Source organism: Streptomyces spongiicola, assembly GCF_003122365.1.
GTDB classification, from domain to species: Bacteria; Actinomycetota; Actinomycetes; order Streptomycetales; family Streptomycetaceae; genus Streptomyces; species Streptomyces spongiicola.
In genome coordinates, this window is the sequence record NZ_CP029254.1 from 1882626 (window position 1) to 1940028 (window position 57403).

Genomic DNA, 57403 nt, shown 5'->3' on the forward strand with positions numbered 1-57403 from the left:
TCCCGCTCGACCTCCATCTCGTTCGCGAAGCCCAGCAGCATCGGGATCGTCGGCAGGAAGACGGACGCCGTCTCGCCGCGCCGCCGGGAGCGCACGAAACGGCCGACGGCCTGCGCGAAGAACAGGGGCGTGGAGATGGTCGTGGCGTACACGCCGACCGCGAGCCGGGGGACGTCGACGCCCTCGGACACCATCCGGACGGCGACCATCCAGCGGTCCTGGCTCCCGCTGAACTCGTCGATGCGCTTCGAGGCGCCCGCGTCGTCGGACAGCACGACGGTCGCCTTGGTACCGGTGATCTCCCGGATGAGCTTGGCGTAGGCGCGCGCCGAGTCCTGGTCGGCGGCGATGACGAGACCGCCCGCGTCCGGGATGGCCTTCCTTACCTCGCCCAGCCGCTGGTCGGCGGCGCGGAGCACGTTCGGCATCCAGTCGCCGCGCGGATCGAGCGCGGTGCGCCACGCCTGCGAGACGGCGTCCTTGGTCATCGGCTCGCCGAGCCTGGCGGCGACCTCGTCGCCCGCCTTGGTGCGCCAGCGCATGTTGCCGCTGTAGGACAGGAAGATCACGGGACGGACGACGCCGTCGGCGAGGGCGTTGCCGTAGCCGTAGGTGTAGTCGGCGGACGACCGGCGGATGCCGTCGTCGCCCTCCTCGTAGGTGACGAAGGGGATGGGGTTGGTGTCGGAGCGGAAGGGCGTACCGGTCAGGGCGAGTCTGCGGGTGGCGGGTTCGAAAGCCTCCAGGCACGCCTCGCCCCACGACTTGGAGTCGCCGGCGTGGTGGATCTCGTCGAGGATCACGAGGGTCTTGCGCTGCTCGCTGCGGTTGCGGTGGAGCATCGGGCGTACGCCGACACCGGCGTAGGTGACGGCGACCCCGTCGTACTCCTTGCTGAGCGGACCGGCGCTGTAGTCCGGGTCCAGTTTGACGCCGATGCGCGCGGCAGCGGCGGCCCACTGCTTCTTCAGGTGCTCGGTCGGCGCCACCACGGTGATCTGCTGCACGACATGGTGGTGCAGCAGCCAGGAGGCGAGGGTCAGCGCGAACGTGGTCTTGCCGGCGCCGGGGGTCGCCACCGCGAGGAAGTCACGCGGTTGTTCCCGGACGTACTTCTCCATGGCGCCCTGCTGCCAGGCACGCAGCTTGTTCGCCGTGCCCCAGGGGGCGCGGCCGGGAAAGGCGGGTGAGAGGTGGTGGGAGGCGGTAGTAGACACGGTCTCCGGTTCGAGGCAGGGCTGCGGCGTTACGTACGACAACCGGGCCACCCTACCGGTGCGGCCGCTGCCCGGGGGGCCGCACCGGGCTGTGCGGGGACGGGGTGAGACCCGCCTCACAGCGGCGGCCCGGGGCACCCGGGCCCGGGCCCGCCGCCCGTGTTCACGGAGTGCGCAGCGCGGCGCCGGTCAGAGCCGGATCGGGTCACTCGGGCCGGGTGGGCGTCCGGCCGCGGGGCAGGGGCCGGACGTCCCGGGACTCCCCGACGTCCGAAAGCGCGGAAGCACGGGAGCACGGGAGCACGGGAGCCCGGAGGCCGGGAGCCCGGGAGCCCGGAGGAGGTACAGGAGCCCCGGAGGAGGTACAGGAGCCCCGGAGGAAATGCGGGAGCCCCGGAGCCCGAAGGAAATGCGGGAGTACGGGAGTACGGGAGTCAGGCCGGGCCTCGCTCGTGCAGCCGGGTGGCGATCCAGGCGCCGAGCAGCGCGACCGCGGCCATGGGCAGGAACACCGCGGCGAAGGCGGCCGTGTGGCCGGCGCCCGCCGCCCCGGCCTGGGCGACCGCGGCGCCGTGGCCGCCCGCCGAGCCCCCGCCCAGGGCGGCGAAGGCTGCGCCGCCCGCGGCCAGGAGGAGGACGTTGGACAGCCCGTCGGAGATCTGGAGGGCGGCGGAGTTGGTGCCGGCCTCCGCCGGGGCCGACAGCTTCAGCAGCAGCACGCTGGTGGAGGAGATGACCAGGCCCATTCCGAAGCAGCCCCAGGCCCAGGCGACCGCGACGACCCATGCCGGTACGGAGGGGATCAGCACGCTGGGCGCCGTCGCGATCGCCGCCGCGACGAGCACCATGCCCGCGACGGTCAGACGCTCCCGGTACGCCTCGAGCCGCGGCCGGGACTGGACGAACGACCCCAGCGCCCAGGTCGCCCCGCCCACCGCGAGCGACAGTCCGGCCAGCGTCGGCGACAGCCCGCGCTGGGTGACCAGCATCAGCGGTACGAAGGACTCCGCAGCGATGAACGACCCGGCGGCCACTCCGCGCAGCAGCACCACCGCCGGCAGCCCGCGCGCCGCCCGGAACGTGCCGCGCGGCATCAGACCGAGCGCGGCGGGCACGAGCAGCGCGGCCCCCGCGGCGGCCGGGGCCAGCGAGAACCACCGCAGGTCCTGGGCTGCGTACTGGAGCACCGCGGCGCCGAGGGAGATGCCCAACGCCAGCCGGATCCTGCGTCGGTCGAGCGCCGGGACGGGGGCCAGGGGATCCACCGGGCCCGAGGCCCGGCGCCGTATCGCGGGCAGCGCCAGCGCGAGCGGGACCACGACGAGGGCGGGGATGCCGATGAACACCCAGCGCCAGCCGAGCTGTTCGGTGACCGTGCCGGCCGCGAGCGGTCCGACGACGGAGGGGACCACCCAGCTCGCGGCGAACGCCGCCATGATCGTCGGCCTCAGGTGCTCCGGGTAGGCCCGGCTGACGACGACGTACAGCGCGACGATCACCAGTCCGCCGCCCAGCCCCTGGACGGCCCGGCCGGCGATGAACAACCACATCGTGGCGGCCGTCCCGGACAGCAGCAGCCCCAGCCCGAAGGCGGTGATCCCGGCGCCCAGCGGCCCGAGCGGGCCGCTGCGGTCGGCCCACTGCCCGGAGAGCACCATCGCGAACAGGCTTGTCGTGAAGTACGCGGAGAAGGCGAACGCGTACAGCGGCACCCCGTCCAGCTCCCGCGCCGCCACCGGCATGGCGGTACCGACGGCGGTCGCCTCGAAGGCGATCAGCAGGACGACGGAGACGATGCCGACGCTGAGGGCGCGCAGGCTGCGCCCGAGCACGCCGCCGGTGAGGGTGGCGGTGGCGGGCGTGCCGGTCGCGGCCCCGGGCGTGCCGGTGGCGGTGGCGGTCTTGACGACGCCGGGAACGCCGGCGGCCTGCTCGGCCGGCGGCTCACCGGCACGGGCCGCGTCAGGTGGTTCGAGGGCTGTCACGCGCTCCAGAGTAAGGGCCGTGGTCTGGGATGGCCCCTGTCGTGGGGTGGGGGTTCGGCTCGGCCGTCGGTCCTAGGCCGGGTCGGGGCGGTTCTTCGCCGGTCCGCTCTCCAGCGGCTCGGCGAAGAGGTCCGCGAAGGGCGTGAACGTGAGTTGGTCACTTACCACAGGAATCGGCACGGTGGGCGGGGCCTACCGGCGGCGATACAGCGGATCGTGGCCGAGCGTCAAGGCCTGGCCGCCTCTGTGGACGGAGTGACCGGCCGGAGCGTTACACCCGGGTCGTTTTCGGTGTGACTGCGCACGTGAGGCCCCGACGCATGTCGGGGCCTCAACGGAGCAGGGGGACGGTCAGTATGAGATCACCATGCGGGTCGAGGGCTTCTCGATGACGTATCCGTCGGTGAGCTGGTCGTCTGGCGTTCCGGCCGGGTACAGGCTGATCACGGGCTCGGCGGTTCGGTCGTCGCCCCATGCCGTGATCTGCGTGCACAGGCGCTCCGCCAGTGTCTCTCCGGCCGGGCCGTATGCGGCGGCGCCGAGTCGGAACCGGGGCACTGCGCCTTCCTCGGACGGGAGGCGTGCGAGGGTGAGGTACGCCATCGAGTCGCCTTCCACGAGGGCGGGGCCGAGGTTGGGATTCGCGGGGCGGCGCAGGCCCGCGTCGACGGCGGGCTGCTTGACGGTGATGCGGCAGGTTGCCGGGTCGGTGGCGGACATGCGCAGCCACACCCCGTCGAAGGATTCGACCGGCCCGACGGTCGTCTCGCTCCACGCCAGGGTCGCCGGCTGAGTGATGGCGGCGCGCAGGGCGGTGGGATCGATGGGCTGGTCGTAGTCCCAGAAGAGGCGGGTCAGGTGATCGTCGTCGATATAGCCGCTGTGTTCCTCCGTCTCCTCGATCATGGGCAGGAAGCCGCACACCTTGACGGAGTCGGACCGGTGCCGGTTCGGTTCGCGGACCAGGGCGACGCTGCGGGTCAGGCCTCGCCAGCGGAGCGGAAGCACGAGCCTGCCGCCGGGGGTGAGCTGGTTTCGCATGGCGGGGCTGGGGTCCCAGACGCCGACGGTGGCGATGATGCGGTCGAAGGGGCCGTACTCCTCGGCTCCCAGGGCGCCGTCTCGGGTGATGACTTCGATGTCGCCGTAGCCGGTGGCGTCGAGCGTCTTGCGGGCGTAGGCGGTGACGTCGCTGTCGATGTCGCCGGTGATGACGTGGCCGGTGGGGCCGACCAGGCGCCGCAGGTAGGCGGCGTTCACCCCGGTGCCGGCGCCGATCTCGAAGATGCGGTGGCCTTCGCGTGCCTGGAGCTGGACGAGCATGAAGAAGACGACGTCGGGCTTGGATGCGCAGCTGAAGGGCAGGGCGTCCTCGGCCGGGTTGTCCTTGATGGTCACGGCCTCGTTGGTGTAGGCGGTCTCGATGCTGACGGCCGGGAGGAACTCGTGGCGGGGCACCGTCCGCATGGCCTCTTCGACTTGCGGGTCGTACAGCCCGGCGACGCGTTCCCGCACGATCGTGTCGATGAGCTGGTTGCGCAGGACTTCGGGCGAGGGCTGTGCGGTGGTGTTCATGGACTTCCTTCCGAGTGGTAGCGGTGCGGTGGTCGTCGGGCCGGTCAGCCGGTCAAGAGGAGGCAGGCGTCCCAGTGGGGGGCAGATGTGGGGTGGGCGGTCGTGTCGAGCTGGGCCAGGTCGATACCGTCGGAGCCTTCCATCAGCCCCCTGGCGGTCGGGGCGCCCACGCGGTCCAGGTGGCTGCGCATCCGGCCGCGCAGCGAGGGCAGGGCTGTGGCCAGTGGGCTATCAGGGTCGGCATCGTCGGCAGCTCTCTGAACGGTGCGTATGAGGCCGGCCCAGCCATGGCAGAGGGAGGCGTCGGTGAGCCGGGCGAGTTGGTGGTCATCGGTGGCGCAGGCGGCGAGTGCCGTTTCAGCGCCGTGTTGCCGTGACCGGTCACCGAGTGCGAGAGCGGCGAGTTGAAGCGCGCGGGTGATCCCCGGGGTGCCGTAGCACCAGGACGGGCGTTCGGGAACTCGTTGGTTCGCCGTGCGGCTCTTCCACTCCTCGCGGTTGAGCATAGTGGGCCACCAGGCTCCCGCTCCTGTCCCTTGGCACCACTGGTCCAGCATGGCGCAGATGTAGCGGATCGCGTTGGCGTGCCCGGGGACAGTGACGCCGCGGCGCATCGCGATGGCCAGGAAGGCGAGCGGGCCGGTGATGCCGTGGGCCAGGCCCAAGTTGCCGTGTCCGCCCGGCCATGCGCGGCTCGGCCGCAGTTCGGGGCCGTCGCTGGACCACCAGCCCGGCAGGAGCTCGCCATCGGCCCTGACCGGCTCCGTCAGGCGCACCAGGTAGGACAGGATCTCGGGCAGCAGCGGGTGCCGACTCGTGCGGGACAGGCAGTAGCTGCCGAGCCCGGTCAGGCCGCTGATGACGTCGAACTCGCGCAGCCGCGGCAGCGCGCCGCGGTCGATGCGCGCGTGGGCTGCCCTCATCCGATGTCGGGTGGCGTCGGTGATGTGCTGATCGAGAATGACGAGCGCCGGCCCGTACGACGGACGGTTCGCGAAGTGGAGGGCGAACGCGACGGCGGGTGCGCCCTCGAACAGCCCGGAGGCGGACGGGTCGGCGTTCACCTCGTGGCGGACCATAGAGGTGGTCCACTCGTGGACGGTGTCCCATCCAGCCCGGCCTTCGCGGGCGTTGGCGATGTGCAGCAGCGCGATACCCGGTGCGCCGGAGTACAGCGACTGCTCCCACTGCATCTCCGCAGCGGTCATCGGAGGGCCTGCCAGGCGCGGGCGGCCTGCCGAGCCAGGTGGCGGCAGGCCTTCTCCCCGGCCCGATCCAGACCGAGCGCTCGATTGTGGTGCATGTGCAGCAGCGACTCCAGGATCGAGCTCACCTCGGCGTCGTCGGCGAACTGGCTGCGGTAGTGCGCCAGGGCCGCCGCCCTTCGGGCCCACGTGGCGGCGACGTCACCGTTGCTCCCGGGCAGGTCCAGCGATGCATCGAGCCGGGCCAGGCGAAGGGCCTGGTCGGCAACCGCCCGGTCGGTGGCCGCGATCGGCGTGGGCTGGTCGGCGAGCCAGTCCATGGCGGCGTTGGTGCCGAGGAATCCGCGGGCGATGTCCACCATGCCCGCGGCGACCAGGGCGGTGGAATGTACGAGGGTGCCGGGCACATGGCGCAGGCCGGCGGCGACAGCGGTGGAGTCCGCAGCGAACACGGCTTCGGCCGCTTCCAGTACGGCGCCTTGCCCGTAGCGGCCGATCTCGGGGCTGTAGGTGTCGAGGACGAGTCGGCCGGCCATGGCTCCGGCGCGGAGCTGCTCCGCCCAGCGGGCGACGGCGGCCGCGACGGCGGCGTACTCGCCCGTGCTCGGGATGCACAGGCGCAGCCGGAGGTGATCGGTCTCGTGCGGGCTGCGATAGCGCAGGAACCACCAAGCGGGCCTGTCGGGAAGGGCGTCGAGGAGCCGGGGAAGGTGGCCGGTGATGATCTCGTCCATCCGCTCGGGGTGAGTGTGGATCTTCGCGTAGAGCCATCGGGAGTCCGCGGAGCCGGGCATGTGCCCGAGCGCGCTGTTGACCACTGTCGGTAGCGGACCGGACATCGCCGCGGCGGTCGGCGGGCGAGTGGTGACCAGCGGCAGGGCGATCTCGTGCGCGTGCCGGTCGATCCACCCGAGGCCCGCGGCGGGGGCGGCCTCGGTGAGGGCGGCGTCCTCGCGCCGACCGAGATGGGCGTGCAGGAGCGCCGCGTGCAGTGGCTCGCTCAGGGTGAGCCGCAGGGTGCGGTCGTCGTCTCGCAGCTCCACCGTTTCGGGGCAATCCCAGCGTTTGCGCCACTGGCCGAGAGCCTGATGCCAGGCAGCGAGGTCGCCGCAGGTGGGAAGGTCGGCGCGGGTGAGGTACCAGCGGGCCGGGCACAGGACGGTGCGCCCGAAGCGGACTCTGGGCAGGTACGGGAGCCGGAGGACTTCGGGGCCCCAGTCGAAACCCGTCCACGCGGCGTTGAACGCGCGCGGCAGGTGGGCGAGGAACCTGGCCAGCGGCGGGGGCTGCTTCTCCAGCGCCATCGCGTGGAAGACCTGCGGCTCGATGACGCGGCGGCGGGAGAGGCTGACCAGATGCAGCCGGCTGTGTGTCGCGGTGACGGCGAGATCGTCCAGCTCGATCACCGTCTCGTCCGGGCCGCGGTGCTCACCGAGGGGGATGACATGGGGCAGGTAGGCGGGGATGCGGCAGACGTTCTCCGTATGGAGGTAGAGCGGGGGGAACGAGAGCTGGGCGCGCAGTGCGCCGTCGGTGCCCGCGGGAACACGCTGGTAGACGTCCTCCAGGCCCGCGCCTCCGGCTGTCGGGGTGAAGCGGGACGTGAGCGTGCCCGCGGAGCGGGCCGGGGTGACGGTGAGGGTGAAGTCGCCCTGGTTCAACCCCTCGATGCTCGCGGCGTGGATGCGTCCGCACATCTCCACGTGCGGCGGCTCGGGAGCGGCGGTTTGCCCGTCCGTCAGGGTGTCGATCATGTCGTCGGTGAGAACGATCTCCCGGCTGCCGTCGGTTACGGCCTGCCAGGCAAGCGCCAGGAGACGCTCGTCCCGGCGCGAGACCTGCGGCACGGGCGGCGTCATCATGCTGCCGGGGTACTCGGCGGGGAACCCGAGACCTGCGGCCGGGTCCACGACCTCCCGAAGCGGCACGAGCGTCCCCACGCCGTACCGCTCCCAGAAAGCCATCTGGTAGTCGCGCCAGATGCCGTGACCAGAGGGGCGGCGGGTCAGCCGCAGCAGGGCGCCGGCCGCAGCCTCCATCTCGCGGGCGACGCTGTGGGGAATCTCGACATCAGCGTCGAGCATGAGGTCGACGGCCAGCGGCGCACGGCCGGCCTCCGACATCGCGCGCAGCTTCCGGGTCAGCGCCTCGCGGGGCCCTGCCTGGCCCGGCCCCGGGATCGCGTTGTGGTGGCCTATCGCGGCCGCGACGGCTTCGAGATCCCGCAGGATCGCCGCGGTGGACTCGATCGTGCTCGCCTCCGCCTTGCGCAGCTGCTCCAGGAGGTGGCCGAGTGGATCGGTCTCGGTCATCGGCGCGCGCAGGCAGGACAGGAGGAAGCCCTGGCGGACGAGCTCGGTCAGCATGCTGCGGACCCTGCCGGTGTCACTGCCGGAGAAGAGACCCGCGAGGGTGGCGACCAGCGCACCGAAGCGGATCGGGGCGGCTGCGCAGTCCTGCAAGGCGCGTACCGCGCTGGTGTGCACGACGCTCGCACCGTGCCGGCCTCCGTGCGGCACCTGAAGGCGCCCGCCTTGCCGGGCGGCAAGGTTGTTCATCACGACGTCCAGGCGGTCCAGCAGATCGGGGCACGCCTCCAGCCGGTTGATGATGTCGCCGAGCCACATCGTGTCGACGCGGGCGACCGCCCGATGCCCGGTGCCCCACCGGACCTTGGCCGACGGGCCCAGCGCAGCGGGGGCAACGCCGGCGAACAGTCCGAACGGCGTGGGCCGGCCGGTGGCACGCAGCAGGTACCGGGCGGTCGCCATCGTGGCCCGCCGCAGCTTCTTGCCGGCAACCACCGGCCTGCCGCGCAGCGCATCGATGCTGAGACCGAGCTCGGGGTTCGCCTGGCGGATCGGGCCGGCGAGCTCCGGGCGGGACCAGACGTGCATCAGCCAAGCCATGCACCCCTCGGCGTCGGCAGGGTCGGGCCACCATGTGGGCAGGATGGTCCGCGGCGCGGCCGCGGCCCGTAACAGTGCCGTGCCCGTGTGCTCGTACAGCTTCCTGCTCATGAATCAGCCTCCTCCACGGTGCGGAGGGCCGGGGCGCTGCCCCGGCCCTCCGAGACAATGCGATGGGTCAGACGGCGCTCGCGCAGGACGAGGCGCAGGTGGAGGAGCATCCGTCGCCCGTGCCGCAGGCGGACGGCATCTGAAGGCCGCCAGAGTCGACGGTGACGGTCAGGTCGAGCGCGAACGGGTCCTCCACGGCCTCCGCAGTGGTTGGCTGAACGGACTTCTCGGTCACGACAGCGGTCATGGCAGCTCCTTCTCAGACGGGTGAACGTGCTCTTGCGGTGGTACGCCGCCCCAGCCCGAAGGCGCGGGACGGAGCTCATCAGCCCTGTGGGCCGCGCAGGACGACGGCGGTCACGCATCCGTCGTCGCACAGGTCGTAGCGGGTGGTCTCCGCCCAGCCGTCGCCGAGTCTCGCGATCGCTTCCTCGCGCACACCGCGGTGCGCGTGGTCGGACTGCTTCTCGTAGACGGGCGTCATGACGTACAGCACGCCGTCAGGGCGGAGCCATCGGCGCACGTCGGTCAGGAACCGGGCCCGATCGAGGAAGGCCATCACCAGGCGGCACACGACGATGTCCGCGCCTTCCGGGGCGAGGTCGTTGGGGATCGCGCCGGCGTTGAAGTCGTGCTCGCGGTAGCGCAGCCTCGGGTGGTTGTACGTCTCGGCGGCCTCCTTGACCACCAGCGGCGAGAAGTCGTAGCCGGTCGTATGCAGGCCCCACTCGGCCAATGTGTGCGCGAGGTCGCCGCGGCCGCATCCGACGTCGATCGCGGTCATGCCGGTCGCGGGCCGCGTGTGGGCGCGGAACCAACCCAGTTCGTCCTCGCTGACGGGCCGGAACTGCGTGCCTTTGGCGAAGACGTCATCCCAGTAACCCGGGTGGCGGGTCGGCGGCACAGCCGTCACAGCCGCGTCCCGTGCTGCGCCCTGCTCTGTGCGGGGGATCGGGCTGGTCATCAGGGGGTTCTCCTCATTCTGCGTACAGGGCGAGCGGCACTACCAGCCCGGCGACGGTGAGGACGACGAGGATCTGTAAGCACCACTGCCGCCAGGCCCATCGACGCTCGTCCATCCAGCGCATTGGGCACTTCACGTCGCGGCCTCGGGCACGACGAGCGCTGTGAAACAGTGGCGGTCGGCATTGAGCTCGTCCCGCAGCCTCTTCAGCCATGCCGGGTGCTATCGGGATGTGGGGCGCAGAGCCGCTGGTGAAGCGTGTGAACTCGTTCTCACGGTCCATCCACGACGTGTCCCGAGCCGCCCTCGTCGTGCTGCGCATCGTCATCTCCGTCGCTGTGGGGAGCGGGCGGACTGCCGCCACGTCGGCGGTCCGCCCCGGGGGAGGGCCGCCATGGAGAACGGCCGCCCCTCATACAACTGCCGAAGTTCCGGCCAGGGCAGGAAATAGCGGGCGCGCGTCGGTCGCCGGCGACCGGAAATTCCGGGCCGGCGCCTCTGCCATCAGCCTCAACAGGGGATGACGATGTGGCTACGGTGAGTGCGTGGACAAGAATCTCCGGCTCAGAGCGGCCATGGACGAAACCGGCTACACCCAGGCGGAGTTGGTCGAGCAGCTGAACCTGTCGCTGACGGCGGCCGGCCACCGCGGGACCGTCAGCGACCGGACCGTGCGCTACTGGCTGACCGGAAAATCTCGATGGCCTCAGCAGCGACAACGGGACGCGTTGGAGGCAGTATTCGGGTGTCCGGCCGTCGAACTCGGCTTTGTTCCCCCGGAGGGTCCATTGCTCCGCCGTACCTTCCTCGCGTCCACCACGGCCGCAGGGGCAGCGCTCACGATCCAGCCCTCCAACGCGGGCCGCGTGGGGACATCCGACGTGGCTGCTCTCCGCGCCGGCCTGGAGAGCTTGACCGGCCTGGACGACAAGCGCGGCGGACACGCCGCCCTTGAGCGGTCAGCCCTTGCCGGCGCGGCCGAATGCCTGAGCAAGCAGGACAAGGCCGGCTCCCAGCGCGTCCGGCAACGACTCCTCGCGCTCGCCGCGGACTTCACTGCCACGGCCGCTTGGTCAACCATCGACGCCCGTCAGCTCGACCGCGCAGACAGCCGGCTCAAAGAGGCCCTGTACCTGGCGCGGATGGCCGACGACAGCGCCACCGAGCTGCGCGTGTGGAACTCGCTGGCGATGCTCGCCCATCAGCGCAAGGAGCACGGCCAGGCCGTCGATGCCGGGTACGCGGCTCAGGCCACGGGCATCACCCGTCGCGATCCGTTGTTCGCGTCGCTCGCCCACGCTCGGACCGCGGTCGGGCACAGCAACCGCGGAGACCGGCAGGCGGCGCTGAGGTCATTCGGCTTCGCCGAGGAGATGCTGAGCAAGGCGGAGCCGGACACCGCTCGGCCACCGTGGATCGCGTTCTACGGCCCTGCCGAGCTGTACGCCTTGGGCGCGATCGTCCGGGACCGGCTCGGTTTCGCGGCAGAGGCCGAGGCATCCTCGTACCGTGCGCTGGCAGCCCTCCCCAAGCAGTTCCGCCGCAACCGCGCCCTGGCCACCGCACGGCTCGCGCTGGCGCAGCTACATCAGGGCGAGGCCGAACAGGCATGCGACACGGCAGCCTCGCTCTTCCAGCTGATGGCCGGCGCTCCCCTGCCGGGGCGCATGAGATCGCTGATGGGCGACTTCCACCGCGACCTTCTCACCCTCGCGCCGGACGCGACCGTGGCGCGCGAGTGGGGCAACCGATACCGCGACCAGTGGAGCCGAACGTGACCGTCCAGCTGCGCCAGTACAAACACGACGACCTTCACGAGATCCGCCAGACGCTCATCGACGTCCACGCCGATGCCTACGCGGACCAGATGGACGACCCGTTCGTACAGCGCTTCCCCTGGTTCGTGGACCACTGGGGCGGGAACCCCGGCTTCTCATGCCTCATCGGCTGGGACGGGAGCGAGCCCGCTGGCTTCGCCTACGGCGCCCCCGCGACGGCTGGCAGCGAGTGGTGGCGAGAACACGTGACCGAAGAGCCCGAGAACCCGTCGACGTTCTCGCTGTCCGAGTTGACGGTGCGGCCCAAGTGGCGCAAGACCGGCGCCGCAGAGCAACTGCACGAGGCGCTCCTCGCCAGCCGGGACGAGGCGCTCGCCGTGCTGCTGGTCGACACCACCCATCCGCGCGTGCAAGCCCTGTACGAGTCCTGGCAGTACCGCAAGGTCGGCGAGCGGCAGCCGTTCCCCGACTCTCCCGTCTATGCGGTGATGCTCCGCTCCCTTTCGCCCGCGCTGAGCAGGGTGTCAACCACCGACGGGTGACGGTGTCGCGTGGCATGACCGCATTGCCCTGCTCGTCACGCAGATGCCCACCGTGCGGGAGGCTACCGGCGGGCTGATCAGCGCCCTCCACGGCGTGCGGCTGTGCGGCCCGGTGTCCCCGGAACGCCTCCACATCGCTCCCTCACCAACTGACACGGCCGACCAGGGTCGGTCTCCGTCAAACGGCGGTCGCGGCCGGCGCGCCTCCCGGGGACGCGCCGCCGCTACGGCGTGGCGACCGCCGCCTGCGGCCGGATCGGGAGGCGGTTGACCGGGCGGCCGGTGGCCGCGCGGACGGCGGCGGCGACGGCGGCCGGGGAGGTGACGACCGGGACGGCGCTGGCCGCCTTCGCGCCGAAGGGGGCGACCACGTCGCGCTCCTCGACGAGTCTGACGATGCGGATGTCGGGGGCGTCGAGGGCCGTCGGCAGGGCGTAGCCGGTCAGGTCGGGATGGCGGACCAGACCGCGGGCCGTGCGGAGGTTCTCCGTGAGCGCGGCGCCGATGCCCTGGGTGACCCCCGCCTCGATCCGGGTGGCGAGCTGGGCGGGGTTGAGGACGCGGCCCACGTCCTGGGCGACGGCCATCTCCACGACGCGCACGGAGCCGAGTTCGACGTCGACGTCGACGACCGCGCGGACCGCGCAGAAGGCGAGACCGACGAAGGCGTCGCCCTGGCCGTGGTCGTCGAGGGGTTCGGTGGGATGCGGACGGCACTGCGCGGTGGCCCAGAGCTCCTTGCCGTCCATGGCCTCGGTGACCGTCGTGGACAGCACTCCGTCATACGAGGTGATCTTGCCGTCGTTGATCTGCAGCAGTTCGGTGGACATGCCGAACTTGTGGGCCAGCGGCTGCAGCAGCTGCGTACGGACCATCTTCGCCGCGCGCTCGACGGCACCGCCGGAGACCCAGGTGTGGCGCCCGTGGGCGGCGGGGCCGGCCGGAGGCTGGTCGGTGTCGACGGGGGCGACGCGCACCTCCTCGATGCCGAGCGTCTCCTGCACGATCTGCCGGGCGAGGGTGGAGAAGCCCTGCCCGGTCTCGACGGCCGCGCAGATGACCGTGGCCGTACCGTCCTGGACCTTCACCGTGGCCGTGGAGACCTCGTCGGTCCCCTCCGCACCGAGCATGTGGACCATGCCCAGGGCGTAGCCGACGCCGCGCCGCACCGCACCGGGCTCGCCCGCGCCCTCTGGTCCGCCGGGCAGCAGCCAGGCGTCCTCCGGAGTGTCCTTGGGCAGCGGCGGGAGGGGGAAGTCGCGTACGGCCTGGAGCAGTTCGGCCACCGGGGCCGGGCAGGTGACGGTCTGCCCGGTGGGGAGGATGTCGCCGGTGGCGAGGACGTTGCGGAGGCGGATCTCGGCCGGGTCCAGACCCAGCTTCGCCGCCAGCTTGTCCATCTGGGCCTCGTAGGCGGCGCAGACCTGAAGCGCGCCCTCTCCGCGCATATGGCCGGAGGGCGGGTTGTTGGTGCGGACCGCCCAGCCCTCGATGAAGGCGTGCGGCACCACGTACGGCCCGCAGGCGAAGGCGACGGCGGCGGCGAGGGACTCCGACGAGGCGTCCGCGTAGGCGCCCGCGTCCAGCAGGATCTGCGCCTCCACCTTCAGCAGCCTGCCCTCGGCGCTCGCGTGGTGGCGGTAGCGGAGCAGAGTCGGGTGGCGGTGGGCGTGGCCGAGGAAGGACTCCTCGCGGGTGGCGGCGAGCTTGACCGGGCATCCGGTGCGCAGGGCGAGCAGCCCCAGCGGGATCTGAAACCCCGGGTCCTCCCGGTCGCCGGTCGCGCCGGGCACACCGGTCACGACGACCTTCACGCGCTCCTTGTCCAGGCCGAAGCAGGCGGCGGCGAGGTCGCGGTCGGTGTGCGGGTCGGTGGAGGCGGTGTAGAGCTCGACCCCGCCGTCGGGGCGCGGCACGGCGAGGCCGGCCTCGGCGCCGATGGGTGCCGGGTCCTGGCGGCCGACGCGGTAGAGCCCTTCGACGACGACCTCGCCGACGGCCTCGGGGTCGCCGAAGCTCAGCGGGATGTGGCGGATGAGGTTGCCGTCGGGGTGCAGCGGCTCGGCGGCGAAGGCCTGCTCGGGGTCGGTGACCGGTTCGAGGACCTCGTACTCGACGGTGATCGCGGCGGCGGCGAGCCGGGCCGTGTCGGGATGGTCGGCGGCGACCGCGGCGATGGCCTCCCCGTGGTGGCGGACGGTGTCGGAGGCGAAGACGGGCCGGTCGGCGACCCCGCGTCCGTATGCGGCGTCGCCGGGTACGTCGGCGTGGGTGACGACGGCCCGGACGCCGGGCATCCCGGCGGCGGCGGAGGTGTCGACGGCGGTGATCCGGGCGCGGGGGTGCGGGGAGCGCAGGATCGCCGCCCAGAGCAGCCCCTCGGCCCACAGGTCCGAGGCGTAGGGGAAGGTGCCCTCGGTCTTGGCGCGGGTGTCCGCCTGGGGGAGGGCGGCGCCGAGGCCGTGAGCGGGCGGTTCCTGCTCGGGACCGTCGACCGCGGGGGCTGCGATGGCCGCGTCGTTGCTCACACCATGCCTCCGTCATGCGGGTGGGGCTGCACACTACCGGCGCCCGGGGGCGCCTGGCGCGGGATGCGGGCCGCGTCCTGGGCTGCTTCGCGGCTCCCGTCGGCGGCCTCGGCGGCCGCGGCGGCGCTCGCCCCGCGTTCCGCGGCCACCTCGCGCACGGCGTCGAGGACGCCCCGGTAGCCGGAGCAGCGGCAGAGGTTGCCGGAGAGGGCCTGGCGGGTCTCGAGTTCCGTGGGGGCGTGGTTGCCCTCCAACAGGTCGGACACGGTCATGGCCATGCCCGGGATGCAGAATCCGCACTGGACTGCTCCGCACGCGGCCAGCGCGCGCTGGACGTCGGAGGGTTCGCCGTCGGCGGCCAGGCCCTCGACGGTACGGACCTCGGAGCCGGCCGCGGTCGCCGCAGGCACCAGGCAGGAGGCCACGAGCCGGCCGTCGACCTGGACGTTGCAGGCGCCGCACTCGCCCTGCGAGCAGCCGTCCTTGGCGCCCGCGAGGCCGAGGCGCTCACGCAGTACATAGAGCAGGGACTCGCCGATCCATGCGTCGGTGACGGGCCGGTCGGCTCCGTTCACGCGCAGGACGTACGAACTGTGCGGGTGTTCGTCGTTCGCCGTCGCCGTCGCCGTCGCTGTGGTGGCGGACCCGACACCCTCCGCGCCGGCCCCGGACGTGTCGGGAGCCGCCGCCTCCCCGGCCGGGGGCGCGTCCGGTGGGTCCTGACGGGCTGGGTCGGGCGGGTCCTGGGAGGCCGCATCGGCTTCCGGGACCTCCACGGCCCCCCCGGAGACGGCGTCCCCGGTGTCCCCGGTGTCCGCGGTGTCCGCGGTGTCCCCAACTCCGGTGTCCGCGGTGTCGCCGGTGTCCCCGGTGTCCGCGGCGCGGCCGGGCTCCGGGCTCGCGTCATGGGCGGTGGTCCCCGGATGATCGGCGTCGGCGCGGTCGGGCTCCGTGCGGTCGGGCTCGGTGCCGTCGAACTCCGTACGATCCAGCTCCGTACGGTCCGCCTCTACGTGGCCGGCCTCCATGTGACCGGCGTGACCGGCCTCCATGTCGCGGGCCTCCACGTGGCCGGCCTCCACGTGGCCGGCCTCCATGTGACCGGCCTCCATGTGGCCGGCCTCCATGTGACCGGCCTCCATGTCCCCGGCCCGCGGGCGGTCCGCTTCGGACGGTTCGACGGGATACGACCCGCTCCGGTCCGGGGCGGCGGCGGCAGGCGCAGGCGCAGCATCAGCAGACGCTTCGTCACCGGCACCGGGGTGCGCACCCTCACCGTGCGGGCCGTGCCCCGCTTCGTCGCGCTGCTCGGTGCGGGGTCCGGCGGCGGATCCGGCTCGCTCCTCCTGAGCGGGATACCCCTCGGCCGCCCAGGGGGCGGGTGCGCCGCCGGGCAGGGTGGCGGGGTAGCCGGCTCCGGGCACCGGTGTGCCGGAGGCGGGCGTACCGCCGAGGGGGGTGCCCCCGGCCGGGGTGCCGCCGTCGGGAGTCGTGGCCCACGGAGCGGGGGCACCGCCGGGCAGGGTGGCCGGCGGAGTACGACCGCCCCACTGCGCCAGGGCGGATGCCGAGAACTCGCCCGACTCCTCCGGGAGGTCCCCGTGGGCGACGGGAATGGTCCACTGGCCGGTGAGGTCTCTCGCGTCCGCTGTCCCGGCGGGGCCGGACGACGGCTCGTCAGCCTCCGGGAAGGTCCACTGACCCGTCGCGTGCGGGTCGTGGCCGTCGGCCGCGCCACGGGGCGCGCGGGGATCGCCGCCGCCCTCCGCGCCGTGGCCGCCCCGGAAACCGCCGCCGCCGAGCGGAGCGGGGCCGGGGTGCGCTTCGTGCCCGGTGCGGGGCTCGCCGTCACCCTGCGGGTCCCGGGCACCCCGAGGGTCCCGGGCACCGTACGGATCCGGGGCACCGTACGCACCGTGCGGGCCGTAGCCACCGTGCTGTTCACCGCCGGCCCGGAGGTCGCCGCCGGCCCGGGAGTCCCCGCCGGCCCGGAGACCGGAGCCGGGGTACGCCTGGTGCGAGGCGTAGGGCTGCTGCCCGGCATACGGCTCGTAGGGGTTCTGCGGCTGCCCGGCCCCCGGAGCCGCCCAGTGGTGCGAGGCGTCCGGCGCCTGCTCCGGGACGGTCCAGCCCGCCGCCCGGCCGTCCTGTGCCGCCGGTGGGATCTGCGGGGGCACATAGCCGTGGCCCGGCGCGGCGAGCGGTGCGTCGCGCATGTCGTCGGACGGCAGGCGGACGAACGCGGTGGCCTCCGCGTCGTACTCGCCGCCCTGCGGGATGGGTTGCCAGCCGCCGCCGTGCGGGGCGGTGTCCCGGGGCTCGTTCTCCTCGGAGCTCACGACAGTGCCCTCCCCAGCGCTCGTCGGGCCAGCGCGGCGACCACGCGCCGCAGGTGCAGGACGGCGGGCGGCAGCTGCTCGTCGCCCTCCTGGTCCGGGATGCAGGCGGCCGCCACGTACTCGCCGAAGGCCGCCAGTGCCTCCGGGGCGAGTCCGCGCTCAGCGTCCCAGTCGATCAGCGAGGCGATCCAGCGCTCGGCCTCCAGCGGGCGCAGCGGCATCGGGGCGATCGCGCCGACCGCGCAGCGCACCCCGCGCCGTGCCGGGTCGAGGACGACGGCGACGGACGCCGTCGCCCGGCCGGGGCCGGTACGCCCGGTGGCCTTCAGGAACACCTGCGGAGCGTGCAGGAGCGGTACGCGCACGTAGCCGACGAGTTCGGCGGGGCCGAGCAGCTCGCGGCCGGCGAGGAGATGGGAGACGGGGATCTCGCGTGTCACTCCGCCCGGTCCCGCGATCACCAGGTCCGCTTCGAGAGCGGCCAGCACCGGCAGGGTGTCGCCGGTGGGGGCGGAGGTGACGATGTTGCCCCCGAGGGTGCCCGCGTTGCGGATCTGCGGGGGTCCGGCGGCGCGGGCGGCGGCGGCGAGCGCCGGGATGAGCGCGGCGAAGTCGGGTCGGCCCATGCGGGAATGGGTGAGTCCGGCACCGAGCAGGGCGTGGCCGTCCTGGTACTGCCAGCCCCGGATCTCGTTGATACGGCCGAGACCGACGAGGCCCGCGGGCCTGAGCCGGCCCTTGTTGACGGCCGCCATCAGGTCCGTGCCCCCGGCGACCGGCACGGCGGCGGGCATGTCGGTGAGCGCCGCCACGGCCTCTCCGAGCGAGGCCGGCAGTGTCACGGACTGCGCCGCTTGCGGTGCGTGCGTGGTCAACCCAGCTGCCCCTTCCCGGTATCCCGGCTGTCCGTTTGTGTTGCCGTACCGTACGTCCTCACAGTCCGGACGTGGCAACTCTGGCACATCTTCCGGGCGGTCCGGCGCTGGGGTCCACGAAGGACGCATCCACCCCGGACCTCCCGTAACAAGCGGAATGGCCGAATTGCCACGGCATTACCGGCACGGGCGAATTGCCGGTTGAAGGCATTCCTTGTACGACTTTTTCCCACGGGTGTCCACGCTCCCAGGGAGCCGGATCGGGAACAGCCTGTTGGGGCAGGGCTCACACGTTTGGGGGCGCCCCCTCGATCGGGCGTCCGAGCGCACCCGCCCGCCTCTCCCGCGGTCGCGGACACCGCGCGGGCGGTGGGCGGACGGCGCGCGGACACCACGCGGACACCGCACAGACGGCGGGTGGCGGGCGGACGGCGCGCGGACACCGCGCAGACGGCGGGTGGTGGGCGGACGGCGCGCGGACACCGCGCAGACGGCGGGCGGCGGCGCCGGATGGGGTCGGCGCCGGACGCGGTCGGCCGGGGGGCCGGACACGCGTCGCGGCCTCCCGCGATTGATCACGCGAGAGGCCGCGGCCCCTGTCCGGGGGTCAAGCGCCCTTACTTTCCGCCGTCTTCGGCGAGGGTGTGCGCGACGAGCGCGTTGGCGTGGCCGTGACCCAACCCGTGCTCGGCCTTGAGCCAGGAGACGAGTTCCCCGTGGCGGGTCAGAGGCGAGGAGCGGATCAGATCCTTCCACTCGGCTACCGGGCGGCCGTACTTCTGCTCGATCGAGGGGAAGTAGCCGGCCGGGCCCTTCGGTTGTTCGGTCATGCTGACGTGTTCCCGTCCGTTCGCAGTCGGTGGTTCCGGATTGCCGCCCCGCCGAAGCGACGGGCGGGAAAGGGGGGTTGGTGCCGCCTCACCGGCGGTACCGCCGCCATCAGCCGGGCGGTGACCGCGGTGAGCCAGAGGAGGCCGAGTCCGGCTCCCGCGGTGAAGGCCAGGACACCGGCGGACGAGCCGGCGAAACCGGCGAGGACCACCGCGGGCGCGACACGGGAGGCGACGGCCCAGCCACGTCGGCCCTGGGTGGCGAAGTGCCGGGCGAGCACGAGGAACGCGGCACAGAGCGCGAGGTAGCCCACCATGCCGGCGAACATGTGGACGGCGCCGTGCGCGCTCAGGGAGACGGCGCGGGCCTCGGGGGCGCCGGCGGGGAATCCGGCACCCGGGTCGGCGGCGAACACCCCGGCGAGCAGGAAGGATCCGCCGAACACGCCGATCAGCCGCGGAGCCCAGGTGCCGCCGGGCGTACCGCGCAGCGCCCGGCTCATCCCGGCCGCGCCCGCCAGCAGCAGGACACCCGTGAGCAGGAAGGCGGTGATCTGGATCCACCCGAGGTCGCCGAGGCTGAGCTGACTGAGGGCGTTGCGGGTGAAGTCGAAGCCGTCACGGGTGAGGCCCTGCGTCAGACCGGCGCCCAGGAACAGCGGGCCGGCCGCGGCGGCGCCGGCCAGCAGGGCCCGGGCGGCAGGCCGGGCCGGGGCGCCTTCCGCGATCGGGGCACTGGTGGTCCGGGTCATGCGATGTCCTCCTCGACGGAACCCTCACCGGAACTGGACGGTGTGGTACTGAGCGGAACCGGACGGTACGGTACCCACACGAGAACTGGACTGTCCAGTACCAGAGTTGGGAGGCGGCGTGGAAGCAAGCGAGCACGGCCGGTCGGCGCTCAAGCGCCAGGCGATCATGGAAGCCGCGACCAGCGCTTTCCTGAGCAGGGGCTACTCCGGCACCAGCATGGACGACATCGCGAGGCTGGCCGCGGTGTCCAAGCAGACCGTCTACAAGCACTTCTCCGACAAGGAGAAACTGTTCGGCGAGATCGTCCTGGCCACCACCGACCGGGTCGACGGCATGGTCGAACTGGTGGCCCGCATCCCGGCCGACGCCGACACACTGGAAGAGAACCTGACCCGTCTCTCCCGCCAGTTCCTGACCGCGCTCACCCGGCCCCAGGTACTTCAACTGCGGCGCCTGGTCATCGCCAACGCGGACACCTTCCCCGAACTCGGCGCCGACTGGTACGAACAGGGCTTCGAACGGGTCCTGGCCACCCTGGCAGCCACCTTCGAGCACCTCGCCGAGCGCGGGCTGCTCCACATCGACGAACCGCTGCTGGCCGCACACCACTTCTCCGGCCTGCTGCTGTGGATCCCCGTGAACAAGGCCATGTTCCACGGAAGCCCCCAGCACACCGAGGCCGAACTCGACCACTACGCCACAGCCGGCGTCCGGGCGTTCCTCGCCGCCTACGGCTGACCGGCGACCGGTGAACGCCGACCGGTGAACGGTGAACGGTGAACGGTGAACGGCCGTGCACCGGGTCCTACGCACCGCTCAGCCGCGACCACCCCCGACCACCCGGCTGCCCGGCCACCCGGCACCATGTCGCCGCGGTCCGCGGCCGACCGGCCCTCCGCCCCGATCAGCCGGTCGCCCGGCGGCCGCACCTCGACGGGACGATCCGCCGGACAATCAGCCGGGCGGTCCGCCGGGCGGTCCGTGCCCGGGACCGGGGAGGGGCGCGCCGCGGGGCCCGCCGAAGGCCCGGCGGCGGGCCGCACCCGCGGGACGGCGGAACCGTCGCGGCCGCACTCGACGGCCGGCTACCCGAAACGCCCGGCGGGGAACCCCGCCGGGCGTCTGCACGAACTGCTCACGGCCTGGTCGAACCGGCACGGTTGCCGGCACGGGCACGCGCACGCGCACCGGCACCGGGACGCCCCGGACCCCGCCCTTCCGGGTGGGGCCGTTCCCGATCCGGAAAGGGGGTCCGGGCCCGGCGGCCCGGCCGTCCGGCTACTTCTTGTCCTTGCCGCCCTTGTCCTTGTCCCCGCCGGGGCCCATGGACTCGTAGATCTCCTTGCACATCGGGCACACCGGGTACTTCTTCGGGTCGCGTCCCGGCACCCAGACCTTGCCGCACAGTGCCACCACGGGAGTGCCGTCGAGGGCGCTCGCCATGATCTTGTCCTTCTGGACGTAATGGGCGAAGCGCTCGTGGTCGCCGTCACCGTGCGACACCTGGGGTGTCGGCTCCACGAGGGTGCCCGTACCTGCCCCGCGCTCGGGCTCGAGAGTGCTCATAGGTGCCAAGGGTACTCAAGCCGCGCGGATTCAGTTCAGCGAAGGGTCGTCCGGATAGGTGGCCACCATCGCGAGTTCGCTGCGCTGGCGGCGCAGCACGTTCCGCCACAGCGACTCGGGCCTCGGGGAGGACACGTCGCCGGGCTCTGACTCCACGACGTACCAGGCGCCCTCGCCCAACTCGGCCTCCAGCTGGCCCGGGCCCCAGCCCGCGTACCCCGCGAAGATCCGCAGCGAGCCGAGCGAGGAGGCGAGCAGTTCCGGCGGGGCCTCCAGGTCGACGAGGCCGATCGCCCCGTGGACCCTGCGCCAGCCGAGGGGTCCCTCGTCGCCGGGGATCACGGCGAGGCCGAGCGCCGAGTCCAGGGAGACGGGACCGCCCTGGAAGACCACGCCGGGCTCACCGGCCAGACCGGCCCAGGTCTCCAGGATGTCGCCGACGCCGACGGGAGTGGGCCGGTTGAGGACCACACCGAGCGACCCCTCCTCGTCGTGGTCGAGCAGGAGCACCACCGCGCGGTCGAAGTTGGGGTCCGCGAGGACCGGAGTGGCGACGAGCAGCCGCCCTGTGAGGGAGGACACCTCGGTCATGGGAGACATGATCCCGCATCTTCGCCCTCCACGGGGAGCGGGCGTCCCGGTCCGGGCCGACGCAGCTCAGGGCGCACCGCTGCAGCGGGAGGGCGCGCCCCCGGAACAAGCGGATGGTGACCCTCCGCAGGCGCGCCGGAACAGAGTGCATTGTGCCGGATTCATTACACCCGCAGGGTGCCCTTGGCCTTACGGGACGGGGGTAGGAGGGCCTTAACCTTTTCTCTGGCCCCTGCCCGACCTCCTCCCCGGGGCTCCCTGGGGGGACCCTCCGGAACGCGAGATTCATGACCGGCACAGACGATGTACTGCTTGTCCACGGCGGAACCCCGCTGGAGGGCGAGATCCGCGTCCGCGGCGCCAAGAACCTGGTGCCGAAGGCCATGGTCGCCGCGCTGCTCGGCAGCGAGCCGAGCAGGCTGCGCAACGTGCCCGACATCCGCGACGTGCGGGTGGTGAGAGGGCTGCTGCAACTGCACGGTGTGACGGTGCGGCCGGGCGAGGAACCAGGCGAACTGGTGCTCGACCCGACGTATGTCGAGAGCGCGAACGTCGCGGACATCGACGCCCACGCCGGTTCCTCGCGCATCCCGATCCTGTTCTGCGGCCCGCTGCTGCACCGGCTCGGGCACGCCTTCATCCCCGGCCTGGGCGGCTGCGACATCGGCGGGCGGCCCATCGACTTCCACTTCGACGTGCTGCGGCAGTTCGGCGCGAAGATCGAGAAGCGGGCGGACGGGCAGTATCTGGAGGCCCCGCAGCGGCTTCGCGGATGCAGGATCCGGCTGCCGTACCCTTCGGTCGGCTCCACCGAGCAGGTGCTGCTGACGGCCGTGCTGGCCGAGGGGGTCACCGAGCTGTCGAACGCGGCGGTCGAGCCCGAGATCGAGGACCTGATCTGCGTCCTGCAGAAAATGGGCGCGATCATTTCCATGGACACCGACCGGACCATCCGGATCACCGGCGTCGACCGCCTCGGCGGCTACGCCCACCGGGCGCTGCCCGACCGTCTGGAGGCGGCCTCCTGGGCGTCGGCGGCGCTGGCGACCGAGGGCAACATCTATGTACGCGGCGCGCAGCAGCGGTCGATGATGACCTTCCTCAACACCTACCGGAAGGTCGGCGGCGCCTTCGAGATCGACGACGAGGGCATCCGCTTCTGGCACCCGGGCGGCTCCCTCAACGCGATCGCCCTGGAGACGGACGTGCACCCGGGCTTCCAGACGGACTGGCAGCAGCCCCTGGTGGTGGCGCTGACGCAGGCGGCGGGCCTGTCGATCGTGCACGAGACGGTGTACGAGTCCCGGCTGGGCTTCACCTCCGCGCTCAACCAGATGGGTGCGCACATCCAGCTGTACCGGGAGTGTCTGGGCGGTTCGGACTGCCGCTTCGGCCAGCGCAACTTCCTGCACTCGGCCGTCGTGTCCGGGCCGACGAAGCTCCAGGGCGCGGACCTGGTGATCCCGGACCTGCGCGGCGGCTTCTCGTATCTGATCGCGGCGCTGGCGGCACAGGGGACATCCCGGGTGCACGGGATCGATCTGATCAACCGCGGCTACGAGAACTTCATGGAGAAACTCGTGGAACTCGGCGCCAAGGTCGAGCTGCCGCGCGCAGCGGTCGTCTGACCGAGGCGCTCTGACCGAGGCGGCCGGGACCGAGGTTGCCGGGACCGCGGCGCTCTGACCGAGGTTGCCGGGACCGCGGCCGTCCGCCCCTCTGGGGGGGCCGGTTCTCTGCGGGCCGGCTCTCCGGGGATCCGGCCGGCCCCTGCCGCCGAGCGCCGACCCGACCGCCCCGCGGCCACCGGTGCTCGGCGCTCTTCCCCGCACCCTTTGCACTCGTGAGCGCGGCACACGGCCGTCGGCGCCGGGGCGCGGTAGACCGGCCCCGATCCGTACCGCTCCGTCCCGGCGCCGCACCGCCCCGGGACGGCACAAGGGCGGCCACTCCCGACGGGAAGTGGCCGCCCTCGCTCTCTGGGGCTTACTTGCCCTTCGCGGCTTCCTTGAGCTTGGAGCCCGCGGAGACCTTCACGCTGTAGCCGGCCGGGATCTGGATCGGGTCGCCGGTCTGCGGGTTGCGAGCGGTGCGAGCGGCACGGTGGGTGCGCTCGAAGGTCAGGAAACCGGGGATGGTGACCTTCTCGTCGCCCTTGGCGACGATCTCGCCGACGACCTCTGCGAAGGCGGCCAGCACAGCGTCGGCGTCCTTGCGGGTCACCTCGGCACGGTCGGCCAGCGCGGCCACCAGCTCACTGCGGTTCATGTTCTTACTCCCGTGTTCTTCTTGCCTGTGAGGCGTGAGATCGAAGCCGATGCTGCCAGGGCCCTCGGACAGTTCCCCGGACCCGGGTCTGCTGTCAGACCCTCGCGCCCAATTGAGCATCCTGCCCCCACCAGCGGCGGGAAAGCCAATCCGGCACCCTCCGGAGTCACACGAAAAGCGCCACTGGCTCGTTCCGGTGACGTTCCGTCGACTCACCGCGGACTCCGTGAAGCCGAAACGGCCGGGGGGAAGCCCGCCGGAGGTGGGTCCTCCGAGGTCGTGCGGCCCGTCGCGGGCTCATGGTCCGCCACCCTACGGGCGGTCTTCCGGGCCCGCGACTCGCGACGCGCCGGACTCGGACCGCGCCCGGCCTCACACCGACCCGGTACGCACCGGAACGCACCGTACCCGGTGACCCGCGCCGCACCCGGAACGCGCCCGGACCGTACCCGATGACCCGCGACACCCCGGACCCGTAGCCGATGACCCGCCACGCGGCGGACTCAGACCACGCCGGCGCCCGCGCCCGGCCCCACGCCCGATGACCTGCGACACCCCGGGCCCGTACCCGGTGGCCCGCCACGCGGCGGACTCAGACCACGCCGGCGCCCGACACCACCGCGCCCGCCGCACGCGCGGCGTCCCGGACCGCCCCGGCGACCGCGCCCGCGACCTTGTCGTTGAAGACGGACGGGATGATGTAGTTCGGGTTGAGTTCGTCCTCGGTGACGACGTCCGCCAGCGCCGCTGCCGCGGCGAGCATCATCTCCGTGTTGACCGTGCGCGACTGCGCGTCGAGGAGGCCGCGGAAGACACCCGGGAAGACCAGCACGTTGTTGATCTGGTTCGGGAAGTCGCTGCGGCCGGTGGCCACAACTGCCGCGGTCTGCCGGGCGATTGCCGGGTCCACCTCGGGGTCGGGGTTCGCGAGCGCGAAGACGATCGAGTCGTCCGCCATGGCCGCGACGTCCTCCGGGCCGAGCACGTTCGGGGCGGAGACGCCGATGAACACGTCCGCACCGCGGACCGCTTCCCTCAGTGTGCCGGTGACGCCCTCGGGGTTGGTGTTGTCCGCGATCCACCGCAGCGCCGAGCCGGGCGCGGCGTCCACCAGGTCCTCGCGGCCGGCGTGCACGACGCCGTGGATGTCGGCGACGACTGCGTGCTTGACGCCCGCGGCGATGAGGAGTTTCAGGATGGCCGTGCCGGCCGCGCCGGCGCCGGACATGACGACCCGGACGTCCCCGACCTCCTTGCCCACCACGCGCAGCGCGTTGGTGAGGGCGGCGAGCACGACGATCGCGGTGCCGTGCTGGTCGTCGTGGAAGACGGGGATGTCGAGGGCCTCGCGCAGCCGTGCCTCGATCTCGAAGCAGCGGGGGGCGGAGATGTCCTCCAGGTTGATGCCGGCGAAGCCGGGGGCGATGGCCTTGACGATCTCGACGATGGCGTCGGTGTCCTGGGTGTCCAGGCAGAGCGGCCAGGCGTCGATGCCGGCGAAGCGCTTGAAGAGCGCGGCCTTGCCCTCCATGACGGGCAGGGCGGCCTTCGGGCCGATGTTGCCGAGGCCGAGGACCGCGGAGCCGTCCGTCACGACCGCCACGGAGTTGCGCTTGATGGTGAGGCGGCGGGCGTCCTCGGGGTTCTCGGCGATCGCCATGCAGACGCGCGCCACACCCGGGGTGTAGACCATGGAGAGGTCGTCGCGGTTGCGGATGGGGTGCTTGGACTGCATCTCGATCTTGCCGCCGAGGTGCATGAGGAACGTCCGGTCGGACACCTTGCCGAGGGTGACTCCCTCGATGGTGCGCAGCTTCTCGACGATCTCGTCGGCGTGCGTTGTGGAGGTCGCCGCGATGGTGACGTCGATCCGGAGCTTCTCGTGCCCGGACGCCGTGACGTCGAGACCGGAGACCGAGCCGCCGGAGGACTCCACCGCCGTGGTGAGCTGGGAGACCGCGGTTCCGCTCGCGGGCACCTCCAGCCGGACCGTCATCGAGTACGAGACGCTGGGCGCCGTTGCCATGGCCGAGTTCCTCTGCTTTCCCTAGCTTCGTTGCCGCACCGCCCGGTGAGGACCGGGCGGGGCCATCCGATGGTCGCACCTACCTGCCAGTAGCAGGTAATACCGGTCGTTTGGGTTACGGAAAATTCTTTCCACCATACGAGAAGCCTGGAGTGAACGGGAGAGCGGGAGAGCGGGAGAACGGGCGAAGGGGCAAACGGGAGGAGGTCCGCCTCACCCGTGGTGAGGCGGACCTCCTCCCGATGTCCGATGACACCGGCCCGCCATGCTCGCCTCGCGGCAAGTGGTCCCTCTGGGGGACGAAGGTTGGGCCCGGGGGCTTGGATCGGGCCGGTGCCACACACAGGCTAACAAAGAGTCCCCGGAAGGTGATTCCCGCTTGGCGAGTTGACCCGCCCGCCGTCCGCCGCACCGGACCCCGCCGCACCCGCCCGCCGTCCGCCGCACCGGACCCCGCCGCACCCGGTCCCGCCGTCGGCCGCACCCGGTCCCGCCGGTCGCGGCACCGCCGGTCGCCCCGCCCCGCCCCGCCCCGCCGGCCGGCCGGCCGGGCCGGACCCTCAGCCCCCAGTCCCTCAGTCCCTCAGCAGGTCCGGAACCCCGTCCGCGTCGGGCTCGTCGCGCCTGCCGGAGACCACCGTGAGCCGCTGGGTGGCGCGGGTCAGCGCCACGTACAGCACCCGCAGACCGGCCGGCGACTCGTCGGCGATCTCCGCGGGGGACACCACCACCGTCGCGTCGTACTCCAGCCCCTTCGCCTCCAGCGAGCCGAGGGCGACCGCGCGGTCGCCGAGCCCGTCGAGCCAGCGGGCGGCCTGGTCGCGCCGGTCCATCGCGACGACGACGCCGACGGTGCCGTCGACCTCGTCCAGCAGGCGCCGGGTCTCCTGCCGCACCGTCCCCTCCAGGTCGCCCCCGGCCACCGCGAACCGGGGCCGCAGGCCCGTCGAGCGGACGGCGCGGGGCGCCGTCATCCCCGGCATGGCCAGCGTCAGCACCCGGGCAGCCAGCTCGGCGACCTCGGAGGGGTTGCGGTAGTTCACGGTGAGTTCGAAGCGGCGGCGCGGCCGGGTGCCGAGGGCCTCGTCGCGTGCCTCGGCGGCCTCGTCCGGGTCCGACCAGGACGACTGGGCGGCATCGCCCACGATCGTCCAGGTGGCGTGCCGTCCGCGGCGGCCGACCATCCGCCACTGCATGGGCGTGAGGTCCTGGGCCTCGTCGACGATCACATGGGCGTACTCGGTGCGCTCCGCGGCGAGCCGCTCGGCGCGCTCGCGCTGCGACTCCTCGCGCCGCGGCATCAGCTCCTCCAGCCCGGTGAGCTGGTCCAGCGGGTCGGCCTCGCGCTTCCGCTTCGGGCGGCCGGCGGAGCCGAGGATCGCCTGCAACTCGTCGAGGACCGCCACATCGTGCACGGACAGGCCGTCGCGTCTCAGGCTGCGGGCGACCCTGCGCACCTCGCCGGGGTTGAGGACGCGGCGGGACCAGCGGGCCAGCCGCCGCTCGTCGGCCATCGCGGCGAGCACCCCGCGCGGTGTCAGCTCGGGCCACCACGTGTGGAGGAAGCCGGCGAACGAGTCCTCCGAGCTGACGTCCTCGTCGAAGGAGGACCGCAGCTCGGCGGCGAGTTCCGGGTCGCTGTGCCGCCCGGCGGCCCCCGACCTGGCGTACAGGGCGTCCAGCAGCAGTCTGCGGGCACGCGGACGCAGCAGGTTGACGGGCGCGGTGCCGCCGAGGACGCTGTGGCGGATCCGCTGGAGTTCGTCGGCCTCCAGCTCCAGCCGGCGGCCGAAGGCCACGACCCGCAGCCGGTCGGGAGGGCCGCCGAGTTCCAGGGCGCCGCGGGCCGCCTTGCGCAGCACCTTCGCCATCCGCAGGGAGCCCTTGACGCGGGCGACCGCCGGATCGTCGTACACCGTGGCCTCGGCGCCGTCCACCAGGGAGCCCACCGCCCGGATCGCGACCTGCCCCTCCTCGCCCAGCGACGGCAGGACGCCCTCGGTGTAGGCGACCAGCAGCGGGGTCGGGGAGACGACGAGGATGCCGCCGGCGTAGCGGCGCCGGTCCTGGTAGAGCAGATACGCGGCCCGGTGCAGCGCGACGGCCGTCTTCCCGGTACCGGGCCCGCCGGAGACCTCGGTGACCGAGGCCGCGGGTGCCCTGATCACCAGGTCCTGCTCGGCCTGGATGGAGGACACGATGTCCCGCATGGTGTGGGTACGGGCCTGGCCGAGCGCGGCCATCAGGGCGCCGTCGCCGATGACGGGCAGTTCGGCGCCGCCGAGGCGGGCGGTCAGCTCGGGGCGCATCAGGTCGTCCTCGACGCCGAGGACCCGGCGGCCCTTGGAGCGGATGACCCGGCGGCGCACCACACGGCCGGGGTCGACCGGCGTGGAGCGGTAGAAGGGCGCGGCGGCGGGCGCGCGCCAGTCGATGACCAGGGGCGCGTAGTCGGAGTCGAGCACGCCGATCCGGCCGATGTGCAGCGTCTCGGCGATGTCGGCGTGCTGCCCGCGCCCGTCCGAGCGCACGGCGTCGTCGGCGGGCTCGACGGAGGTGTACGCGCCGTCGGGCCCCCTCCTGCCGTCCTTGCCGCGCAGCAGGTCGATCCGGCCGAAGAGGAAGTCCTCGAACTCGCTGTTGAGCCGGTTGAGGTGGATCCCGGCGCGGAACACCTGGGCGTCCCGTTCGGCGAGCGCGCCGGGCGTGCCGACCTGGCCGCGTTTGGCGGCGTCGTCCATCAGGAACTCCGCCTCGTGGATCTTCTCCTCGAGGCGGCGGTACACCTGGTCCAGATGGTCCTGTTCGACAAGGATCTCGCGGTCCCGGACCGAGTCGACAGCGGCTTCCTGCGCGGCCACCGTGGCCCCCTTCTGACGTGCACTGGGCAGCCGTCAACCGTACGCGAAGGGGGCCGTAATGTCAGGCGGGAGGTCCGCTGCCGTGTTCCGGGTGTCCTCGGCTCAGGCGCCGACCTCCACCAGGCGCTTCCCGTCGAAGGTGCGGACCTCGAAGTGATCGATCTCGTTGCGCTCCATGGCGGCGCCGCCGTGGATGTACAGCGGCTTCCTGGCCTCCTTGTCCGTGCTGTCCGCGATGCCGTAACCGCGCTCCGGGACGGACCAGGAACTCACGACCTCCTCCTCACCGCTCTTGGAGACGGCGACGAGGCTGCACTTCAGCGGGCCCTTGACGTTCTTGAGTTCCAGGACCGCATGGGTGCCCCAGCCCTTCTCCTCCAGCCCGACGGTGGCGGAGACCCGGGTGGCGGCGTCCGTCGCCTCGATCTTCTCCCCCATGCCGTCGAAGAACACGTCCTCCGCCGCGCTGGTCGGATGGGCCGCCGCGGCGCTGCCCGCCGTGGCGTCGTCCTGGGTGACGACCACCGCCACGGCCGGCCCGCCCAGGATGAGCACGGCCGACGCCGCGATCATGTACATACTCCGGCGGCGCTTGCGGGAGCGCTTCACCGCCACCTCGTCCACGAGCCGGTTCAGCAGCTGCGGACTCGGCGCGGTCGGGACCACGGTCGCGGAGCGGGCCGGGGGCTGCATGACCCTGCTGTCGAAGGGCAGCGCGGTCGGCTGCTCGGGAACGGCCGGCCGCGCCGGCGCCTCGGCGAGCATCGCCAGCATCGGCTCCATGCCCGCGAACTCCTCGAGGTGGGCGGCGCAGATGTCGCAGCCGGCCAGATGCGCCTCGAACGCGGTGGCTTCCGCGTCGTCGAGGATGCCGAGGACGTACGCCCCGGCCGTCTCGTGGACCGACCCCTCTTCGGACTGTCCGAACTGCCCGAACTGGTCCTGCCTGTTCATGCCGTGACCCCCCTCTCCTCCAGAGCGAGCTTCATGGAACGCAGTGCGTAGAACACCCGGGACCGCACGGTCCCGCTGGGTATGCCGAGCTTCTCGGCCGCCTCATTGACCGTACGCCCTTTGAAATACGTCTCGACGAGTACTTCCCTGTGAGCAGGGGTCAAATCATCGAGCGCATCGGATAGCGTCATCAGCCACAACGCCTTGTCGATCTCGTCCTCCGCGGGCATGACCTCCAGCGGCGACGGGTCGACCTCCTGCGGCCGGGCCTGCCGGCTGCGGTGACCGTCGATGACGATACGCCGAGCGACCGTCACCAGCCAGGGTCGGACAGAGCCGGTGGCCCGATTGAGCTGACCGGCATTCTTCCAGGCACGGATGAGCGTCTCCTGTACCACGTCCTCGGCACGCTGGCGGTCGCCGGCCACGAGGCGGAGCACATAGGCGAGGAGGGGTCCGGCGTGCTCCTGATACAGCACGCGCATCAGCTCCTCGTCAGGGACGGATGTGCTGGTGCGCGACGAGTCGGCGCGATGCCGGGCCCTACCTGAACGGTCATCGGCCACGGCGGCATCCTTGCGCACCTGAACCTCCCGGTCGAGACCCCGTCTGATGTCTGACTGCTTCTCTGTCGTCCATCACTACGGGGGAGTCCGCCGATCCACTCAACGCGAGCGGGAAAAACTTTCGGGAATCTTCGGCGGGATGGTGAAAGCGGCGCCACCCCGGGGGGCATTACGGGCGTTAACGACACAAGTTGACGATCTGTCAGGCCCGGGTGAGGGCGGCGCGGCGCCGATGCCGCGCCACCCGCTCCCGGTTGCCGCAGACCTCGCTGGAGCACCAGCGGCGGCGACGGCCCCGGGATGTGTCCAGATACACACGGTGGCAGCCGTCGCCCTCGCAGCGGCGCAGCCGGGCGCGGGCCACCGGGTCGGTGAGCAGGTCCACCGCGTCGCGGGCGACGGCGGCGAGCAGCGCGGCGCACTCGGGGCGGGCGATCGGGGCCCGGACGAGTTCGCCGTCGTCGTCGCGCACGGCGGTGACGGCGGGCGGGGCGCTGGCGGCGAACTCGTTGAGCCGCGTCAGGGCACCGTCCGGAGCACCGCGGCGCACCGGTGCGGGTCCCCCCGTACGGCGGTCGATCTGGGCGTCCACCAGACCTGCCACGCAGTCGCGGAGTTCCCGGAACGGAGCGACCCAGCGGGCGTTCACCGCGCCCAGCGGTGTGCCCGACGGCAGCAGACCGGCCGCCGTGAGCCAGCCGCCGAGTTCCTCGGGGCCCTCCGGTCGCGCCGCCACGAGGTCCAGGCAGACGCGCCCGGAGTCGAACCGCCCGTCGTTCGAGCCGATGCCCATGGGCTCCAGGGTGCCCCGGCGAGCGCGCCCCGTGAACCCCCCGTGCGCGGGCCCCGGGCGGGTATCCCGGTGCGGTACACCCGGTGCGGTACCCCCGGGTGCGGTACACCCGGTGGGTGGCGCGGCCGGATGCCCTCCGGTCGCCCGCGGGACGGGACGGGGCGGGCGCGCCCGCGCCCCCGGGCCGGCAGGGCATCCCGCCCCGGGTGTCCGCACGACCGGCCGCAACCGCCCGGACCCCGGTGACCCCCGCGGCTCCACGGCTGCGCGGCCCCGTGCCCCGTGCCCCGTGCCCCGTGACACGAGTGGCCCCCGCGACCCGGAGCCCTCGGTGACCCCGGTGACCCCTGACACGAGTGGCCTCCGCGACCCGTCAGGTGCCCCCGTACTTGTCGCCGGCCGCCGGGTCGAGGGCGAGGCGGTAGCCGCGCTTCACCACGGTCTGGATGAGGTTGGGAACGCCGAGTGCGGCGCGCAGACGGGCCATCGCCGTCTCCACGGCGTGCTCGTCCCGCCCGGCGCCCGGCAGCGCACGCAGCAGATCGGCGCGGGAGACCACCCAGCCGGGGCGCCGGGCCAGGGTGTTGAGCAGCGACATCCCGGCCGGCGGCACGGGGCGGACGGTGCCGTCGACGAGGACGGCCTGGCCGCGGATCTCGACCCGACGGCCGGCCACCGGCAGCGTCCGGGCCCGTGCGGGCAGCTCCACGCAGAGCAGCTGCACGAGCGGGCCCAGCCGGAACCGTCCGGGCTGGACCGTGTCCAGCCCGTGCGCCTGGAGCGGAAGGGCGGTGACCGGTCCCACACAGGCCGGGAGCACATCGTGGGCGAGCGCGTCCAGCAGCTCCGGCAGCAGCCCGCGCTCCTCGGCACGGGAGAAGAGCGACGCCGCGGCCGGGGCGCTCGTGAACGTCAGCGCGTTCAGCGACCGCCCCACCGCCGCGTCGAGCAGCCGGTCCAGCGGAGCGAGGTCCTCGGGCGGCATCCACCGGTAGACGGGGACGACGACGACCTCCGCGCCCCCGGCCCGCAGCGCCTCCACGAACCCGGGCAGCGGCTCGCCGTGCAGTTGCAGCGCCACCCGGCGGTCCGCGACGCCCTCGGTGAGCAGCCGGTCGAGCACCTCGGCCATCGACTCGGAGGTGGGCGACCACGCCTCCGTCAGTCCGGCCGCCCGGATCGCGCCCTTCACCTTCGGCCCGCGGGCGAGGAGTTCGACACCGCGCAGGCAGGAGAGCAGCTCCTCGCCGAGGCCCCAGCCGTCGGCGGCCTCCACCCAGCCCCGGAACCCGATGGCGGTGGTGGCGACCACCACGTCCGGTGCGTCGTCGACGAGTTCCCTGGTGGCGGTGAGCAACTCGGCGTCGTCCGCGAGGGGGACGATGCGCAGAGCGGGCGCGTGGAGCACCGTCGCCCCGCGGCGTTGCAGCAGCGCGGCGAGTTCGTCCGCGCGCCGGGCCGCGGTGACTCCGACCGTGAAGCCCGTGAGCGGGGCGACCGCGGGAGCGCCGTGCTGTTCCTGGTACATGCCGACCGAGCCTGGCAAGGGTGCGTGACAGGCCCGGTTCGGCTGCGTTTCCCCGTGGTTACGAGGCACTCCTGCTCACACCTCGGCGTAGCTGAGCTGCGGCTTCGTCTCGGTCGTGGCGGCCGGCCCGGCGGTGCGTGCGGGCCTGCGAAGGTATACCGCCCAGGTGACCGCGCAGCACACCGCGTAGCAGACGAGGAAGGCGACGAAGGCGCCCGTGCCCGTCCCGGCGGTGCGGAAGGACTGCCGGAAGGCCAGGTTGATGGCGAGCCCGCCGAGCGCGCCCACCGCGCCGATGAGCCCCATCGACGCCCCGGACAGCCGGCGCCCGTACGCCTCGGCCGCCTCTCCCGCCATGCCGCGGGCCAGCGCCTTGGCCTGGAAGATGCCGGGGATCATCTTGTACGTGGAGCCGTTGCCGAGCCCGCTGAGGACGAACAGGGCGATGAAGCCGGCCAGGAACAGCGGCAGCGACCCGGACACGGAGGCGAGGACGACGGCGACGGTGGCCGCGGCCATCGCGGCGAAGGTCCACAGCGTGATCCTGGCCCCGCCGAAGCGGTCCGCGAGCGAGCCGCCGACGGGCCGGACGAGGGAGCCGAGCAGCGGCCCGACGAAGGTGAGCGACGCGGCCTGGAGCGGGGTGCGCCCGAACTGGGTCTGGAGCACGAGGCCGAAGGCGAAGCTGTAGCCGATGAAGGAGCCGAACGTCCCGACGTAGAGGAACGACATGATCCAGGTGTGCGGGTCCCCGGCCGCCTCCCTCGCGGCTCCGGTGTCGTTCCTGACGGGCGCCAGGTTGTCCATGAACAGGGCGGCGCACAGTGCGGAGAGCACGATCAGCGGGATGTAGACGCCGAGCACGATCCTGGGCTGGGCGGCGCCCGCCAGCCCGATGACCAGCAGCCCGACGAGCTGCACCACGGGGACGCCGATGTTGCCGCCGCCCGCGTTCAGCCCGAGCGCCCAGCCCTTCCTCCGCAGCGGGAAGAAGGAGTTGATGTTGGTCATCGAGGAGGCGAAGTTGCCGCCGCCGACGCCGGTGAGGGCGGCCACCGCGAGGAACGTCCCGTACGACGTGCCCGGCTCCATGACCGCGAACGCCGCCCCGGTCGGCAGCAGCAGCGTCAGCGCGCTGAAGACCGTCCAGTTCCGGCCGCCGAAGCGGGCGACGGCGAAGGTGTACGGCACCCTGATCACGGCCCCGACCAGGGTCGCGGTCGCGATCAGGAAGAACTTGCCGGCCGGGTCGACCCCGTACTCGGGCCCCATGAACAGGACCATCACGGACCACAGCGACCAGATGGAGAAGCCGATGTGCTCGGACAGGACGGAGAAGTAGAGGTTCCGCCGGGCGATCCGCTCGCCCTTCTCCTTCCAGAAGGTCCGGTCCTCCGGGTCCCACTGCTCGATCCACCTGCCGGCCATGGCGTGCCTCCACTGCTGCTCCGGGTAGTGGACCCGACGGTAGGCAGCGCCGGTTTCAGCCTCGTGGTGTGAGATGACCGGCGTGGAACCTTGCTCTCACCCGCTGCTCAGCCGTGGTGTGAGCGCGTCCGGCCGGACCCCGTGCCGAAGCGTGGCGCCTTCCGGCGCGCGCTGCCGTTCGGCCAGAGCCGGGGGCGGCGCCTGGCCGCGGCGTCCTCCGCCCAGCCGAAGAGCATGATGCACGCGGCGATCAGAGCCCAGGTGAAGAGCAGGACCGGCACCCAGCTCTCCATCAGCCAGGGCAGGTGCTTCCACATGATCTCGAAACCCCACAGCTGGTTCCACATCGTCGCGGCGCCGAGGATGCAGAGGTTGTGCCACAGGTAGACCGTGACCGCGCGGGAGTTGAGCAGTGTGATGGTGCCGGCCCAGGCGCGCAGCCGCGGCGGCCACTCCCGCCAGGAAGGGCTGATGTGGAGCAGCAGCAGCACCGCGCCGAACGACCAGACGGCCTGTGCGAGCGGAATGCTGTCGAGGTCGTGCCCGGTGCGGAAGCCCTCGCGCAGCGCCCACCACAGCCCCACGGCCATGATCACGGGCGCGACGGACGGGACGATGTAGCGCGGCAGCCGGCGCAGTACGCCTTCCTGGTGCGCCATGCCGAGTATCCAGCAGGCTCCGAAGGTGCTGAAGTCGGTGATCGCCGAGTTGGCCCGGTCGGAGATCCACGGCATGTTGCCGGAGGCGATGAGCGCCGACAGCGCCAGCGGTGCGACCAGCGTCGGCCACGGAAGCCTGCGCAGCGCCCACAGCAGCAGCGGCGACAGCATGACGTACCAGAGGTAGGCCCGCAGGTACCAGAGCGGGCCGGCGAGGTTCTCACCCCACGACTCACCGAGGATCCCGGGTACGCCCGCCAGTTCGGCCGCGTACGGCGGGTCGCTGAGCGGGACGATCCAGTACAGCAGGTGGAACCACCACCAGCCGGGGTGCCCCTCGGCGTCGGGTCCCCAGCCCTGGAGCACCATGCCGGTCACGCCGACGGCGCCGAGCACCCACAGCGGGGGCAGCAGCCGCCTCATCCGCCCGCGGATCACCTGGACCGCCGGCCGCTTGAGGGAGCGGGCCATCAGGTTGCCCGCCAGCGCGAACATCACGCCCATGGACGGGAAGAGGAGCGGCAGCCACGCCCAGCCGACCAGGTGGTAGAGGACGACGCGGAAGAGCGCGAGCGCGCGCAGCAGGTCGAAGTACAGATCGCGGCCCGCGCCGGGCCCGGCGGCGGGCGCCTCGGGGGCCGGGTTCCCGGCATGCCGCGCCGGTTCGAGCGTGGTCGTGCCGGTCGTTGCGGGGGCGCCGGTGGTGCCGGTCGTTCCGTTGCGGCCGATGGGCCCGGCTGTTCCGTTGGTGCCGTTGGTGCCGTTGGTGCCGTTGGTGCCGTTGGTGCCGTTGGTGCCGTTGGTGCCGTTGGTGCCGTTGGTGCCGTTGGTGCCGTTGGTGCCGTTGGTGCCGTTGGTGCCGTTGGTGCCGGTGGTCATCCGACGGGCCTCCGCTCGTCGCTGCCCTGGCGCTGCGTCGGTATCGAACCCGGCGCCTCCACCACTCCCGTGCGCCGCAGCTTCTGCCAGCGCAGCCGGCCGCCGGTCAGGGCGGTGATCCAGGACTGGAGCAGCACGACGTACATGAGCTGCCGGTACAGGAGCTGCTGGAGCGGCAGGGAGATCAGATGCACCATGCGCTCCTTGTCGAGCCGGAACGCGTAGGCGGCGCAGACGGCCTGGATGGCGAGGACGCCGAACCAGGCGGCGATCGTCTTCTGGGTGGGGCCGAAGACGATTCCGTAGAGCAGGAAGACGTCGATGAGCGGGGCGAGCAGCGGGAACAGCACCATGAACAGCGAGACGAGCGGGAGGCCGACCCGGCCGAAGCGGCCGGAGGGCCCGCTGTCGATCACGGCGCGGCGGTGCTTCCAGATCGCCTGCATCGTGCCGTAGGACCAGCGGTAGCGCTGGGACCACAGCTGCTGCACGGACTCCGGGGCCTCGGTCCACGCCCGGGCGCGCTCGGCGTACACCACGCGCCAGCCGTCGCGGTGGATGGCCATGGTGATGTCGGTGTCCTCGGCGAGGGTGTCGTCGCTCATGCCGCCGACCCGTTCCAGGGCCTCGCGGCGGAAGGCGCCGACGGCGCCGGGGATCGTGGGCATGCACCGCAGCACGTCGTACATGCGGCGGTCCAGGTTGAAGCCCATCACGTACTCGATGTGCTGCCAGGCACCGATCAGGGTGTCCCGGTTGCCGACCTTGGCGTTGCCGGCGACCGCGCCGACGCGCGGGTCGCCGAAGGGCTGGACCAGTTCGCGGACGGTGGACGGTTCGAAGACCGTGTCCCCGTCCATCATCACGATGATGTCGTGGCGGGCGTTGCGGATGCCGTTGTTCAGGGCCTCCGGCTTGCCCGCGTTGTCCTGCCGGACGACCCGGACGTTGGGCAGCCACAGGTCGTCGACGATGTCGGCGGTGCCGTCCGAGGAGCCGTCGTCGACGACGATGACCTCGATCGGGTGGTCGCTCTCCATCAGCGAGCGCACCGTGTTCTCGATGCACTCCTTCTCGTTGTACGCGGGGACCAGCACCGTCACGGGTTCGGTGACGGCCGGACCCCAGCGGAAGCGGCGGCGGCGCACCTTGCGGGCGTGGCCGAAGGAGAGCAGCAGCATGAGGCCGAAGCGGAGGAAGACCAGGACGCCGATCACGGCGAGCCCGACGGTCAGCGCCGACGTGGTCTTCTCGGAGACGGCGACGGCGCCCACCCAGGCCTTGCCCTTCCACAGGTCCGGTCCGGTGACGGGGGTGTGCGCGCTGGGTGCGCCGAGGGCCTCGGTGAGGTTGGCGAACCGGTAGCCGCGGTCCTTCATGTCGGGCAGGAAGCGGTCGAGGGCGGCGACGGTCTGGGAGCGGTCGCCACCGGAGTCGTGCATCAGCACGATGGAGCCCGCGGTGCCCTTCGGGGTGGCGCGCTCGATGATCGCCTCGACGCCCGGGCGCTTCCAGTCCTCGCTGTCGGTGTCGTTGAAGGCGGTGATGTAGCCGCGGCTGCCGATGTACTCGGTGACCGGCCAGGACTTGTCGTCGAGGGCGGCCGAGAAGGACGAGTAGGGCGGACGGAAGAGCGAGGTGCGGATGCCGGCGGCGCCCGCGAGCGCCAGTTGGTTCTGCGAGAGCTCCCAGTCGATCCGGCTCTGCGTCTGGAGCGCCAGATCGGGATGGTTGAAGGTGTGCAGGCCGATCTCGTGGCCCTCCTCGACCATCCGCTGCACGAGGTCCGGGTGGCGGGAGGCCATAGTGCCGGTCACGAAGAACACCGCGTGGGCGTCGTATTCCCTCAGCCTGTCGAGGACCTTCGGCGTCCACACCGGGTCGGGGCCGTCGTCGAAGGTCAGCACCAGGTTCCTGTCGGGGACGCTGAGCGCCTTGGGCTCGCCCGGGGCGCGGGCGTCGATGACGGGACCGCCCTCGAGGATCTGCGGGGGCACCTGGCCGTTGGAGACCGGGGGGCGCACACGGTGGTCGGCGAGGATCTCGCTGTGCACATAGCCGCGCAGCATGAGCATCGCGAGGAGCGCCACGAGGAGGAGCGAGGGCAGCAGGTAGCGCATGGGCAGCCTGCGCCGCACGGCGGACCTCCCGGTGCTCTTCCGGCGCCTGACGGCCCTTGTGCCGGAGGCGGTCACTAGCGGGCACCTTCCCCGGCCAGTTGCTCGCTCTGGGCCACGGGTTCGCCGGGCGGTTCCTCCGTACCGGTCTCGGTCGGCACCGGATCGGCCGGGTCCGTCGGCTGTTCCCCGCCTGCCGTGTCGCCGCCGCCTCCGGCGCCGCCCGGCGCCGTGGACGGGGTCGGCTGGGGGGCGGTCGTGGCACCGCCGGTGCCGTCGGCGCCGCCGGGGGTGGCGGTGCCGGTTCCGGAGTCGCCGGCCGGGCTGCTGCTCCGGTCGCCGACCGGCTCGCCGGCGGACTCGGCGGGCTGCGACCGCACGGCGGTGGTGCTGCCGGAGGGCGAGGGGACGCCGGGGTCGACCTCGGCGGCGGCGGGGGCGGTCGGGGCCTCGGAGGGCCCGGGGGTCTCCTCGGCGGTGTCCGCCTTGTCGTCCGTCTGACCGGGTATGAGGAGTGACGGGGCGTTGGAGTTGCCGCCGATGAGTGCGACCACGAGGGTCACGGCGTAGCCCGCGCAGGCGAGCGCGAGTACCCATCCGATGCGGCGGAACTTCCTGCTGCGGCGGCCGCTCTCGTCGACGAACACCGGCCCGTCGGCGTCTTCCTGGGGAGGGGGCTCGGGGGTCGTCCGGGCAGCCTGGAGTCTTCTGAACTCCGCACTGTCGATCTGGATCGTGACCTCGTTGGGGTCATGGGTGTGCCCTATTCGGGACTTCTCTGGCCTGTTTCCCACTGTTGTACGCTCTTCCCCCACTGAACGGAGAGGTGGGAGCGCCGGCGGAACCGGTCGCCTGCCGTCGGGCCGGGCCCCCTAAACCCGGGCCGAGCACCTCTACCACGTTGCACCCGGACCATGAATGTAGCGCACGACCGGTGCGCCCCGGGACGCGGAGTCAGGTGTTCCGTGCCATAGCGGCCCGGTCCTCGTCCGGCAGCCAGCCGCCCGGCGGCAGGTCGAGCCAGCCCTCCGCGGCGGCCAGTCCGGCCGCCGCGGAACCGAGGACGCCGAGGCCGGGGTGGCTCAGACCGCGCCGCCAGACCAGCGAGACGGGCGACAGCGGCACGGGGCCGGCGAGCGGCCGGACGACCATGCCCGGCACGGCGAGGAACTCGGTGCTCGCCAGCACCGACCAGCCGTGCTTGCGCACCACCCGGACGAACTCGTCCTGCCCGGCTATCTCGGGGAAGGGAGCGGCCGTGCGGATGCCGCGCCCGGCGAGGAGCCGGGCGGCGAGGTCCGTCCACTCGGCGGTGGCCGCGTTGCCCGCGCCCGTGTAGAGGGTCTCCCCGGCCAGGGCGTCGAGCGGTACCTCGCCGAGCGCCGCGAGCGGATGCCCGTCGCCGAGCAGTACGGCCATCCGCTCGTACCGCACCGGCTGATGGGCCAGTCCGGAGCGCAGCGCCGCGTCGATCCCGGCGATCCTGCCGAAGGAGACGTCGAGCCGACCGGCGGCGATCTCCGCGGCTGCGCCGGTGAGACCGCTGAGGTAGCGGGCCACGAACTCCAGGCCGGGGGCGGCCCGGCGGGCCTCGCCGAGGACCCGGTAGGCCGTACCCACCGGGGCGCCCACGTCGACGAGCAGCGGCCGTGCCGTGTCGGTGAAGGCGGTGGCCAGCGCCTCCTGGGCGTCCAGCACCCGCCGCGCGTACGGCAGCAGCCGCTCACCGTCGGCGGTGAGCCGCACCTGCCGGGTGGTGCGCACGAACAGTTCGGACCCCAGTTCCCGCTCCAGCCGCCGGATGTCGCGGCTGAGGGCCTGCTGGGCGACGTACAGCCGGGCGGCGGCCCGGGTGAAGTGCAGTTCGGCCGCGACGGCGAGGAAGGCGCGGAGCAGGCGTGGTTCGAGGTCACGGGGCACCCCCAGAACTTACAACAGCGGTGCGTCAATGGGCTCCGAACGGGTGTTGGACCTCCGCCGGACCCCGCGGCGAGCCTTGTCCCATGCCGCAGCCGAACGCACCCCGGACGACCGTCTCGGGGAACCCGTCACGGACCACCACGCCCGGGACCCGGACCCGGATCACCCCGTCCGCACGCCCACCGAGGACGTCCGGCTCCGCGCACCCGCCACGGATGACCACGTCCGGAGGGACGCTGGTCCTGGCGGCCACGAGTCCGGAGCCCGGGCGCTCCGGCCCACCCGGCCCGTACGGCCGGCTCTTCGCCGTCCCGGGGGCACGGGCCTTCACCGCCGGGAACCTCCTCGCCCGGCTGCCGATGGGCATGTTCGGCGTCAGCGCCGTGATCATGATCGCCGGGGAGCGCGGGTCCTACGCCCTCGCCGGCGCCGTCGCGGCGACCGGCCTGGCCGCCACGGCGCTCGTGGCCCCCTGGACCGCACGGCTCGTCGACCGCCACGGTCAGGCCCGCGTCGCCGTCCCGGCCGCCGCGCTGGCCGTACTCGGCCAGCTCGCCCTGGCGCTGTGCGTCCACTGCGGGGCTCCCGACTGGACGCTGTTCGCCGCCTACGCCGCGACTGCCACGACACCCAACACGGGCGGGATGTCCCGGGCCCGCTGGGCACATCTGCTCAGGGACGACCCGGCCGCCCGGCACACCGCGAACTCCTTCGAGCAGGCCGCCGACGAACTGTGCTTCATGCTCGGGCCGGTGCTCGCCGCCTGGCTCTGCGCGGGACTCTTCCCGGAGGCGGGGACCCTGGTCGGCGCGGGACTGCTGCTGACCGGCGTGCTCCTGTTCGCGGCCCAGCGCTCCACCGAGCCGCCGGCGTCCGGCCGGTCCGCGAAGCCCGGCTCCCCGCTGCGCACGCCGGGCATGGTCCCGATGCTCGCCGTCTTCCTCGCCACGGGAGCCGTCTTCGGCTCGACGGAGGTCGTCACGATCGCCTTCGTGGACGGCCCGGCGGCGGGTGCGGTGCTGGCCCTCACGGCCGCCGGCTCGTGTCTGGCGGGCCTCGCGTACGGCCGGGTCCGCCGCACGGCCCGGCTGCGGACCTGCCTGGCGGCGATGACGGCCCTGATGGCGCTGCCCCTGCTCGCCGCGGCCGGCACGGGCTCGCTGCCCGCGCTGGCGGGCGCACTGCTGGTCGCCGGGATGGCGACGGCGCCGACCATGGTGACGGGGATGGGCGCGATCCAGAGCCTCACCCCCGAGGGGCGGCTGAACGAGGGCATGACGCTGGCCGTGACCGCGCTGCTCGGCGGGATCGCGGCCGGTTCGGCGGCGGGCGGCTGGACGGTGGAGCTGGCGGGCGCCGCCCACGGCTACGCCATCCCGGTGACGGCCGCCGCGCTGGCGCTGACGCTGACGCTGCTGCCGGCGGGCACCACGAGGACCCGGGCGTCCTGACGACCGGGTTTCGGCCGCAGGGGGTGCGGTGCCGGGGCGGACCCCCGGAGCGTCCACCGGTGGAGACGGCGGGAGACCGCGGGAGACCGCGGGAGACCGCGGGAGACCGCGGGAGACCGCGGGAGACGGCGGAGACGGCGGGAGACGGGGATACGAACCCGCTCCCGGTCACGGGCCGGCCACCCTTCTTTCGTCGGCGACGCGCTCCGCATCGCCCTCGCCGAGGAGCCGGGCTGCCCGCTCGTCACCACCGACACCGAGGTCGCCGGGGTCCCCGGCATCCGCCGCGTCGTCGAAACGCTCGCCAAGTGCGTTACCTGACCCGGCGCGGCCGGTGCACCGGAGCCGAGCCCGGTCCCGGCTGACTCGCTCTGCCCCACGGCATGCGGAAGACCCCCTGCCCTGGCGAAGTTCTCGCAGGTCAGAGGGTCTTTGCTCACATGGGATGAGTGGAGATGGCGGGAATCGAACCCGCGTCCAACGGTGCGGAACCAGGGCTTCTCCGTGTGCAGTCCGCTGCGATTTTCTCAGCCCCGGAGATCACGCGGACAAGTCTCCGACGGGCTCAGTCACTGCTTGTTGTCCCTCTACACCCCGTGACCGGGTCTAGAGGTGGAGTTCCCTGGCTGATGCCAGGATCCGGGTCGGGAACGCCCCCGGGCTGACACTTCGCGAGTCGCTACTCAGGCAGCGAGGGCGAAGGAATCGCGCTTGGTGTTGGCGATTATTGGTTGCGACATATGGTTTACGAGATCATTGCCGCTTCCTCGACACGCTTCCCCTGCTTCGACATCCGCTGTCGAAACCGATCATCCCCATGTTGATTTTTCAATGCCTGCCCTCTCGGGGAGGGCAGGAGCCATCGTACGTGACCAACGCGCGAACGTGCCAGCGTATTCCGCGCATCCGGCCCGGACCGGCGCTGCGGACCGGCGCTGCGGACCGGCGCTGCGGACCGGCGCTGCGGTCCGGCGCTGTGGACCGGCGGCGCGGCGCGCCCGGGGCCGGTGGCGCCGTCGGTCCCGGCCCGGCAGATGCGCGGCGCCCGCGCCCGGCCGGCGTCTCGGCGGCCTGGTCCGGCCTGGTCGGGCATGGTCCGGCCTGGTCCGGTCGGGTCCGGCCAGGGGGCACGAGACGGTCAGGCGCACGCGTCCGGCTCAGGCCCGCTGCCGCCGCCGCGCCGCCGACATCGCCCGGTCGGCCTCCCGGCGGTCCTGCTTCTCCCGCAGGGTCTGCCGCTTGTCGTACTCCTTCTTGCCCTTCGCCAGGGCGATCTCGACCTTGGCCCGGCCGTCCTTGAAGTACAGGGCCAGCGGCACGATGGTGTGGCCCGTCTCCTGGGACTTGGACTCCAGCTTGTCGATCTCCGCCCGGTGCAGCAGCAGCTTCCGCTTCCGCCGGGCGCTGTGGTTGGTCCAGGTGCCCTGGCTGTACTCCGGCACATGCACGTTGTGCAGCCACGCCTCGTGGCCGTCGATGTGGACGAACCCGTCCGCCAGCGAGGCCCGCCCCTGGCGCAGCGACTTCACCTCGGTACCCATCAGCACGAGACCGCACTCGTAGGTGTCGAGGATGTGGTAGTCGTGCCGCGCCTTCTTGTTCTGCGCGATCAGCTTGCGCCCTTTTTCCTTAGCCATAGTGCGGCCATTTTCGCACTACGACCCGGCCCCGAGGCCACTCAATACCGTCTGCGCCCGCTCCTCGGCACGCTCGTTCACGGCCAGGTCCGGGACGATGCCCCGGCCGTCCACGTCGTGACCGGCCGGAGTGCGGTAGTGGCCCACGGTGAGTTCCGCGACGGACCCGTCGGGCAGCTGCTCGGGCATCTGCACCGATCCCTTCCCGAAGGTACGGGCACCGACGGTGACGGCGCGCCCCCGGTCCTTCAGGGCGCCGGTGACCAATTCGGCCGCGCTCATCGTGCCCCCGTCCACCAGCGCCACGACGGGCCGGCCGGTGTCCCCGCCCGGCCTGGCGTAGAGGGCCTTCTGCTCACCGCGCACGTCGTAGGTGGCGACCAGCCCGCCGTCGAGGAAGGCGGACGCCGCCGTGACGGCCTCGGAGACCAGCCCGCCGCTGTTGCCCCGCAGGTCCAGCAGGACACCGGCGCCCTCGGGGGCCGACTCCACCGCCTGCCGCACCCGCTCCCCGGCGCCCTTGGTGAAGGCCGCGACCTTGATCATCACGGCCCGGTCCTCAAGCGTCCTGACGGTGACGGCCTCGGTGGCGAGGCGGGCCCGCCGCACCGTCCGGCTCCAGGCGAGGTCGCCGCGCTGGAGCCCCAGCACCACGGACGAACCCGGACCGGCACCCCCGCCGTCACCGCGCAGCAGCCGGACGACCTCGCTGACCGGCCGCCCGTCTATCCGGGCGCCGTCGACCGTGCGCAGCTGGTCGCCCACGCGGACGCCGGCCCGGTCGGCCGGACCGCCGCGCTGGAGGCGGGCGACCTCGACCCGGCCGTCGGCACCGCGCCTGGCCCACAGCCCGACGCCGGTGTAGGAACCGTCGAGGGCGCGCGCGAACTCCTCGTACTCGCCCTTGTCGTACACGGCGCCCCAGCGGTCCCCGCTGCGGCTGACGACCTCCTCCGCGGCCTTGGCGCCGGACTTGCCGTCCGCGGCGGCCTCGGCGGCGGCGCGTGCGATCTCGTCGCGGTCGACCGTGTCGGCGGCGGCCCGCACCCGCGGTTCCGGCGGCTCGTCCTCGGCACGGGGCATCAGGCCCGTCGCGGAACCGGTGGCGAGGGCGCTCGCGAACACCAGTGTCAGGACCACCCCGTGGCGCAGGCCACGGGGCACCTTCGGTGATCCAGGGCCCAACATGGCGCCCACTCTAGGACAAGCGAAGGGCGCCGCAGGGCCGTTGACCCGTACGGCGCCCGGGGCGCTCGTCACACCTTCAGGTACTTGCGCAACGCGATGAAGGCAGCCATGGAGGGCATCAGCAGCCCGATCACCAGGACGAGCGGCAGTACCGCTATCACCGCGTCCCAGCCGATGAAGTTGACCAGCGGCATCTTCTCGGAGAGCGCCAGCCCGCCGTCGATGAGGAAGTACCGGCCGACCAGCAGCATCACACAGGCGACCAGGCCGCCGAGCAGACCGGCGAAGGCGGCCTCCATGATGAACGGCATCTGGATGTAGAAGCTGGACGCTCCCACGAGCCGCATGATCCCCGTCTCGCGCCGCCGGCTGAACGCCGACACCCGCACGGTGTTGACGATCAGCATCAGCGCGATGACCAGCATCAGCCCCATGACGAAGAGGGCGGCGACGTTCATGCCGCGCATCATGTTGAAGAGGTTCTCCAGGATGCTGCGCTGGTCCTGGACGGACTGGACCCCGTCCCGTCCGGCGAACGCGGTCGCCACCACCTTGTACTTCTCCGGGTCCTTCAGCTTGACCCGGAACGACTCCGGCATCTGGTCGGGCGTGATGACCGTGGCGATGGCGGTGTCGCTGTACTGCTCGCGGTAGTGCTTGTAGGCCTCGTCGGCGGTCTCGTGGTGGACCTTCTCGACGATGGCCATGTCCTCGAGGTCGGACCGGATCTGCTCCCGCTGCTCGGCGGTGACGGCACCCTTCGAGCACTGCCCGCCCGTCTGCGCGTCGTTCTTGTTGCAGAGGTAGAGGGAGACGTTGACCTTGTCGTACCAGAAGTCCTTCATGGCGCTGACCTGTTCACGCATGAGCAGGGCGCCACCGAAGAGGGCGAGCGACAGGGCGACGGAGACGATCACGGCGAAGGTCATCGTCAGGTTGCGGCGGAGACCGACGCCGATCTCCGACAGTACGAACTGGGCGCGCATGGCGAGTGTTTCAGCCTTTCCTCTACCTGCTCAGTGCCTGCTCAGTGCTGGTAGCCGTAGACACCGCGCGCCTGGTCGCGTACGAGCCGGCCCTGTTCGAGCTCGATGACGCGCTTGCGCATCTGGTCGACGATGTTCTGGTCGTGGGTCGCCATCAACACCGTGGTCCCGGTCCGGTTGATCCGGTCCAGCAGTTTCATGATGCCGACGGAGGTCTGGGGGTCGAGGTTTCCGGTCGGCTCGTCCGCGATCAGCAGCATGGGGCGGTTGACGAACGCCCGGGCGATCGCCACGCGCTGCTGCTCACCGCCGGAGAGCTCACCGGGCATCCGGTCCTCCTTGCCGCCGAGACCGACGAGGTCGAGGACCTGGGGAACGGCCTTGCGGATCTCACCGCGCGGCTTGCCGATGACCTCCTGCGCGAAGGCCACGTTCTGGGCGACGGTCTTGTTCGGCAGCAGGCGGAAGTCCTGGAACACGGTGCCCAGCTGCCGTCGCATGTGGGGCACCTTCCAGTTGGACAGGCGCGCGAGGTCCTTGCCGAGGACGTGGACCTGCCCCTGGCTGGCGCGTTCCTCGCGCAGGACCAGCCGCAGGAAGGTCGACTTGCCGGAGCCGGACGACCCCACGAGGAAGACGAACTCGCCTTTCTCGATCTCCAGGGAGACGTCGCGCAGGGCTGGACGGTTCTGCTTGGGGTAGCTCTTGGAGACGCTGTCGAATCGGATCACGGATGCACCACGGTCGGCCGGGAGTATGTGTGCGTGACCATACGCGAACGGGGATGGCGCGTGCAGTCACCGCCCGGAGTTGCGCGATTTGTCGGATTGACGGCGCCCGTTCGCCTCTACTTCAAGCCCCGGAACAGGCCTGATCCGACGGGGCGCGCCGAATCGCCCGCAAGCTGGCACAGTGGTGTCGGGAACGAACGCGGTTCCCTGAGCGTTGCGCGAAGAGAGCACGCGGGAAACCACCGGGGACACGCCGGGGAACCACCGGGGACACGCCGGATGAGCCGGGAACGCCCGAAGGTCCGGGAGCACCGGGAAACGCCGCAAGAACGACTCCGCCGGTGGCCCCGCCGCGCGGAAGGAGGAGAGCGCATGACCTACGACCGACTGGTATGCGCCAACTGCGCCGCACCCGTCGCCGAGGGCCGCTGCCCCGTCTGCCGGGCCAGCCGCGAGCGTCTGCAGCAGAACGGCCCCTTCGCGGGCCTGAACCCGGCGGCGCTGGTCGCACTGCTGGTGGTCCTCGTGGCGGCGTTGGCCCTCCTGGCGCACCAGACCACCGCCTGACGGGATGGTCCGGAGCCGGGGAAGGGCCGCCGGGGGAAGGCCGGGGGGAAGAGCCCGCAGGCAGGGCCGGGGAAACCCGACCCGACACCCGCGCGGCGTCCCGCCCGGGAACCCATAGGGGTCCGGAGAGTCTCCCGGCTGACGCTGATCAGCCTCCGCCCCTCCGGACCCCTTGTCGCTTTCCGTAGCGAATCGCTACCGTACGTCACATCCGACCGGGTGTACCAGCCCGGCCGTACGGGCGGGCGCGAATCAGACGGCGGCGCGGCCACCGACGAGGCGGGGCAGCATACGGAAACCGATACCGCCGGCGATCATCGTCGCTGCACCGACCAGCAGGAACGTGGTCTCGGTGGCGCCGGTCTCAGCCAGCTCCTCCTTGGCCTTGCCCTGCTCGACCGGCTGCGAGCCGACGGAGTCGGTGTCGGTGTTGTCGACACACTCGGCGCCCTCGACGCTCACGGTGCAGCCGTCACCACCACCGGTCACGGCGGAGCCGCCGGTGGTGGTGGAGCCCCCGGTGCTGGAGGAACCGCCGGTGGTCACCGGTCCACCCGTGGTGGAACCGGTCGTGGCCGGGTCGCCAGTCGTGGCCCCGCCGTCCGCAGCACCGCCGTCGGTCGCCCCGCCGTCCGTCGCCCCGCCGTCCGCAGCGCCGCCGTCGGTCGCGCCACCGTCCGTCGCCCCGCCGTCCGTCGCCCCACCGTCCGTCGCCCCGCCGTCGGTCGCGCCACCGTCGGTCGCGCCGCCGTCCGTAGCCCCACCGTCGGTCGCGCCGCCGTCCGTAGCCCCACCGTCGGTCGCGCCGCCGTCCGCAGCACCGCCGTCCGTAGCACCGCCGTCCGTAGCGCCACCGTCCGCAGCACCGCCGTCCGTAGCGCCACCGTCCGTAGCGCCACCGTCCGTAGCACCGCCGTCCGTAGCACCAGCATCGACGCCACCGAGAGCGCCGCCGGTGTCATCCTCTTCCTGGATGCCGAGACCGATCTCGGCACCCTCCTGCGTCACCTCAGCGCCGGCGCTCAGGTCATCGTCGAAGGCCTGGGCCGCACCAGCGGCGGTCAGGGAAGCGCCCGCGGCGATCACCGCGCCGGCCGCGATCCGCGCGACGCGAACCCGCGTCTTCTTGATCATCTGCTGCTACCCCCAGTAGCTCATTCGTCGGTAGTGCAGCGTCAGGGGCGGTGACGGTCCAGGGGCCGCGTTTCCACTCCCCCGCTCACATCCGCCCCACAGGTACGCATGCCGCGCGACAGCTTTTCCAGTTTCCGCGGACGCGTCAAGTTCCATTGCGCGCGCGACGCCCGAAATAAGGCCAGTTGCCCGAGGCGGGAGCAGATAACTGTGACGTAAGACGGTAACTACCGTCCTTTCAAGGCCAGTTGCCTTGTCGACAAAACGAGCGGTCAGCGGCTTTTCGCTTCCCGTCCGCGAATCACGGGGACGGCGACCGGAGTCACTCAGAGGCGATCGGCTGGGCCCTGAGAGAGTCGACGAAGGCCGTCCATGCGGTCGCGCCGAACACCACGGCGGGGCCATGGGGGTTCTTGCTGTCCCGGACGGGGACGCAGGCGGTGCATATGTCGCCGACTTCGAGGCAATCGCCGCTGCTGCCGCCGCTGTGGCTGGACTTGCGCCACTTCGGGGCGGTGCCGGTGCCGGGGGTGACGTGCTCACTGCTGTGCATGCTCGTACTCCTCTGCGACGGACCTGATCAGAGCCAGGGACTCGCGGTGCGAGAGCGCGTCCCCCAAGGCGTGATCGTATGCGACCTGGCAATCGCGCACCACGGACGGGACTTCGAGCACTCGCCCGGTCTTCAGACCCTCCACGTACGCGACAGGTGGCAGATCACTGAACCACATGAGCGATACGAAGCCCTCCACCAAGGCATGAAAACCGGCCGAGAAGGGGAGGACGTGCACTCGGATCCGTAGGCTCTCGCCCAGGTCGGCGAGATGCAGAAGTTGTTCGCTCATGATTGCCGAACCACCGATCGGGCATCGCAGCACCGCCTCGTCGAGCAGTGCCCAGAACACCGGCGAATGGAAGTCGTCGAGAATGCGGGCACGGGCGAGTCGCGTACCGAGGAGCCTGTCGCGTTCGGCCTCCGTCTTGGACGGGAAGCCCGAGCTGAGCACCTCACGTGCGTACGACTCCGTCTGGAGGACGCCCGGCACGAGCTTCGGCGCGTACTCCCGAATCGCCTTCGCCTGGCGTTCCAGTTCCAGCGCCTCCGCGAAGTGCTCCGCGACCTTGCCCTCCTTCAGCGACGGCAGGAACCGCTCGAAGAACCCTCCGCTGTCCATCACGCGATCAAGTCGGCGTGCGTCCTCGATGTCCGGTCTGCGCCTGCCCGCCTCGATGTGCGCGATGTGCGTGCGGGACATGACCACCCGCCGGCTCAACTCCTCCTGTGTGAGTCCGGCCGCCTCACGACGGCGCCTCAGCTCGGCCCCGTACGTCTCGCGGGACTTCGGGTTGTCCTCGATCGCCATGTGCAACTCCCCCGGTGTGAGGCTGTGGTCGCCTCCATCACCACTACCGAGCGTAGAGCACGGAGTCTCTTTCCGTGACCGCAATCGGATGGCGGTCTGCGGATGGCCACCGGTCCCGCGGAGGACACGGAGACCGGCCCGGAGCGCGCGTGGGGAGTGTCGCGCCCCGGGCCGGCCATGGGGCCCGCGTCAGCCGCGGGCTCGGCCTGGAAGGGGCGGCCGGTCCCGCCCTTGTCGGGTGGGTTCCGGCCGCCCCGGCGGCCGGGACTTACTCAGGTGCCGGGCACGGGCCCGGTCACCGGCCGTCCGTCAGCGGCCTGTGGGACGGCACGCACTCAGGCGCTGCTCGCCGTGCCCGCGCTGCTGAAGCATCCCGACGGCGTGGAGATGGAGCTGCCGGTGGCGGCGCAGCCCACGGTGCTGCCGGGCGAGTGGGACGTCGGCAGGACCTCCAGTTCCGGCGCCTCCTGGTCGAGGCGGAGGTCGAGTGCCAGGCCGGTGGCCGGGGTGATGTCGTTCATGTTTCCCTCCCGTATGACGGTGTGTGTGGGTGTGTTCGGGTGTCCGCCGGCGGACCGGCGGTGGTCGGCGATGTCTGCGGCAGGTCCTCGGACCCGCCGCGGACGCCCGGGCCGGCGGGGCGGACGGCTCGAACCCGTCGCCCGTGCCGTGCGCGGTTTCAGTGGCTGCTGGCGGTCGACCCGCTGCTGATCGTGGCGGCGGGGCAGGACGCGCAGCTGATGCTTCCCGCGCACCCGACGGAGCTGCCGGGGGCGTACTCGGCCGGCAGCACCTCCAGCTCGGGGCGCTCGCCCTCCAGCACGAGTTCCAGTACGTCGGTCTCGGGCAACCTGTCCATGATGTCTCCTCTACTGGTGTGACCGGCGGGTCCGCCGGCTCGTCTTCCGGTGGCCGGCCGGGGCCCGGTGGCCCGGCCGGCCATGGTGCGGGCGGGCTACTTGGAGCTCAGGGTGCTCGCGGTCCCCCAGGTCATGGCCGGGCAGGAACCGGAGCCGACGGTGGCGGCGGAGGAGACGTTGCCGGCCGAGTACTCCTCGGGGAGCACCTCCAGCTCGGGCATCTCCTGGTCCAGACGCAGGTCGAGTTCGTTCATTGCGGTCTCCTGTCATGTGGTGGGTGGTGCGGCTCCGGGGGTCCGGGGCCGCGGTCGGGTCCGTGCGGTCCGGCGCGGGCGATCCGTGTCAGGTGGAGCTGGCCGAGCCGGCGCTGCCGATGGAGCCCGCGGGGCAGGAGAAGGATCCGGCCGTGCTGGCGGTACCGGCGCAGTTGCCCGCGGACTGGGTGTCGGGGAGCACCTCGATCTCGAGGCTCTCCTGCTCGATGCGCAGGTCGAGTTCGTTCATCACGCTGTTCCTTTCGTGATCTTCAGGCTGCGGCCCCGGGCGGGGCCGCTACGGCGCCCTTGCCGGGCGCCGGGTCTCGGGGCCCGCTAAGGGGCGGTCGCGCCGGGGGGCGCGTCGGGATGCGCCCGGGGTGGCACGGGGGGATCGGAGTGTTCCGCCCGAGCCGCCACCCGCCCGAGCACGGCCTCTTCGAGGGGGAGGAAGCCGAGCCGGTTGAGCGTCATGTGCATCTGCATCAGCAGCAGACGGGAGGCGACGGCATCGGGGTCGGCGGCCAGGGCTCGCCGCACACCGTCCGCGAGGTCGCGGCCCAGCGCGTCGGCGGCGGCGGCGGTCAGCGCGGGCACGGGTCCGGCGTCCGTACCGGCTACGGCGTCGGTACCGGCTACGGCGTCGGTACGGGCAACGGCGGCGGTACGGGCGTCCGTACCGGCGTCCGTACCGGCAACGGCGGCGGTGGGCAGCGCGGACACGGACGCGGACGCGGCGGCGGTACCGGCGGCGTCCGGCCGTGCTGCGGCCTCCCGGTCACCGGTGGACGGTCGTCCCCCCGACGGCCACCGTTCGGCGATCCGCTCGGTCTCCCGGAGCCAGGCCGGATCCCCGGCGAGCAGACCCGTCCAGTGGCCCCAGTGCAGCCGCCAGATCCGCTCGCGCTGCGTCCGGCCCAGCGTGCCCAGGCAGGACCGCATCACCAGCACCGCGAGGTGTGCCCTGGCCGTGCGGTCCGGTCCGGTCGCCCGTACCGCGCCCAGGCTCAGCTCACTGCTCGCCTGGAAGACCTCCTCGGCGATACCGGCGGCCGCGGGAGATCCGTAGTAGTGGTGCTCCCGGCCGTAGAGGCCGAGGCTGAGCCGGCGACCGCCGTGACCGGGCAGGCCCTCCTCCGCCCGCGGGTGCAGCCGCTGGACCTCCCCCCGGGCGGGCGGGGGGACGTGCTCCTTCCACAGGGCGCGGCCGGCCTCCCAGCAGTCGTCGAGCACGGCCGGGGTGCCCCGGAAGCGAACCCGCAGATGCGGGCCGCTCGCGTCGGCGTAGCGGATGAAGAACCACCGCCGGACGCCCGCCCGTTCGGCCGCGTCGACCCAGCGGGGGACCAGGTCGGCCAGCAGGAGTTCGCCGTCCCGGTGCCCGGTGTGGTGGACCCGGGCGTAGAGCCATTCCTCGTTGGCCATCTCAGCTCCGCTCCCGGTCGTCGACCCGCGCCGGGCGGGCGAAGTGCACGCAGTGCTCGACCACCCGGGCGTCCGGTTCCGCCACTGCCGGGCGCAGCGGCAGGCACTCGGTGAACACCACCACCGTTTCCGGCCGTTCGGTCAGGCGGTCCAGCAGGTCGAGGCCGGTGGAGGAGGCGAAGGCCAGCCACAGGGGCTTACGGGCCCTGTCCCCGCGCCGCGGGACGCCGCTCTCACCCCTGACGTACACCTCGGCGGGCATGCCGTGTCCGCGCCGCCACGCGTCCGTCCGCTCCAGGAAGTCCGCCGTCTCCTCGCCCGGTTCCCGGCGCGGCACCTCGGACGCCTCCATCCGCCACCGCGCCCGCCGAACCGCCGCACCCGCCACGACGCGCCGGGCCGACACCGTGTGCCCCGTCTCCGCCGGGTCGTCCGGGCGGGTGCCGTCGGCGAGGCCCGGGGGCAGCCACCAGGGGTCCGCCAGGACGAGCAGGAACCGGGCCGCTCCGCCGACCAGATGGCGCGGGACGGTGCCGAGGTAGACGGGTGCCACCGGCGTACCGCTGCGGCGTCGCAGCTCCAGCGCGTTCGCCCGGCTGTCGTGCGCCAGTTCCAGTTCGTCCAGCGGTACGCACGGACCGGACCCGCGCGGCGCGGTGGGCCAGTGCAGCGACGTGGGGAGGACTCCGCAGCTGTCCCCCTGGAGGGGGTTGACCTCGCGGGCCGGGACGAACTCCAGGCACTCGGCGTCCGGATGCAGCGTGCGCACCCAGGCGCGGAGCCGTTCGGCGAAGCCGGCCCCGCGCGGACCCCCGGCGGAGTCGTACAGCCGGTGGAAGCGGGCGACCAGCCCGCCCGTACCCGACGAGACCTGGTTGACGACGAGGAGCGGGCCGCCGTCTCGCTCCTCGCAGTCCTGGTAGACGACCGCGACCGAGGGCAGGCAACTCGACCGCCCCGGACGGGCGGGGCGCGCCGTGCCGGGGGTGGGGCCGAGAGGGGCTCCGGGGTCCCCGGTGCCGGCGGGAGCACCGGGAGCACCGGGAGCACCGGGAGCACCGGGCCCGCCGGGAGCACCGGTACCAGCGGGAGCACCGGAGTCCCCGGGCCCGCCGGGAGCACAGGTGCCGGCGGGCCGGCCGGGGGCACCGGGCCCGCCGGGCACTCCGAACGCGGACAGCTCCTGGAAGAAGCCGAACACGTCGTCGCAGACACCGTCCGGGCCGAACCGCGCCACGAACGCGTCGGTGAGCGCCTGGTACTCGGGAGACACCCGCAGGCTGTCGCACGCGGCCCCGGCATGGCGCCGCAGCACCGCGGCCCGCTCGTCGTCCCGGGCGCGGACCGGGAGGGCGCCCGCCCGGTCCTCGTAGACCAGGGTCACCTCGCGCAGCGGCCAGTCGTCCGCCGCGCCGAGCACGTCGAGGGCCTCCTCCAGCGCTTCGCGCAGCCGCACCAGGCCGGCGGCGCGGGCCGCCGGGCCGCCCCCGGCGATGGCCGCCAGCTCGGCCGTCGCGGTCAGCAGCAGCCCGGCCACCCGGCGGTCCGACGGATCGGGGGACGCGGCCAGTGCCGCGGCGACCCAGTCCGGGAGCCGGTCCTGCGGACAGGGGTCGTCGACGTCCAGCAGACCGGCCTCCAGATACCGGCCCAGCCGGACGGCGGGCAGCCCCCGCGGATCCCGCAGGGCGGCGAACAGGTCCTCCCTTCCGCGGGCGTCCAGGACCTCGTCGTCCGACCAGGCCCAGCCGTCCGTCACCGACTGCCTGGGCTCACTCAGCCGGGCGATGGGGCCCGCGGCGCGCAGGGAGCCGTTGACCCGCCAGCGGACCAGGCCGCGCACCCCGTCGCGGACCGCCGCGGCCCGCAGCAGCACCCGGCCGACCAGGGGGTGCAGGCAGACCCGGACCCGTGCGCCGTGGTCCGCTCCCGGGACGGCGACATGGGTGAGCGACGACAGCGGGCTGGCCTTGAGCGCGGACCGTACGGCGTATCCGTAGGCGGTGAGGCGCTCCCCCCGGTCCAGCGGCCGCCCGCCCGGCTGCCGCACCCGGCGGGAGAACACGGGTGAGACCAGCGCCAGCGCGCCGGACACCGCGGGCAGGCCCATGAGGTGCCGCAGCGTCCGCTCCTCGGCCGCCTCCGCGGCCCCGGCGCGCAGCCGCAGCAGCTGCCGCAGCCCGGCGAGGGCCCGGGCGCGTTCCGCCCAGCGATCCAGTGCCGAGGTCTCCCTCCCCGTCGGCGCGAGTACCCCGCGGACCTGCGCGAGCAGCTCCGGCGCCACCGGGTCCGGCCGTCCGGCGTGCGCGGCCCTCCGCCAGCGCAGCACCGACCGGCGCGCGCCGGTGGTCGGCATCAGCGGTACGGCGTCGTACAGCAGTCCGGTCACCGCCGGTGCGAGGGCGGCCAGTTCCCGGCGGGCCGCGGCGATCCGGTCCAGGACCTCGGCGACCTGCCCGGCCGCCAGGGGTGCCACGTCGGCTGCCGGCAGCCCGGCGACCCTGCTCAGCGCCGGGCCCTCGGCCAGGAGGTGTCCGGCGGCGGGTGCGTCCGCGGCCTGCGCCGCGGTCGCGGGACGCGGTGCCACCGCCGGGGCCTGCGCCGGGGTGGAAGACCTGGCCACCGCCGGGGCCTGCGCCGGGGCCACCGCCGGGGGTGGGGGCGAGGCCGGGGGCTGCGTCGAGGCCGGGGCCGGTTGCTGCCTCTCGGTCGAGGTCGTCATCACGCGCCCCCGAACAGCACCAGCAGGGAGCGTACGCAGAACACCGCGACGAGCAGCGCGTACGCCAGGCACACGACGCCGAACACCTGGTAGCGCAACTGCCGGGAGCGGCTCCGGACGGCGAGCCAGCTCGGCGGCGGCTCCCGCAGCACCCGGCACCGCAGAGCGGTGAAGGCGCGCGAGCGCAGGTTCAGTGTGCCCATCGCCGACTCCAGCGCGTGGTAGCCGTCGGTGGGGAGCAGCGGGTTGAGGTTCGCCAGCAACAGGCCGATCTGAATCCAGACCATCAGCACGCAGAGCTGCCCGAACCGGCCCTCGGCGTACATCGACAGCGCCGACCAGCCACCCAGCCACAGCACGTCCTGGGCCACTCCGGCCAGGGCGATGACCACCCGGGACCCGCGGCCGGGAAGCCGGTGGGCGTCGGTGCGGTCCACATAGGCCACGGGAACCAGGTAGAAGAGGAGACCGACGCCGATCTCCCGGACGGGGACGCCGTAGTAGCGGCAGGCCAGTCCGTGGGCCAGTTCGTGCAGCGCGGTCTGGAGCAGCATGCTGGAGACGACGATCGTCCAGCCCCACACCGGGAGGGACAGGTCCGGCCCGCCGGACGCGAGGGGAGCGGCGAGCACCGACCCCGCGCCCCACACCGCGAAGACGGCGGCGGCCAGCCAGAGGACGCCGAACGGGAGCGGTGCGCGGCGGAGCAGCGCGGCGGGCGGGTCCAGCACGGCGCTGACCCCGGAGCCCACCAGCGGCCGGCGAGGCATGTGGCTGCGGCGCGCGAAACGCACGGCCGAGGTGTCCCGGCCGCCGTCCGGCGGCACGGTGAGCAGCCCGGCGGCGCGCAGTTCCCCGAGGAAGTCCAGCACCACCTGCCGGGTGGAACCGTCACCGCCTCCCGTGCGCGAGGCGCGGGCGGCGAACTCCCGCCCGGTCATGGATCCGTCGAGGGCCGTGAGGATCGCGGCCCCGCTCTTCGACAGCCGGGTGTAGTGGCCGCTGACCGGGTCGTAGGCGAGCGGTTCGTGGTGCAGGCCCTCGGTGATCTCGACGTCGGGGCGCATGGCCGGGCGCTCGGTGTCGAGCCAGGACGGCTCCGCGCTGCCGGAGGCGACGCCGGCGGACGGGGCGGCCATCACCGCTCCCCGGTACGGTCGGCCAGGGCCGATACCTGCGCCGGGGCCGATACCTGCGCCGGGGCCGATACCTGGGCCGGGGCCGATACCTGGGCCTGAGCCCGGGTTTGGGGCTGAGCCTGAGCCTGGGCTTGGGCCTGGGCCTGGGCCTGGGGCCGAGCCTGGGCCTGGGCCTGGGTCGGCCGGGCCCGGTGGGGGGACCCGAGGGCCAGTCCGATCAGCTGTGCCCGGCCGGACCCGTCGATGCCCAGATGGGTGCGTCCCGCCGCACCGAGCACACCGGCGAACACGGAGCCGGCGGCTCCGAGGGAGAGGGCCGCGAGCCAGGTGGCGTGGGCCAGCGCCGCGCCGCGTGCCAGCAGCAGCCGGTGGCCACCCGCCCCGTGCCGTTCGGCGGTCGCCGCGAGGTCGCCGTGGACCACCACGAGAGCCGGTGCATCGCCGAACTCCAGTTGCAGCACCAGGTCGGCGAGCGGCGGAAGGTCGCGCGGCTCGGGCTCCAGCCGCCGTGCCCCGGGGACATAGTGGTGGCAGCCGTCGGGAACGCCCAGGAGCCGCTGGACCAGTACGGTCGCGGACGGCGCCGGGAGGGTGGGGAAGGCCGGCCGCCACAGGCGCTCGTCCTGCTCGAAGGCGTAACCGAGGGCCCGGACGAGGACGTCACCGTCCATGGGTTCGGGTGCCCAGTGCCGCTGGGCGGTGCGGCGGCGCAGCGCCTGGACGGGGTCGCCGGGCAGCGGGGGAACCGCTCCGGGCCGGAACCCGGTGCCTGTGCCAGTGCCGGTGCCGGTGCCGGTGCCGGACACCGTGGCGGCGGGGGACACCGTGGCGGCGGGGACGGTCGGCGTGGTGGGTGGCCTGGTGCGTGGCGTGGTGCGTGGTGCGTGGTGCGGTGCGGTGGGCGGTGCGGCCAGCAGCTCCTCGGTGAGGCGGGCCGTGTCGATCAGCGGCACGAGCCGCTCCCTTCGTCGTGGAGCCGAACGGCGGCGGTGATGAGCGCGGGCCCGGCGGCGCCCACGAGGAGTTCCCGGTGCCGTTGCAGGGGATGGGGGTCGAGCAGCCCGTGCGCCAGCCCGATCGCCCGGGCCGTGAGAGCGAGCTGGGCCAGCGCGCACCCGGTGTCGAGGTTCCCCACGCGGTAGGCGAAGGGGCCGTACTTCCGGGCGACGCGGCCGACGTCCGAGGCGAGGACCAGATGCACACCGGGCCGTGTCCCGCCGTCCTCGGATTCGGCGCCCAGCGCCGCGAGGAGGGTGCCGAGGTGTTCGGTGTGGGGGTGCATGGCGGTGAGCGCGTGGTCGGCGGCGTCGTAGTAGTGGACGCCGTCGGGGAGGCCGGGGACGTCCCGGAGCAGCGCGTAGACATGGGGCGAGCCCAGGTTGCCGCCGGTCGGCGCCCATCTGTTGACCCGGGTGGGGTCGGTGGACTCCCCCTCGTCGCCGGGGCCGCGCAGCCCGGCGGTGAAGCGCATCAGGGCCGCCAGGGCCTCCGGCCACGGTGGCGGTTCCGCGTCGGCGGTGAGCTTCTCCAGGTTCGCCAGGGACGCGTCGGGCAGCGGAAGCCGCGGGTTGTTGGGGTATCTCAGCCGCTCGAACTGGAGCCCGACGTTCTCCGGGCGGAAGTGGTGCTGGTGCGCCTTGGGGTTGACCAGATGCCGGGGAGGGAAGGCCACGGCGTGCTCGTAGTGCAGCGGCCCGTCCTCCTGCGGGAGGCCGTCGCGGCCCTCGGCCGTCGGGTAGCAGGTGCGGCAGCCGACTTCGGGGGTCAGCTTGTGGGTGGTGGTGGACAGGTCCGCGAGGTCCACCACGAGCCGCCCGCCGAGCGACTGGACCGGCTCGCCCCGCAGCAGCAGGGCCCGCAGCTCCTCGGCGATCAGTCCGGCCGCGGTCACCGCGCCCGGGGTGGCGGCCGCGTCCAGGAACCCCTCGGGCGGCAGGGGCCGGGGCGCGACGGCGTTGCGGGCGCAGTGCGCGCAGGCGGTCGCCGACGGGTCCACCAGGGGCCCCACGGCCACCCGTCCGTCCCGCTCGTCCGCCAGCAGCAGCCGGCTGCCGCGCCGGGCGCTCTCCTCGACGATCCGGTCGACCGTCGCGCGGGGCGCCGCGAGGTCGGCCACGACCAGTGCGTCCTCGGGCACCCCCTCGCCGGGCGCGAGCGGGAGCACATCGGTGATCCCCA

The 57403-nt window shown here is 72.9% G+C and carries 48 protein-coding genes and 1 other RNA gene (2 of these 49 only partly in view); 6 read left to right on the forward strand and 43 right to left on the reverse strand.

Annotated elements, in window-relative coordinates; all coding sequences use genetic code 11:
- The 7 genes from DDQ41_RS08185 to DDQ41_RS08215 form a co-directional block, all read right to left on the reverse strand.
- Positions 1–1217: the 5' portion of a DEAD/DEAH box helicase gene (locus DDQ41_RS08185; protein ID WP_109293889.1), read on the reverse strand. Its footprint begins 568 nt before the window's first position; the window shows 1217 of its 1785 coding nt (coding positions 1–1217); it begins with the start codon at positions 1215–1217; the stop codon falls past the left edge of the window.
- A gap of 434 nt (positions 1218–1651) precedes the next feature.
- A complete protein-coding gene (locus DDQ41_RS08190) occupies positions 1652–3202 on the reverse strand; it encodes an MFS transporter (protein ID WP_109293890.1) in 1551 nt (516 codons plus the stop codon).
- Between the two features lie 351 nt (positions 3203–3553).
- Positions 3554–4777, reverse strand: coding sequence for a methyltransferase, FxLD system (fxlM, locus tag DDQ41_RS08195; RefSeq protein WP_109293891.1), 1224 nt, complete (start codon positions 4775–4777; stop codon positions 3554–3556).
- A 44-nt stretch (positions 4778–4821) separates the two neighbouring features.
- A complete protein-coding gene (locus DDQ41_RS08200) occupies positions 4822–5985 on the reverse strand; it encodes a lanthionine synthetase C family protein (protein WP_109293892.1) in 1164 nt (387 codons plus the stop codon).
- Positions 5982–9002 carry a lantibiotic dehydratase gene (locus DDQ41_RS08205; protein WP_109293893.1) on the reverse strand — a complete coding sequence of 1007 codons (3021 nt, stop codon included), beginning with the start codon at positions 9000–9002 and terminating at the stop codon, positions 5982–5984. The genes DDQ41_RS08200 and DDQ41_RS08205 overlap by 4 nt, the downstream gene beginning before the upstream one ends.
- A 67-nt stretch (positions 9003–9069) precedes the next feature.
- Positions 9070–9249: an FxLD family lanthipeptide gene (gene fxlA / locus DDQ41_RS08210; RefSeq protein WP_109293894.1), complete on the reverse strand. Its 180-nt coding sequence runs from the start codon at positions 9247–9249 to the stop codon at positions 9070–9072.
- Positions 9250–9327: 78 nt separating this feature from the next.
- Complete coding sequence (locus tag DDQ41_RS08215; protein ID WP_109293895.1) at positions 9328–9966, reverse strand: class I SAM-dependent methyltransferase; 639 nt, start codon at positions 9964–9966, stop codon at positions 9328–9330.
- A 545-nt stretch (positions 9967–10511) separates the two neighbouring features.
- Here DDQ41_RS08215 and DDQ41_RS08220 point away from each other — a divergent pair.
- On the forward strand, positions 10512–11744 hold the full coding sequence (locus tag DDQ41_RS08220) for a hypothetical protein (protein ID WP_109293896.1): 1233 nt from the start codon (positions 10512–10514) through the stop codon (positions 11742–11744).
- The gene (locus DDQ41_RS08225) at positions 11741–12286 is read left to right on the forward strand and encodes a GNAT family N-acetyltransferase (protein WP_262508392.1); all 546 of its coding nucleotides are present in this window, start codon (positions 11741–11743) and stop codon (positions 12284–12286) included. Before DDQ41_RS08220 ends, DDQ41_RS08225 begins: the two co-directional genes overlap by 4 nt.
- 224 nt (positions 12287–12510) lie before the next feature.
- On the opposite strand, the gene DDQ41_RS08230 is transcribed toward DDQ41_RS08225, so the two are convergent.
- From DDQ41_RS08230 to DDQ41_RS08250, 5 genes are all read right to left on the reverse strand, one after another.
- The gene (locus DDQ41_RS08230; RefSeq protein WP_109293898.1) at positions 12511–14814 is read right to left on the reverse strand and encodes a xanthine dehydrogenase family protein molybdopterin-binding subunit; all 2304 of its coding nucleotides are present in this window, start codon (positions 14812–14814) and stop codon (positions 12511–12513) included.
- Positions 14811–17153, reverse strand: coding sequence for a 2Fe-2S iron-sulfur cluster-binding protein (locus DDQ41_RS08235; RefSeq protein WP_174720270.1), 2343 nt, complete (start codon positions 17151–17153; stop codon positions 14811–14813). Before DDQ41_RS08235 ends, DDQ41_RS08230 begins: the two co-directional genes overlap by 4 nt.
- Positions 17150–18028 (reverse strand): FAD binding domain-containing protein, encoded by an 879-nt coding sequence (locus tag DDQ41_RS08240; protein WP_109293899.1) that lies wholly within the window; start codon positions 18026–18028, stop codon positions 17150–17152. The genes DDQ41_RS08235 and DDQ41_RS08240 overlap by 4 nt, the downstream gene beginning before the upstream one ends.
- Before the next feature lie 617 nt (positions 18029–18645).
- The gene (locus DDQ41_RS08245; RefSeq protein WP_109293900.1) at positions 18646–18858 is read right to left on the reverse strand and encodes a DUF4287 domain-containing protein; all 213 of its coding nucleotides are present in this window, start codon (positions 18856–18858) and stop codon (positions 18646–18648) included.
- Positions 18855–19610 carry a DUF998 domain-containing protein gene (locus tag DDQ41_RS08250; RefSeq protein WP_109293901.1) on the reverse strand — a complete coding sequence of 252 codons (756 nt, stop codon included), beginning with the start codon at positions 19608–19610 and terminating at the stop codon, positions 18855–18857. The genes DDQ41_RS08245 and DDQ41_RS08250 overlap by 4 nt, the downstream gene beginning before the upstream one ends.
- Positions 19611–19728: 118 nt before the next feature.
- On the opposite strand from DDQ41_RS08250, the gene DDQ41_RS08255 reads away from it, so the two are divergent.
- Positions 19729–20349 carry a TetR/AcrR family transcriptional regulator gene (locus DDQ41_RS08255; protein ID WP_216365052.1) on the forward strand — a complete coding sequence of 207 codons (621 nt, stop codon included), beginning with the start codon at positions 19729–19731 and terminating at the stop codon, positions 20347–20349.
- 540 nt (positions 20350–20889) lie between these two features.
- On the opposite strand, the gene DDQ41_RS08260 is transcribed toward DDQ41_RS08255, so the two are convergent.
- Positions 20890–21177, reverse strand: coding sequence for a DUF3039 domain-containing protein (locus DDQ41_RS08260; protein WP_017947978.1), 288 nt, complete (start codon positions 21175–21177; stop codon positions 20890–20892).
- A 30-nt stretch (positions 21178–21207) separates the two neighbouring features.
- Positions 21208–21768 carry a YqgE/AlgH family protein gene (locus tag DDQ41_RS08265; RefSeq protein WP_109293902.1) on the reverse strand — a complete coding sequence of 187 codons (561 nt, stop codon included), beginning with the start codon at positions 21766–21768 and terminating at the stop codon, positions 21208–21210.
- Positions 21769–22055: 287 nt separating this feature from the next.
- Between DDQ41_RS08265 and murA the strand changes: the two genes are divergently transcribed.
- On the forward strand, positions 22056–23396 hold the full coding sequence (murA, locus tag DDQ41_RS08270) for a UDP-N-acetylglucosamine 1-carboxyvinyltransferase (RefSeq protein WP_109293903.1): 1341 nt from the start codon (positions 22056–22058) through the stop codon (positions 23394–23396).
- A gap of 358 nt (positions 23397–23754) precedes the next feature.
- Here murA and DDQ41_RS08275 read toward each other — a convergent pair whose 3' ends face one another.
- From DDQ41_RS08275 to DDQ41_RS08330, 12 genes are all read right to left on the reverse strand, one after another.
- Positions 23755–24036, reverse strand: coding sequence for an HU family DNA-binding protein (locus tag DDQ41_RS08275; protein WP_017947975.1), 282 nt, complete (start codon positions 24034–24036; stop codon positions 23755–23757).
- Positions 24037–24628: 592 nt separating this feature from the next.
- On the reverse strand, positions 24629–26062 hold the full coding sequence (locus DDQ41_RS08280; protein ID WP_109293904.1) for an NAD-dependent malic enzyme: 1434 nt from the start codon (positions 26060–26062) through the stop codon (positions 24629–24631).
- A 575-nt stretch (positions 26063–26637) separates the two neighbouring features.
- Positions 26638–28923, reverse strand: coding sequence for a HelD family protein (locus DDQ41_RS08285; RefSeq protein ID WP_109293905.1), 2286 nt, complete (start codon positions 28921–28923; stop codon positions 26638–26640).
- Positions 28924–29025: 102 nt separating this feature from the next.
- Positions 29026–29877: an anti-sigma factor family protein gene (locus DDQ41_RS08290; protein WP_109293906.1), complete on the reverse strand. Its 852-nt coding sequence runs from the start codon at positions 29875–29877 to the stop codon at positions 29026–29028.
- Positions 29874–30461: a sigma-70 family RNA polymerase sigma factor gene (locus DDQ41_RS08295; RefSeq protein WP_026165301.1), complete on the reverse strand. Its 588-nt coding sequence runs from the start codon at positions 30459–30461 to the stop codon at positions 29874–29876. The genes DDQ41_RS08290 and DDQ41_RS08295 overlap by 4 nt, the downstream gene beginning before the upstream one ends.
- A 184-nt stretch (positions 30462–30645) precedes the next feature.
- Positions 30646–31236 carry a CGNR zinc finger domain-containing protein gene (locus DDQ41_RS08300; RefSeq protein WP_109293907.1) on the reverse strand — a complete coding sequence of 197 codons (591 nt, stop codon included), beginning with the start codon at positions 31234–31236 and terminating at the stop codon, positions 30646–30648.
- A 373-nt stretch (positions 31237–31609) separates the two neighbouring features.
- A complete protein-coding gene (locus DDQ41_RS08305) occupies positions 31610–32764 on the reverse strand; it encodes a uroporphyrinogen-III synthase (protein ID WP_109293908.1) in 1155 nt (384 codons plus the stop codon).
- Between the two features lie 75 nt (positions 32765–32839).
- A complete protein-coding gene (locus DDQ41_RS08310) occupies positions 32840–34192 on the reverse strand; it encodes a nitrate/nitrite transporter (protein ID WP_109293909.1) in 1353 nt (450 codons plus the stop codon).
- Between the two features lie 107 nt (positions 34193–34299).
- A complete protein-coding gene (locus tag DDQ41_RS08315; protein WP_109293910.1) occupies positions 34300–35730 on the reverse strand; it encodes an acyltransferase family protein in 1431 nt (476 codons plus the stop codon).
- Complete coding sequence (locus DDQ41_RS08320; protein ID WP_245990997.1) at positions 35727–37850, reverse strand: bifunctional polysaccharide deacetylase/glycosyltransferase family 2 protein; 2124 nt, start codon at positions 37848–37850, stop codon at positions 35727–35729. Before DDQ41_RS08320 ends, DDQ41_RS08315 begins: the two co-directional genes overlap by 4 nt.
- Before the next feature lie 74 nt (positions 37851–37924).
- Complete coding sequence (locus DDQ41_RS08325; RefSeq protein WP_147317680.1) at positions 37925–38641, reverse strand: hypothetical protein; 717 nt, start codon at positions 38639–38641, stop codon at positions 37925–37927.
- 160 nt (positions 38642–38801) lie between these two features.
- Positions 38802–39767 carry a LysR family transcriptional regulator gene (locus DDQ41_RS08330; RefSeq protein ID WP_109293913.1) on the reverse strand — a complete coding sequence of 322 codons (966 nt, stop codon included), beginning with the start codon at positions 39765–39767 and terminating at the stop codon, positions 38802–38804.
- A 215-nt stretch (positions 39768–39982) separates the two neighbouring features.
- Between DDQ41_RS08330 and DDQ41_RS08340 the strand changes: the two genes are divergently transcribed.
- Positions 39983–41218, forward strand: a complete 1236-nt coding sequence (locus tag DDQ41_RS08340; RefSeq protein WP_109293915.1) for an MFS transporter — start codon at positions 39983–39985, stop codon at positions 41216–41218.
- Positions 41219–41665: 447 nt separating this feature from the next.
- On the opposite strand, the gene ssrA is transcribed toward DDQ41_RS08340, so the two are convergent.
- The 5 genes from ssrA to ftsE all read right to left on the reverse strand — a co-directional run bounded on the left by ssrA (position 41666) and on the right by ftsE (position 45760).
- Positions 41666–42035, reverse strand: a transfer-messenger RNA (tmRNA) gene (ssrA, locus tag DDQ41_RS08345).
- Between the two features lie 340 nt (positions 42036–42375).
- Positions 42376–42855 carry an SsrA-binding protein SmpB gene (gene smpB / locus DDQ41_RS08350; RefSeq protein ID WP_109293916.1) on the reverse strand — a complete coding sequence of 160 codons (480 nt, stop codon included), beginning with the start codon at positions 42853–42855 and terminating at the stop codon, positions 42376–42378.
- 18 nt (positions 42856–42873) lie between these two features.
- The gene (locus tag DDQ41_RS08355; protein WP_172607603.1) at positions 42874–44043 is read right to left on the reverse strand and encodes a S41 family peptidase; all 1170 of its coding nucleotides are present in this window, start codon (positions 44041–44043) and stop codon (positions 42874–42876) included.
- A 68-nt stretch (positions 44044–44111) separates the two neighbouring features.
- Positions 44112–45029, reverse strand: coding sequence for a permease-like cell division protein FtsX (ftsX, locus tag DDQ41_RS08360; RefSeq protein ID WP_109293918.1), 918 nt, complete (start codon positions 45027–45029; stop codon positions 44112–44114).
- 41 nt (positions 45030–45070) lie between these two features.
- Positions 45071–45760, reverse strand: a complete 690-nt coding sequence (gene ftsE / locus DDQ41_RS08365) for a cell division ATP-binding protein FtsE (protein WP_109293919.1) — start codon at positions 45758–45760, stop codon at positions 45071–45073.
- 372 nt (positions 45761–46132) lie between these two features.
- Here ftsE and DDQ41_RS08370 point away from each other — a divergent pair, with 372 nt between their 5' ends.
- Positions 46133–46327: a hypothetical protein gene (locus DDQ41_RS08370; protein ID WP_109293920.1), complete on the forward strand. Its 195-nt coding sequence runs from the start codon at positions 46133–46135 to the stop codon at positions 46325–46327.
- A gap of 252 nt (positions 46328–46579) precedes the next feature.
- Here DDQ41_RS08370 and DDQ41_RS08375 read toward each other — a convergent pair whose 3' ends face one another.
- The 12 genes from DDQ41_RS08375 to DDQ41_RS08445 form a co-directional block, all read right to left on the reverse strand.
- A complete protein-coding gene (locus DDQ41_RS08375) occupies positions 46580–47461 on the reverse strand; it encodes a hypothetical protein (protein WP_109293921.1) in 882 nt (293 codons plus the stop codon).
- Between the two features lie 322 nt (positions 47462–47783).
- On the reverse strand, positions 47784–48014 hold the full coding sequence (locus DDQ41_RS08380) for a DUF397 domain-containing protein (RefSeq protein ID WP_109293922.1): 231 nt from the start codon (positions 48012–48014) through the stop codon (positions 47784–47786).
- The gene (locus DDQ41_RS08385) at positions 48001–48825 is read right to left on the reverse strand and encodes a helix-turn-helix domain-containing protein (RefSeq protein ID WP_109293923.1); all 825 of its coding nucleotides are present in this window, start codon (positions 48823–48825) and stop codon (positions 48001–48003) included. Before DDQ41_RS08385 ends, DDQ41_RS08380 begins: the two co-directional genes overlap by 14 nt.
- Before the next feature lie 335 nt (positions 48826–49160).
- A complete protein-coding gene (locus DDQ41_RS08390) occupies positions 49161–49346 on the reverse strand; it encodes a thiocillin family RiPP (protein ID WP_109293924.1) in 186 nt (61 codons plus the stop codon).
- 158 nt (positions 49347–49504) lie between these two features.
- The gene (locus DDQ41_RS08395; RefSeq protein ID WP_109293925.1) at positions 49505–49684 is read right to left on the reverse strand and encodes a thiocillin family RiPP; all 180 of its coding nucleotides are present in this window, start codon (positions 49682–49684) and stop codon (positions 49505–49507) included.
- A 96-nt stretch (positions 49685–49780) separates the two neighbouring features.
- The gene (locus DDQ41_RS08400) at positions 49781–49939 is read right to left on the reverse strand and encodes a thiocillin family RiPP (protein WP_109293926.1); all 159 of its coding nucleotides are present in this window, start codon (positions 49937–49939) and stop codon (positions 49781–49783) included.
- Positions 49940–50027: 88 nt separating this feature from the next.
- Complete coding sequence (locus DDQ41_RS08405) at positions 50028–50189, reverse strand: thiocillin family RiPP (RefSeq protein WP_109293927.1); 162 nt, start codon at positions 50187–50189, stop codon at positions 50028–50030.
- A gap of 86 nt (positions 50190–50275) precedes the next feature.
- A complete protein-coding gene (locus tag DDQ41_RS08410) occupies positions 50276–51364 on the reverse strand; it encodes a lantibiotic dehydratase C-terminal domain-containing protein (protein WP_109293928.1) in 1089 nt (362 codons plus the stop codon).
- Between the two features lies 1 nt (position 51365).
- Complete coding sequence (locus DDQ41_RS31200; protein WP_162602635.1) at positions 51366–54086, reverse strand: hypothetical protein; 2721 nt, start codon at positions 54084–54086, stop codon at positions 51366–51368.
- Positions 54086–55225: a PqqD family protein gene (locus tag DDQ41_RS08435; protein ID WP_109293932.1), complete on the reverse strand. Its 1140-nt coding sequence runs from the start codon at positions 55223–55225 to the stop codon at positions 54086–54088. Before DDQ41_RS08435 ends, DDQ41_RS31200 begins: the two co-directional genes overlap by 1 nt.
- Positions 55225–56178, reverse strand: coding sequence for a nitroreductase family protein (locus DDQ41_RS08440; protein ID WP_262508393.1), 954 nt, complete (start codon positions 56176–56178; stop codon positions 55225–55227). Before DDQ41_RS08440 ends, DDQ41_RS08435 begins: the two co-directional genes overlap by 1 nt.
- Positions 56169–57403 carry the 3' portion of a TOMM precursor leader peptide-binding protein gene (locus DDQ41_RS08445; RefSeq protein WP_109293933.1) on the reverse strand. 526 nt of this gene lie beyond the right edge of the window, so only the last 1235 of its 1761 coding nucleotides appear in the window; its start codon lies beyond the right edge, outside the window; it ends in the stop codon at positions 56169–56171. Before DDQ41_RS08445 ends, DDQ41_RS08440 begins: the two co-directional genes overlap by 10 nt.

What these genes read in the sequence shown, in the direction of transcription:
- fxlM (WP_109293891.1), bottom strand. Translation starts at nt 4,777, where the DNA reads ATGAACACCACCGCACAGCCCTCGCCCGAAGTCCTGCGCAACCAGCTC.
- DDQ41_RS08200 (WP_109293892.1), bottom strand. Translation starts at nt 5,985, where the DNA reads ATGACCGCTGCGGAGATGCAGTGGGAGCAGTCGCTGTACTCCGGCGCA.
- DDQ41_RS08205 (WP_109293893.1), bottom strand. Translation starts at nt 9,002, where the DNA reads ATGAGCAGGAAGCTGTACGAGCACACGGGCACGGCACTGTTACGGGCC.
- fxlA (WP_109293894.1), bottom strand. Translation starts at nt 9,249, where the DNA reads ATGACCGCTGTCGTGACCGAGAAGTCCGTTCAGCCAACCACTGCGGAG.
- DDQ41_RS08215 (WP_109293895.1), bottom strand. Translation starts at nt 9,966, where the DNA reads ATGACCAGCCCGATCCCCCGCACAGAGCAGGGCGCAGCACGGGACGCG.
- DDQ41_RS08245 (WP_109293900.1), bottom strand. Translation starts at nt 18,858, where the DNA reads ATGACCGAACAACCGAAGGGCCCGGCCGGCTACTTCCCCTCGATCGAG.
- DDQ41_RS08250 (WP_109293901.1), bottom strand. Translation starts at nt 19,610, where the DNA reads ATGACCCGGACCACCAGTGCCCCGATCGCGGAAGGCGCCCCGGCCCGG.
- DDQ41_RS08260 (WP_017947978.1), bottom strand. Translation starts at nt 21,177, where the DNA reads ATGAGCACTCTCGAGCCCGAGCGCGGGGCAGGTACGGGCACCCTCGTG.
- DDQ41_RS08265 (WP_109293902.1), bottom strand. Translation starts at nt 21,768, where the DNA reads ATGACCGAGGTGTCCTCCCTCACAGGGCGGCTGCTCGTCGCCACTCCG.
- murA (WP_109293903.1), top strand. Translation starts at nt 22,056, where the DNA reads ATGACCGGCACAGACGATGTACTGCTTGTCCACGGCGGAACCCCGCTG.
- DDQ41_RS08275 (WP_017947975.1), bottom strand. Translation starts at nt 24,036, where the DNA reads ATGAACCGCAGTGAGCTGGTGGCCGCGCTGGCCGACCGTGCCGAGGTG.
- DDQ41_RS08280 (WP_109293904.1), bottom strand. Translation starts at nt 26,062, where the DNA reads ATGGCAACGGCGCCCAGCGTCTCGTACTCGATGACGGTCCGGCTGGAG.
- DDQ41_RS08290 (WP_109293906.1), bottom strand. Translation starts at nt 29,877, where the DNA reads ATGAACAGGCAGGACCAGTTCGGGCAGTTCGGACAGTCCGAAGAGGGG.
- DDQ41_RS08300 (WP_109293907.1), bottom strand. Translation starts at nt 31,236, where the DNA reads ATGGGCATCGGCTCGAACGACGGGCGGTTCGACTCCGGGCGCGTCTGC.
- DDQ41_RS08305 (WP_109293908.1), bottom strand. Translation starts at nt 32,764, where the DNA reads ATGTACCAGGAACAGCACGGCGCTCCCGCGGTCGCCCCGCTCACGGGC.
- DDQ41_RS08310 (WP_109293909.1), bottom strand. Translation starts at nt 34,192, where the DNA reads ATGGCCGGCAGGTGGATCGAGCAGTGGGACCCGGAGGACCGGACCTTC.
- DDQ41_RS08315 (WP_109293910.1), bottom strand. Translation starts at nt 35,730, where the DNA reads ATGACCACCGGCACCAACGGCACCAACGGCACCAACGGCACCAACGGC.
- DDQ41_RS08320 (WP_245990997.1), bottom strand. Translation starts at nt 37,850, where the DNA reads ATGCGCTACCTGCTGCCCTCGCTCCTCCTCGTGGCGCTCCTCGCGATG.
- DDQ41_RS08340 (WP_109293915.1), top strand. Translation starts at nt 39,983, where the DNA reads ATGACCACGTCCGGAGGGACGCTGGTCCTGGCGGCCACGAGTCCGGAG.
- smpB (WP_109293916.1), bottom strand. Translation starts at nt 42,855, where the DNA reads ATGGCTAAGGAAAAAGGGCGCAAGCTGATCGCGCAGAACAAGAAGGCG.
- DDQ41_RS08355 (WP_172607603.1), bottom strand. Translation starts at nt 44,043, where the DNA reads ATGTTGGGCCCTGGATCACCGAAGGTGCCCCGTGGCCTGCGCCACGGG.
- ftsX (WP_109293918.1), bottom strand. Translation starts at nt 45,029, where the DNA reads ATGCGCGCCCAGTTCGTACTGTCGGAGATCGGCGTCGGTCTCCGCCGC.
- DDQ41_RS08370 (WP_109293920.1), top strand. Translation starts at nt 46,133, where the DNA reads ATGACCTACGACCGACTGGTATGCGCCAACTGCGCCGCACCCGTCGCC.
- DDQ41_RS08375 (WP_109293921.1), bottom strand. Translation starts at nt 47,461, where the DNA reads ATGATCAAGAAGACGCGGGTTCGCGTCGCGCGGATCGCGGCCGGCGCG.
- DDQ41_RS08380 (WP_109293922.1), bottom strand. Translation starts at nt 48,014, where the DNA reads ATGCACAGCAGTGAGCACGTCACCCCCGGCACCGGCACCGCCCCGAAG.
- DDQ41_RS08385 (WP_109293923.1), bottom strand. Translation starts at nt 48,825, where the DNA reads ATGGCGATCGAGGACAACCCGAAGTCCCGCGAGACGTACGGGGCCGAG.
- DDQ41_RS08390 (WP_109293924.1), bottom strand. Translation starts at nt 49,346, where the DNA reads ATGAACGACATCACCCCGGCCACCGGCCTGGCACTCGACCTCCGCCTC.
- DDQ41_RS08395 (WP_109293925.1), bottom strand. Translation starts at nt 49,684, where the DNA reads ATGGACAGGTTGCCCGAGACCGACGTACTGGAACTCGTGCTGGAGGGC.
- DDQ41_RS08400 (WP_109293926.1), bottom strand. Translation starts at nt 49,939, where the DNA reads ATGAACGAACTCGACCTGCGTCTGGACCAGGAGATGCCCGAGCTGGAG.
- DDQ41_RS08405 (WP_109293927.1), bottom strand. Translation starts at nt 50,189, where the DNA reads ATGAACGAACTCGACCTGCGCATCGAGCAGGAGAGCCTCGAGATCGAG.
- DDQ41_RS08410 (WP_109293928.1), bottom strand. Translation starts at nt 51,364, where the DNA reads ATGGCCAACGAGGAATGGCTCTACGCCCGGGTCCACCACACCGGGCAC.
- DDQ41_RS31200 (WP_162602635.1), bottom strand. Translation starts at nt 54,086, where the DNA reads ATGACGACCTCGACCGAGAGGCAGCAACCGGCCCCGGCCTCGACGCAG.
- DDQ41_RS08435 (WP_109293932.1), bottom strand. Translation starts at nt 55,225, where the DNA reads ATGGCCGCCCCGTCCGCCGGCGTCGCCTCCGGCAGCGCGGAGCCGTCC.